Source organism: Pseudomonas sp. LBUM1664, assembly GCF_059695895.1.
In genome coordinates this window covers 228824-284402 of the sequence record NZ_CP166791.1, presented here as the reverse complement: position 1 = coordinate 284402, position 55579 = coordinate 228824, and the positions used below count along the sequence as shown (strand labels likewise).

The following is a 55579-nucleotide window of genomic DNA, read 5'->3' as shown; positions in this document are numbered from 1 at the left end:
CTGGCTGCACCATGCCCGCCAAGTACTGGAAATCCCGGAAATGGACCGCCTCTACGGGGAGCTGAACAAACTGGCGCAACTGGCTAACGAGCCGATCACCGACGAAATCCTGGACGCGCGCAAGCAACAGGCGATTGCGGTGTATCAGAATCGCGCTTGGAAGACTTTGTTGCGTCTGTAATAGCGCCTTCGCGAGCAAGCCCGCACACACTGGATCTTCTGCACGACAGAGACCCCTGTGGGAGCGGGCTTGCTCGCGAAGGGGCCAGCACATTCACCACAGATGCCAGCTCAGCGCACCACCGGCAAACTCGTCGTCGACTTGATCTCCGAAAGCGCCACGATCGAATTCACTTCCTGAATCCCCGGCACCATCGACAGTTTCTCGAAAAAGAATCGCTCATACGCCTCGATGTCCGCCGTGACGATGCGCAGCAGGAAGTCCACCGCCCCCATCAGCACATAACATTCCAACACCTCGGGAAAGCCGCGGATCGCCTCGGTGAATTCGGTGAAGTTCGAACGGCCGTGGGCGTTGAGTTTGATCTCGGCGAAAATCTGCGTATTGAGGCCGATTTTCTTACGATCCAGCAACGTCACCTGAGCGCGAATGATCCCCTCCTCCTTCATCCGCTGAATCCGTCGCCAGCACGGCGATTGGGACAAACCCACGTGTTCGGCAATCTGCGCGCTGGACAGCGAGGCATCCTCTTGCAGCAGCGCCAGTATCCTGCGGTCGTAGCCATCCAGTTCGCTGTGCATAAATAAACCCGTAAAGACTAGGCTAGAGAATCACTTGATTCACTGAAGCGTAAAAAACGTTCATTTTAGATAAGAAAAACCCCGTGGCGCATGTAAATATTTCTCCCGCACTCCAGGAGATCGACCATGCCCCCACTCGAAGCCGTCGCCACTGCCCCGACCCGCGCCGACGTCTGGCACGCCACCAATGCCCATTGCCGTATGGAGTACCAGTTGCTGGCCGAAGCCGAACCGGATCTGCTGTGCCGGGCGCTGAACCTGTTTGCCTTGCAGGGCCTCACACCGCAACAGGTTCACGTCGAGCGCCAGCACGACCTTCTGTCCCTGGAGATCGTCATGGAGGGGCTGAGCTGGCACCGTGCCCAGGTCATCGCGGAAAAATTACGTAACCTGATCAGCGTGTGCTCGGTGCACCTGCAAGACGCTGATATTGCGCGGGTTGAGCCGACCCAGGCGTTGGGTTGAGGGCCCGCAGGCAAGAATTCGAAACGCATTGGTCGGGTAGTGGCCCAACGGTGCATGTGGTCAGGACTATTCTTTTGCAGACCGAGCCAAGACGCCGAAGCGTCTGTATCGCGGCTTTGCTGCAATTGTCCAATAGGAATCCGCATGTCCACCAAACACGCCACTCAGGACCGCTGGCTGGACCTCAATGTTCTGCTGCGCCAACTGGTGACCCAGGGCTTCATCAGCCAGGATTCAGCCGAAACCGCGCTCAATGCCCGCCGACGCCACAGCGCCAATGCCCAGTTGCATCCACTGGAGTTCATCGCAAACCAGCATCTGGACGATCTCAGCCGGCCCGGCAAGCGTCTGGACCTGGAGAGCCTGACCCTGTGGTTGTCCCAGCAGGCCGGCCAGCCCTACATGCGTATCGACCCGCTGAAAATCAACGTGGCGGCCGTCACGCCGCTGATGTCCTATGCCTTTGCCCAGCGCCACAAAATTCTCGCGGTGGCGGTCGATCGCGACGCCGTCACCGTGGCCAGCGCCCAACCCTACGCCAGCAGTTGGGAAGCAGACCTGACCCATGTGCTCAAGCTGCCGATCAAGCGGGTGGTCGCCAACCCGGTGGATATCCAGCGCCTGAGCGTGGAGTTCTATCGCCTGGCCAAATCGGTCAGCGGCGCCACCACGGTCGATCAGCAACCGAGCAACCTGAGCAATTTCGAACAACTGCTCAACCTGGGCGCCAGTGATCAGGAGCCGGACGCCAACGACGCGCATATCGTCAATATCGTCGACTGGCTGTTCCAGTACGCCTTCCAGCAGCGTGCCAGCGATATTCATATCGAGCCGCGCCGCGAGCAGGGCACGGTGCGGTTTCGCATCGACGGGGTACTGCACACTGTCTATCAATTCCCGCCGCAGGTGACGATGGCCATCATCAGTCGCCTCAAGAGCCTGGGGCGGATGAACGTCGCGGAAAAACGCAAACCCCAGGACGGCCGGGTCAAGACCAAGACCCCGGACGGCGGCGAAGTGGAATTGCGCTTGTCGACATTGCCCACGGCGTTCGGCGAAAAAATGGTCATGCGGATCTTCGACCCGGAAGTGCTGCTCAAGGATTTCGACCAGCTCGGCTTCTCTGCCGACGATCTGCGCCGCTGGCAGGACATGACCCGCCAGCCCAACGGCATCATCCTGGTGACCGGGCCGACCGGTTCCGGCAAGACCACCACCCTCTACACCACTCTCAAGAAACTGGCGACACCGGAGGTGAACCTCTGCACCATCGAGGACCCGATTGAAATGGTCGAGGGGTCCTTCAACCAGATGCAGGTCCAGCACAACATCGACCTGACCTTCGCCGCCGGTGTACGCGCACTGATGCGACAAGACCCGGACATCATCATGATCGGCGAGATCCGCGACCTGGAAACCGCCGAAATGGCAATCCAGGCCGCGCTCACCGGGCACCTTGTGCTCTCGACCCTGCACACCAACGATGCGCCGAGCGCCATCAGCCGCCTGCTGGAACTCGGCGTGCCCCATTACTTGATCAAAGCGACGGTGTTGGGGGTCATGGCCCAGCGCCTGGTGCGCACACTGTGCCCCCATTGCAAGGCGCCTCTGACCCTGGACGAAGACGACTGGCAAACCCTGACGCGCCCCTGGCAGGCTCCAATGCCGAGCAACGCCCAACAGGCCGTGGGCTGCCTGGAGTGCCGCGACACCGGTTATCGCGGCCGCGCCGGGGTCTACGAAATCATGCAAATGACCGACAGCGTCAAGGCGCTGATCCACCCCGACACCGACCTGCTGGCCGTGCGCCGCCAGGCGTTCAAGGAAGGCATGCGCAGCCTGCGGCTTTCGGGCGCACAAAAAGTAGCCGCGGGGTTGACCACCGTTGAAGAGGTCCTACGCGTGACGCCGCAAAGCGAACAGAAATAGGGCGGCCCCACCGACTACGGATCGGAAAACTCCTGCAAACAAACCGGACATAACCATAGCGAAGACAGTGGCCGCTTGCCCTACACTCAGGATCGCGACTCATCGCATTCGAACAAGGAACAGTTATGCAGATCGGTACCGTACTTTTACTTTTTGTCGGCCTGGTGGTCGCCATCCTGTTCATGGGTTTCAAGGTCGTGCCCCAAGGGTACCAATGGACCGTCGAACGGTTCGGGCGCTACACCAACACGCTCAAGCCCGGCCTGAACATCATCATTCCCGTGATGGACCGCATCGGCCGCAAGATAAACGTCATGGAAAGCGTACTGGACATTCCACCACAGGAAGTCATCACCGCCGACAACGCCACGGTGCAGATCGACGCGGTGTGCTTCTTCCAAGTGGTCAACACGGCCCAGGCAGCCTATGAGGTCAACAACCTCGAACACGCCATTCGGAACCTGCTGCAAACCAATATCCGTACCGTGCTCGGCTCCATGGAGTTGGATGCGATGCTGAGCCAGCGTGATGGCATCAATGAAAAGCTGCTGCGCACTGTCGACGAAGCCACGGCGCCTTGGGGCATCAAGATCACCCGGATCGAGATCAAGGACATCAGCCCACCGGCGGACCTAATGGCCGCCATGTCGGGGCAAATGAAAGCAGAACGGATCAAGCGCGCCCAGATCCTGGAAGCTGAAGGCTTGCGGGCGTCGGCGATTCTCACTGCAGAAGGCAAGAAACAGGCGCAGATTCTTGAAGCCGAAGGCAGCCGTCAGGCCGCATTCCTGGAATCCGAAGCCCGTGAGCGCCAGGCAGAAGCCGAAGCGCTGGCCACCAAGGTGGTATCCGAGGCGATTGCCGACGGTAATGTCCAGGCCGTGAACTACTTCGTTGCACAAAAATACATCGACGCCCTGGGCCGCCTGGCCTCGGCCAACAACAGCAAGGTGATCCTGATGCCGCTGGAAGCCAGCCAGGTGATCGGTGCGGTCGGTGGCATCGGCGAGATAGTCAAGGCCACGTTCGACAGCAAGAAAGCCTGAGGCACGCGTATGTGGGCTTTCCTGCAACACATGTCGTATTGGGACTGGCTGGCGCTAGGCGTCGTCCTGCTGATCCTGGAAGTATTCGGTGCCGGCGGGTATCTACTATGGATCGGCATGGCGGCGGCAGCAGTCGGAGTGCTGACCTTCATCCTGCCGCAGTTGTCATGGGAGATGCAGTTCCTACTGTTCGGCCTGTTCGCCATGGCGACAGCACTGTACTGGTGGCGACGCCAGCGCAGTGCCGTTCGCGAAAGCGATCAGCCGCACCTGAATCTGCGCGGACAGGAGCTGATCGGCAAGATCTTCCAGGTGCACGAGGCCATTGTCGACGGGCGCGGCAAGATCAAGGTCGCTGACGGGGTGTGGCTGGTTAAAGGCCCTGAGTCGCCCGTTGGCACGCGGGTCAGGGTGGTTTCGCAGGAAGGCGCGATATTGAAGGTGGAACGGCAGGACTGATGGGGCATGGAACCGAACTGGGGCGTTGGCGCTCAAAACGTATAGTTAACCCAGTGGAGTCACCTATCATGCGTCTCAAACTTGCTGTCGCTACCCTAGCCTTGCTGTCTCTTCCTGTTGGCTCGGCAATGGCCGACACGTTTTGGCGTAACGTCATCTCGTCCGGTGCGACCACCGGTTCCACCTACCTGACCTTCAAGGATCACAAGCTGATCGTCGCCGCCCAGGACGACGCTGGCAGCTTCGTCGCCAGTGATGGCGGTATCCGTGGTCCGTACCTGGAAGCGGCGATGCAGAAAGTCCGTGCCGACAACCCAGGCCTGCAGGCCACCGACATGGAACTGGCCAACGCGATCCTGGCGAAAAACGCCGTCGCCCAGGACTGATTCCAGGCCCATGAAAAATGCCGCTCGAATGAGCGGCATTTTTTTGCCTGGCGATTTGCAGTGCCGCACTAACCTTGTGGGAGCGAGCAGGCTCGCTCCCACAAGGTCCGGGTTACTCGCCGATAGCAGCCTTGTAGCCAGCTGCATCAAGCAGCTTGGCCAAGTCGCCGTCGGCATTGGAAGGCTTGAGCTTGAAAATCCAGGCACCGTACGGGTCGGAGTTCAGCAGCTCCGGCGAACCGCCCAGCTCTTCGTTGACCGCGCTCACCTCGCCAGCAATCGGCGCATAGATGTCGGAAGCAGCTTTGACCGACTCCACCACACCGGCCTGGTCCCCCGCGGCAAAAACGATGCCGACATCAGGCAGCTCGACAAACACCACATCACCCAAGGCTTCCTGCGCGTGGTCGCTGATGCCCACGGTAACGGTACCGTCAGCTTCCAGGCGAGCCCACTCATGGCTTTCGGCAAAACGCAAATCGGCAGGGATGTTGCTCATATTCTGTGTCCTCAAGAGAAGTGTCAGCGGCCAGCGGCCCGCCGCAAAAGGTTAGATCAGGGTTTTGCCATGGCGGACGAAGGTCGGCTTGACCACCCGTACCGGGTACCACTTACCACGAATTTCTACCTCGGCACGGTCGGCGGTGGCCATCGGAACACGTGCCAGGGCGATCGACTTGCTAAGCGTAGGAGAAAAACTACCACTGGTGATCTCCCCTTCGCCAACATTGGCGATGCGAACCACCTGATGGGCGCGCAGAACACCGCGCTCCTCCAGTACCAAACCGACCAGTTTGTGCTGCACACCGCCAGCGAGTTCGGCTTCCAGCGCACTGCGCCCGATGAACTGCCGGCTCGCCGGCTCCCAGGCGATGCTCCACGCCATGTTCGAAGCCAGCGGGGAAACGTCCTGGTGGATGTCCTGGCCGTAGAGGTTCATGCCGGCCTCCAGGCGCAAGGTATCGCGGGCGCCAAGGCCGATGGGAGAAATGCCGGCACCCACCAGATCGTTGAAAAAACTCGGGGCCTCATGGGCCGGCAGGACGATTTCCAGCCCGTCTTCACCGGTATAGCCGGTACGGGCGATGAACCAATCACCGTCGGCACGTCCTTCGAAGGGCTTGAGTTGCTGGATCAACTGGCCACGCGACTGTGTGACCAGTTCGGCGATCTTGTGCCGGGCTTGGGGGCCCTGGATGGCCAGCATCGCCAATTCGGGACGCTCACGCAGTTTCACGTCGTACTCGCCGAGCTGCGCCTGCATCCAGGCCAGGTCCTGATCGCGAGTCGAGGCGTTGAAGACCAGCCGATAGCCGTCCTCGACACGGTAGATGATCATGTCGTCGACGATGCCGCCGCGCTCGTTGAGCATGGCGCTGTACAGGGCACGTCCGGTGTCCTGCAAGCGGTCGACGTCATTGGCCAGCAGGCGCTGCAGCCAAGGCTTGGCCTGGGGACCGGCGACATCGATCACGGTCATGTGGGATACATCGAACACGCCGCAGTCGCGACGCACCTGATGGTGCTCTTCGACCTGCGAGCCGTAATGCAGAGGCATATCCCAACCGCCAAAATCGACCATCTTCGCGCCTAAGGCGAGATGAAGGTCATACAGAGGCGTACGCTGTCCCATGGGTTTCTCCTTCCGGGCTTGGCGAAGGTGCGGACGGGCACTGCACAGCGTGAACACCTTGGAAAAAGGCGTTTTCAGCCGCGCTCAGTTACCCGGTCCGACAGACGGACCGCACCGAATGCCGCGCATTGTAGCCGCATGATGTAGGACTGACACCTAGCGGCTTCGATAGGCCGAACGTCGTATCAATCCGATGACCGGCAATAATCCCACCAGCACCAGGGTCAGAGCCGGTAATGCGGCTCGAGCCCACTCCCCCTCGCTGGTCATTTCGAAGATCCGCACCGCCAGCGTGTCCCAGCCGAACGGGCGCATCAGCAGGGTGGCGGGCATTTCCTTGAGCACATCGACGAACACCAGCAACGCCGCGCTCAGGGTGCCGGGCAACAGCAGCGGCAGATACACTTTGAAAAACAGTCGTGGCCCACTGACCCCAAGGCTGCGTGCTGCTTCGGGTAACGACGGCCGGATTCGCGCCAGGCTGCTTTCCAGCGGACCGTAGGCCACGGCCAGAAAGCGCACCAGATACGCCAGCAGCAGAGCCGACAGGCTGCCCAGCAACAACGGTTTGCCCGCGCCGCCGAGCAAGGTCGACAGCGGAATGACCAGTTCGCGATCCAGATAGCTGAACGCAAGCATGATCGACACCGCCAGCACCGAACCAGGCAAGGCATAACCCAGGTTCGCCAGGCCGACGCCGGCGCGAATGGTCCGGGTCGGCGCCAGACGTCGGGCGAAAGCCAGCAGCAAGGCGACGCAAACGGTGATCAGCGCCGCCAGGCCGCCCAGGTAGAGGGTGTGAACGATCAGCCCGGCGTAACGCTCGTCCAGATCGAAACGACCGCGCTGCCAGAACCACACCACCAACTGCAGCACCGGAATGACAAACGCGCAGGCGAACACCAGCAAACACCAACCGCTGGCCGCCACGGCCTTGAGCCCGTGTAAAGGGTAGAGCGCCTTGACCCGGGGGCGTTCGTTGCTTGCCCGGTGGGCACCGCGGGCCCGGCGTTCGCCGTAGAGCACCAGCATCACCGCCAGCAACAGCAGGCTGGCCAGTTGGGCAGCGCTGGAGAGGCTGAAGAAGCCGTACCAGGTCTTGTAAATGGCGGTGGTGAACGTGTCGAAGTTGAATACCGACACCGCGCCGAAATCTGCCAGGGTTTCCATCAACGCCAGCGCCACGCCCGCACCGATGGCCGGCCGGGCCATTGGCAGCGCCACTCGCCAGAACGCCTGCCACGGCGATTGCCCAAGCACCCGGGCCGCTTCCATCAGCCCCTTGCCCTGCGCCAGGAACGCACTTCTGGCCAGCAAATAAACGTAAGGGTAAAAGACCAGCACCAACACCAGGATCACCCCGCCGGTGGAACGGACCCTGGGCAGGCGCAGGCCGCTGCCGAACCATTCACGCATCAGCGTTTGCACCGGGCCGGCAAAATCCAGCAAGCCAACGAAGACAAACGCCAGCACGTAGGCGGGAATCGCAAACGGCAACATCAAGGCCCAGTCGAGCCAACGTCGGCCTGGGAATTCACACAGGCTGGTGAGCCAGGCAAGACTGACACCGAGCAACGTCACACCGACACCCACTCCAAGGATCAGCGTGAGGGTGTTGCCCAACAGGCGCGGCATTTGCGTGTCCCACAGGTGGGACCAGATCTGCTGGTCGATGCTCTGCCAGGACAGCAGCAGGACACTCAAAGGCAACAGGACCAGCGCAGCGATGGCGAAGACCAGGGGGTACCAGCGGCGTTGGACGGGGTGGGTCAAGGGGAATTCTCGTTTAAATGATTGTGCCCACGCGTTACATGCATAGATATCTGGCAAATGACCTATGTGGCGAGGGAGCTTGCTCCCGCTGGAGGGCGAAGCCCTCCCAAAATGTCTGCTGTGATCTACCGGATAAAACCGTGATCTGAGATTTTGGGGCTACTTCGTAGCCCAGCGGGAGCAAGCTCCCTCGCCACACATCATCGGCATTCTGCCTTTGGCATTTGTTTTAATTCCAGCCAGCGCGATCCATCAAGCGAATGGCTTCGGCCTGGCGCTTACCCGCCACTTCCACCGGCAAGGTATCGGCCTTGAACTTGCCCCAGGCGGCAACTTCCTTGGACGGCTCCACTTTCGGGTTGGCCGGGAACTCCTGGTTCACGTCGGCGAAGATACTTTGCGCCTCAGGCGTGGTCATCCACTCCACCAGCTTCTTCGCGGCTTCCGGGTGCGGTGCGTGCTTGGTCAGGCCGATGCCGGAGAGATTGATGTGCACGCCACGGTCGGTCTGGTTCGGCCAGAACAGTTTGACCTTCAGGTCCGGCTTCTGTTGATGCAGGCGGCCGTAGTAGTAGGTATTGACGATGCCGACGTCGCACTGCCCGGCGTTGATCGCCTCAAGCAGCGCGGTGTCATCGGAGAACACGTCGGTGGACAGATTCCTGACCCAGCCTTTGAGAATTTCTTCGGTTTTTTCCGCGCCATGGGTTTCGATCAGGGTAGCGGTCAGGGATTGGTTGTAGACCTTCTTCGAGGTGCGCAGGCACAGACGGCCTTCCCATTCGCTACCCGCCAGGGCTTCGTAGGTGCTCAGTTCGTCGGGTTTGACCCGGTCGGTGGAGTAGGCAATGGTCCGCGCCCGCAGGCTCAAACCGGTCCAGGCGTGGGAAGACGCGCGATATTGTGGCGGGATGTTGGCGTCGATCACCGGGGAGGTGAACGGCTGGAGAATGCCCATCTGCTCGGCCTGCCAGAGGTTGCCGGCGTCCACGGTGAGCAGCAGGTCGGCGGTGGCGTTTTCGCCTTCGGCCTTGATCCGCTGCATCAGCGGGGCTTCCTTGTCGGTAATGAATTTCACCGATACGCCGGTTTTTTTGGTGTAGGCATCGAAGACCGGTTTGATCAACTCATCGATACGCGAGGAGTAGACCACCACCTCATCGGCGGCCTGGACGGCAGTGGAGCCGACCAGGATCAAGGCGAGGGCGGACAGCAGGCGCTTGGGTGCCAACATAGGAGCGGTCTCTCGGTATATGAACGAGCGCAAATGATAAGGACTCACATTTGGCATCTCAATCGAACACTTGGCTGGACCGTTTCCAAATGTTGCACAGGCAGGAAGTAAGGGTGTTTGTTCCGCCCCACTACAAATTCTCAGGCCTTGGCCAGCGCCGGCAAATCCCCGGTCAACCCCAGCGCCTCGCGCACGAACAGCGCCTTGGCTTCGGGCAGGCTGTCCACCAGCTTCAGCCCGGTATTACGCAACCAGCGCACCGGCAGCGGATCGGCCTGGAACAACCGCTCGAAACCTTCCATCGCTGCCATCAGCGCCAGGTTATGGGGCATGCGCCGCCGCTCGTAACGGCTCAACACCTTCACGTCCGCCAGCCGCTCGCCCCGCCCGGTCGCCTGCAACAGCACTTCGGCCAACACGGCGGCGTCGAGAAACCCCAGGTTCACCCCCTGCCCGGCCAGCGGATGAATGGTGTGGGCGGCATCGCCGATCAACGCCAGCCCTTGGGCCACGTAGCGCTTGGCATGACGCTGGCGCAGCGGTACGCACAGGCGCGGGTCTGCGCTCAGTACCGTGCCGAGCTGGCCTTCGAAGGCCCGCTCCAGCTCGTTGCAGAAACCGGCGTCATCGAGCGCCATCAAGCGCTGCGCCTCGCCGGGAGTGGTGGACCAGACAATCGAGCACCAATCCTTCTGGCCGTCGCGCGCAAGCGGCAAGAACGCCAGCGGACCGTTGTCGGTGAAGCGCTGCCATGCCGTCATTCGATGGGGCCGGGCGCTGCGTACGCTGGTGACGATGGCGTGGTGCAGGTAATCCCACTCTCGCGTTACGACACCCGTCAGCCGGCGCACGGCAGAATTGGCACCGTCGGCGGCGATCACCAGCGGCGCCCGCAAGGTACGGCCATCGGCCAGGGTCAGCAGCCAGTCATCACCGGAACGACGCATCTGCTCCAGCCGTGCGTTGGCCAGCAGACCCAGGTCGCAATCATGCAGACGGTCCAGCAAGGCGTCCTGCACGACGCGGTTTTCAACAATGTGCCCCAGCACCTCGGCATGCAGGCTGGCGGCCGAGAAGTGGATCTGCCCGGTGCCGCTGCCGTCCCAGACGTGCATGTCGGTATAGGCGCTGGCGCGTCGGGCAGTGATGCCGTCCCAGACGCCCAGGCGTTCGAGGATCCGCTGGCTGGCCGCCGACAAGGCGCTGACCCGGGGCTCGAATGCAGCCTGGGGATCGAAGGGTTTGACACTCATCGGGCTGCCGTCGAGCAACAGCACTTGCAGGCCACTGTCCTGCAACGCCAGCGCCAGGGCGCTGCCGACCATACCAGCGCCGACAATCAGCAGATCTGCACGCAATTCCATGCTTTAAGCCTGTTTAACTGGCGGCGTCAGCCGCCCATGAAAAGAAAAATCAACCCCAGCCTCACGCATCGGGACGTGTCCCCAGGCCCATGGCCTGGCGGGCGAACCAGCGCTTGGCCGGGGGCAACAGATCGAGCCCCAGCAGGCCAAGGTTGCGGCCCAGGGACACCAGCGGCAGGTTGCTGCTGAACAGGCGCGTGACCTGATCGGAGAACCCCACGGTCAGGGCCTGATCCATCCGCTGGCGCTCGCGATAGGCTTGCAACACGGCAAAATCGCCAGGCTCGCTTTCGCTGTCGAGCAAGGCATCGGCCAGGGCCTGGGCATCGCGCAGGGACAGGTTGAACCCTTGCCCGGCAATCGGATGCAGACTGTGGGCCGCGTTGCCCAGGATCGCCAGGTGCGGACGTACCTGTTCTTCGGCCTCTACCAGCGCCAACGGATACAGATGCCGCGCGCCCACCTGTTTCAGCGTGCCCAGGCGATAACCGAATACGCCCTGCAATTCGCTGAGGAAGCTGCGGTCGTCGAGGGCCGCCAGGCGTTGCGCGTCCATGCCCTGACGGGTCCAGACCAGCGCGCAACGATTCTCCGGCAGTGGCAGCAAGGCCATAGGGCCGTCATCGGTAAAACGTTCGAAGGCCATGCCATTGTGGGCTTCGCTGGGTGTGAGGTTGGCAATCAACGCACTCTGGTCGTAAGGCCGGTTACGCACGCCGACGCCCAACTGTTCCCGCAGGCCGGAACGGCCGCCGTCGGCCAGCACGGCAAGGTCGCACTCCAGGGTGGTTTCATCGTCAAGGGTCAGGCGATAACCACCGACCAGAGGCTCCATCCGGGTGACTTGCGCCGGACAGCGCCAACTGACCACCTCCTTGTCCAGGCCTTGCCACAGGCACTGGCCGAGCCAGGCGTTTTCCACCACGTAGCCCAGGGCCGGCACACCTTCTTCCATGGCCGACAGCCGCGCCGTGGAAAACCGCCCGCGATCGGACACGTGGATCTGTTTGATCGGCTCGGCACGACGGGAGATTTCCTGCCAGACACCCAGGCGTTGATAAATCTGCCGGGCCCCGAACGACAACGCCGAGGATCGGGCATCGTAGCTCGGCTGCCAGGCGTCGCCGGGGGCAAAGGGCTCGATCAGCACGATCTTCCAGCCCCGGGCCTTGGCTCCGGCCTGCAGGGCCAGCGCCAGGCTGGCGCCGACCAGCCCGCCGCCGATGATCGCCAGGTTGACCCGGCTCATGCCGCTTGAGTCCGTGCGGCGGCCATCAGGGCCTCGATTTCGTCGACCATTTTCGGCACACCTCGGGTCAGGATTTCACAACCGGTTTTGGTCACTACCACGTCGTCCTCGATGCGCACGCCAATGCCGCGCCATTTTTTCGCTACGTTGCGGTTGTCCGGGGCGATGTAAATGCCCGGCTCCACGGTCAGCGTCATGCCGACCTCCAGTACCCGCCATTCGCCGCCGACCCGGTATTCGCCCACGTCATGCACGTCCATGCCCAGCCAGTGGCCGGCGCGGTGCATGTAGAACGCCCGGTAGGCTTCGCTGGCGATCAACTCGTCCACCTCACCCTCCAGCAGCCCCAGGCGCAACAGCCCCTCGGTAATGACCCGGACCGTCGCTTCATGGGCCTGGTTCCAATGTTTATTCGGCGCAATCTCGGTAAACGCGGCTTCCTGGGCCGCCAGCACCACTTCGTAGATCGCCTTCTGTTCGGGCGAAAACTTGCCGTTGACCGGCCAGGTGCGGGTGATATCACTGGCGTAGCAGTCGATTTCACAACCGGCGTCGATCAACACCAAGTCGCCATCCTTGAGCAGCGCGTCGTTCTGCTGGTAATGCAGGATGCAGCTGTTGCGACCCGATGCGACGATCGAGCCATAGGCCGGCATTTTCGCCCCGCCCTTACGGAATTCATAATCCAGCTCGGCTTCCAGGCTGTATTCATACAGCCCCGGACGGGCCGCCTGCATGGCCCGAATATGCGCCTGGGCAGAAATCCGCGCCGCTTCGCGCATCACCTTCACTTCTGCCGCCGATTTATACAGGCGCATGTCATGCAGCAGGTGATCCAGGGCAACGAATTCGTTCGGCGGCTGGGCGCCGAGGTGGGCCTTGGAGCGAATCACATTGATCCACTCCATCAAATGCCGGTCGAATTCCGGGTTACTGCCCATGGCCGAATACACCCGGTCGCGGCCTTCGATCAGGCCCGGCAGGATGTCGTCGATGTCAGTGATGGGAAACGCATCATCGGCGCCATAGTCACGGATCGCCCCTTCCTGGCCGGCCCGCAGGCCGTCCCACAACTCACGCTCGACGTTGCGCTCGCGGCAGAACAGGACGTACTCGCCATGAGCCCGGCCGGGCATCAGCACGATCACCGCTTGCGGCTCGGGGAAGCCGCTGAGGTATTGGAAATCACTGTCCTGACGGTAGACGTGCTCGACGTCGCGGTTGCGGATCGCAACGGCAGCGGCGGGCAGGATTGCGATGCTGTTGGGCTCCATCTGCGCCATCAGGGCCTTGCGGCGACGGCTGTATTCCGATTTCGGGATATGAATCATGGGCAGACGGTGTTCCCCTTCAGGCAATCAGTGCAAGGACGGTTTGGCGGCCGGTTCAGCGGTTTTCTTGGTCTCGGTGAACAGCAGCAATGGCGCGACCCGCAGGTATTCCATCACTTCCATGTAGTCGCTTTCGCCGTCATCGGATTCTTCCAGGGCATCCTGGACCTGAGAGATCGCCGCCAGGTCTTGCAACACTTCTTTTGCCTCGTCGCCCAGCGCGTATTCGCGGCGAGTCAGGCCGAAGCCCGCGAGGAAGCCCTGGCACCACTGGCCCAGCGCAGCGGCGCGGTCGGCCAACGGTACGTCGTCAGTGGGCAACAGCAAAACGACGGTCATGTCGTCGCTGGTCAACTCGCCCTTGACCATTTCCTGCAGGCCAATAAGGGCGTTGCGAACATTGTCCGCCGGCTCGCCTTCCAGCAGCTCGGCGGCGTCGGCCAACCAGCCGTCGGCATCGAAACCGGCACCGGCGCAACTGCGGCCGAGTAGCAGGCCATGCAGTTCGGCAGGCGAGACGGGATGACCGCTGGTGCTCAGCAGGGTGGCGAAAGCTTGATACGGGGAATTCTGAATGGGCATGGGCAGCTAGGCGCCAGACGGCGCTATGTCTAGAATGGAGGCCTTGTATCCTACATCGACAGACTCGCCAAGACTATCAGAGGCTTTGCGACGCACATTCCCCATCAGAACCATCTTCAGTGGACACAATGGAAGACACCGACCTGCAAGCGCTGATGGCCAGACTCGAACTGCTAATTGACCGGGTCGAGCAACTTAAGAGCCAAAACGGACTCCTATTAGCTCAGGAAAAGACCTGGCGCGAGGAACGCGCGCACCTCATTGAAAAAAACGAAATCGCCCGGCGTAAGGTCGAATCGATGATTTCGCGCCTCAAGGCCCTGGAGCAAGACTCATGAGTTCAAGCAATAGCGTTACCGTGCAGATCCTCGATAAAGAATATTCGATCATCTGCCCCCAGGAAGAGCGTAGCAACCTGGTGAGCGCCGCCCGTTACCTGGACGGCAAGATGCGCGAAATCCGCAGCAGCGGCAAAGTCATCGGTGCCGACCGCATCGCCGTGATGGCCGCCTTGAACATTACCCACGATCTGCTGCATCGCCAGGATACGCCGGACGTGCAGGTCAGCGGCTCGACCCGTGAGCAGGTTCGCGACCTGCTTGATCGGGTGGATCTGGTGCTGGCCACCGATCCGGATGTCAGCAAGGGCTGATTCGCGAGGCTGCCTGGGGTATACTTGCGTCACTCCCTGGGGTGCTTGCCAGTTGGTGATGTCCCTGAGCCGATACGCACAACCACGGGAGTTGCACGTTGGGGCCGGTGTGCATGTCCGCTTGACGGAAAGCCTTAACGCCCCCTGCAACTTCCACCTTGAACTTTCGGGTTCAAGGGCTAAGCCGACAGCGGTTCATCCGGGGAGCCTGATTTCAAACAATGCCAGTCCATGCGCACTGGCATTGTTGTTTCTGGCGCAGGCATTTCTGAGCGCCCTGTTTTGCGGTTACGCTGTGCTGCCGTCGCCGACTCCATGAAGCATCGATATGACCGAACCTGCGTTGCTGCCCCGCCCGCAACTTCGACGCCTGCTGCGCCAGGCCCGTCGCGCCCTGACACCCGCCCAGCAACGGCAAGCCGCCCGTGGGCTGTACAGGCAGCTGGCCCAGCATCCGCTGTTTCGTCGCGCAAAACATATCGCTCTGTACCTGCCCAACGATGGCGAGATCGACCCGCGCCTGCTGCTGCGCGCCGCCCAGCGTCGGGGCAAGGCCACTTATCTGCCGGTGCTCAGCCCGTGGCCGCAGACCAAGATGGTTTTTCAACGCATCCGCCCCGGCGAAAAACTGCGACCCAACCGGTTTCGTATCCTCGAACCGCGAATCAACATCGCCCGGCAACGCAAGGTCTGGACACTGGACTTGGTGCTATTGCCCCTGGTGGGGTTTGACGATGTGGGCGGTCGACTGGGCATGGGGGGCGGCTTCTATGACCGAAGCCTGGCGTATCTGGCGCGACGCAAGCAGTGGCGCAAGCCGACGCTGCTGGGGCTGGCCCATGAATGTCAGAAGGTCGAACGATTGGCGCAGGCAAGCTGGGACGTGCCGCTGCAGGGAACAGTCAGCGACAGGCATTGGTATATCGCGGGGTAAGACGCCGCAGCAATTGAGCGACGTCTGGAAGGCAGGCTCAGCGTTTAAGCGTTGACGTGGGCTGGGTGATTTCCACCGGTGCATCAGTCTTGTTGGCCCACAAGCTCTGAGCGTAACCCGTGGTCACGACACCGAGGCCAAACAGAATGACCAAGATCCACAACAAATCCGGTTTGCGTTTCATCGATTGCCCCCCTCAAGGCATATCACACACGATGACAGCAGCGGTTTTCTTTTTGGCCGTGCAGCAGCGTCAAGCTTGGAAGGCCGGCATTTTGCGGCAACCTGCTTCGACACGCAAACTCTGGCGTCAACCGACTGTCGGTTTGTCATAAAATCGCTGAACTATTTTTCTCCATCACCGCCCAGGAGTAGAAGTCATGGCCTATTGGCTGATGAAATCCGAGCCCGACGAATTGTCCATCCAGGGCCTGGAAAAGCTTGGCCAGGCGCGCTGGGACGGGGTTCGCAACTACCAGGCGCGTAATTTTTTGCGAGCCATGGCGGTTGGCGACGTGTTCTTCTTCTATCACTCTAGCTGCCCAGAGCCGGGCATCGCCGGAATCGGGCGGATTATCCGGGCGGCATACCCTGATCCGACGGCGCTGGAGCCCGACAGCCATTACTTCGACCCAAAGGCCAGCCCGGATAAAAACCCCTGGACCGCGATCGACGTGGCCCATGCCGAAACCTTTCCCCGCGTGCTTAAGCTCGACTACCTCAAGCAACAGACCGCCCTGGCTGAAATGCCGCTGGTGCAAAAAGGCTCGCGACTGTCGGTGATGCCGGTGACGGACGAGCAGTGGGCGGTGGTGATTGCCCTGTGCTGATCGCCCATGAGTTGATGAACATCAAGCCGGACCGACCGCAGATCCAGCAGACTCTTGTGCTACAGCCGCAGGATGCCGGACATGTCGACGAACCATCGTATTTCGCGTTTTTTTGCCCTCGCCTTGATGACCGTGCTGCTAGCCGCTGGCGGTTTCGGCTACTGGAAATCACGGCATGATCGCCTGCCAGAAGGCCTGAGCATGGGCAATGGCCGTCTTGAGGCCACTGAAGTCCAGATCGCCAGCAAGACGCCAGGACGCCTGGCCGAAGTTCATGTCAATGAAGGCGACAACGTAACCAAAGGCCAACTGCTGGCGCGCATGGACACCCGCACCCTGGAGGCCCAGCGCAACCAGGCCGAAGCCGAGGTGGTGCGCGCCCGGGAAAACCTCACCGCCGCCCAGGCCACCGTACAACTGCGCCAAAGCGAACAGTTGCTCGCCCATCAGGAACTCAAACGGAACCAGGAGCTGTCCAAGCGCGGATTTGCCAGCGGCCAAGTCATCGATCAGCAACAAGCCCACTTCGACACCGCCACCGCTGCGGTTAACGCTGCCCGAGCCCAGGTATCGGCGGCAGCGGCTGCCATCGGTGCGACCCAGGCCCAGGTGGCCCAACTGACAAGCGAAATCGATGACAGCAGTTTGCGGGCACCGATCGACGGGGTGATCCAGTTGCGCCTGGCCGAGCCGGGCGAGGTGCTGGGGGCCGGTGGACGGGTACTCTTGATGATTGATCCAAACGACCAATACATGAACCTTTACCTGTCGGCGTCCGTGGCCGGGAAACTGGCGGTAGGCGACGAAGCACGCCTGCTGCTTGACGCCCTGCCCGAGCGACCGCTGCCAGCAAAGATCAGCTTCGTCGCGGCCAAATCCCAGTTCACCCCCAAAGAAGTCGAAACCCGTGACGAACGCCAGAAATTGGTGTTCCGCGTCAAGGTACGCCTGACCCGGCCCGGCGAAGTTCCCCAGGCCAAGCCCGGCATGCCCGGCGCAGGTTACGTGCGCACCGGCCCCATCGACTGGCCGGCCAACTTGCAATGAGCGTCCCCCTCACCGAACCGGCACTGCACGCTTCAGGCCTCGAACACTACTACGGCCAGCACATGGCCTTGAGCGATATCACTTTCAGTCTGCCCGCCGGCACCCGCTGCGGCCTGATCGGCCCAGACGGTGCGGGCAAATCGAGCCTGCTGAGCCTGATTGCCGGCGTGAAAAAACTCCAGCACGGCCAACTGGACGTGCTGGGCGCATCGATCGCGGACCGGCACCATCGAAAGACCCTCTATCGACGCATTGCGTTCATGCCTCAAGGGTTGGGGGGCAACCTCTATCCTGACTTGTCGATACGCGAAAACATTCGGTTTTTCGCCACGCTGTTCGGGCTATCGCGGGCAAAATGTGAACAACGCATGGGCACGCTGCTGCTGGCGACCGATCTACAGCGTTTTGCCGACCGCCCGGCGGGCAAGCTGTCCGGCGGCATGAAACAAAAACTCGGCTTATGTTGCGCGCTGATCCACGAACCGGACTTGCTGATTCTCGACGAACCCACCACTGGCGTGGACCCGCTGTCGCGCCGACGCTTTTGGGAACTGGTGGAGGACGTGCGCCGACAACGGCCGCAACTGACCCTGCTGGTCGCCACGGCCTATATGGAAGAGGCCGAACAATTCGAGCACTGCCTGATGCTCGACGGCGGTCGTTTGATTGCCAAAGGGCTAAGTGCCGAGCTGGCTGGCGTCACGCCCGACGGCAAACTCGATTCGGCCTTCACCCATTTTCAGGGCAACAGCGGCCACAACGCCGAGCCGCTGACGATCCCCCCCAGAACCGACGGCGCCGTCGACATCGCCATCGAAGCCCACGACCTCACCCTGCGCTTCGGTGATTTCACCGCCGTAGACAAGGTCAGCTTCGCCATTGGTCGCGGTGAGATCTTTGGTTTCCTGGGCTCCAACGGTTGTGGCAAGACCACCACCATGAAAGTGCTGACCGGGCTGATACCCGCCAGCGAAGGCAGCGCTCGACTGCTGGGCAACCCGGTCAATGCCAAGGACCTGGCCACCCGTAAACGGGTGGGCTTCATGTCTCAGAGCTTTTCACTGTACGGTGAATTAAGCGTGCGCCAGAACCTGGCCTTGCACGCGAAATTATTCGACCTGCCCACAGCCCAGAGCCGCCAGCGCATCGATGAGTTGATCCAGCGCTTCAATCTTCAGGAGCTGGCAGACCAGCCTTCCGGCGCGCTGCCCCTGGGTCTGCGTCAGCGCTTGTCCCTGGCAGTGGCGGTGCTGCATCGCCCGGAAGTATTGATCCTCGATGAGCCGACCTCGGGCGTTGACCCGGCAGCGCGGGATGATTTTTGGCGGCTGTTGATCGAATTGTCTCGTGAGCAGGGTGTGACGATTTTTCTTTCCACTCATTTCATGAACGAGGCCCAGCGCTGCGATCGTATTTCGCTGATGCATGCTGGCAAGGTTCTGGCCTGCGACACACCGGCCGCCTTGCAGAAGCAGTTCAATGGCCAGACCCTGGAAGCGGCGTTTGTCACGTGCCTGGAACAAGCCCAGGGTGAGGCGACGCAGGACGCCTCCCCCGTGACCCTCGACAGCAGTGACGCCCCGCAGGACCGGCACGGCCTCAGCCTCGGCCGACTGTTGGCCGTCGCCAGCAGAGAAGGCAAGGAGCTGCTGCGAGACAAAGTGCGGATGGCCTTTGCCTTACTGGGGGCGTTGTTCATGATGGTGGTCTTCGGCTTCGGTATCTCCCTCGACGTGGAGAACCTTGCCTTCGCCGTGTATGACCAGGATCAAAGCCCGCAAAGTCGCGCTTATCTGGAAGCGTTCCGCAGCTCCCGCTATTTCGAGGAGCAGCCGATCATCCGCGACGCAACGGAGCTGCATCGACGTTTGCAGCGTTCGGAAATCAAACTGGCCCTGGAAATACCACCCGGTTTCGGTCGTGACCTTTACGCAGGTCGCCAGCCAACGGTAGGCGCCTGGTTGGACGGTGGCATGCCGTTTCGCGCCGAAACCAGTCGCAACTACGTCCAGGCCGTGCATGAGGCCAACCTTACGCAACTGGTCGAACAGAGCAGCCCCGCACCAGCCGGGCAGCCCGGCGCGAATCTGGAGACGCGGTTCCGCTACAACCAGGACGTGGTCAGCGTCAATGCCATCGGCCCAGGGGTGATGGCATTGATCCTGGCGTTCATTCCAGCCATGTTGACGGCGCTGGGTATCGTACGGGAGAAGGAACTGGGTTCAATCACCAACTTCTACGCCACCCCCCTGACCCGCCTCGAATTCTTGCTGGGTAAACAAGCGCCCTACCTGGCGATCAGCCTGATTAATCTGGCCCTGCTGACAGCAATGAACCGCTGGCTGTTCGGCGTCCCATTCAAAGGCAGCGGCCTCACACTGGCGCTGGGTGGCCTGCTTTATGTGTTGGCGACCACCAGCATGGGGTTGTTGATCTCAGCGTTCACCCGTACCCAGATCGCGGCGATCCTCGGCACGATGATCATCACCAGCCTACCGACTATCCAGTTCTCGGGGCTGATCGTGCCGCGCTCGTCCCTGGAAGGCGCAGCGTCAGTGATGGGGCAGTTGTTTCCTGCCGGGCACTTTCTGGACATCGCGGTCGGCACCTTCACCAAGGCCTTGGATTTGCGTCAGCTATGGCCGCAATGCCTGGCGTTGTTCGGATTTTTCCTGGGGTTCACCGGCCTCAGCCTGGTCATGCTGAAAAAACAGGAGGCCTGATGCACACCCTTTCACACATCTGGCGCCTTGGCCTCAAGGAACTTACCAGCCTGCGATACGACTCCGTTTTGCTGCTGTTTTTGGCCTACGCGTTCACCGTGGCGATCTACATGCCGGCCGCCGGTTCGGTGATCGGTGTCCACAACGCCAGCGTCGCGCTGGTGGATGAAGATCATAGCCACCTCTCACGCCAGTTGGCCCAGGCCCTGCGACCGCCGGAGTTTCAGAACCCGGTGACGCTGCCCTATACCGAACTGGACAACGCCATGGACAGAGGCCGCTATACGTTTGTGATTAATGTGCCCGCCAACTTCCAGGCCGACCTGCTCGCCGGACGCGAACCGTCGCTGCAACTCAACGTCGATGCCACCGCCATGAGCCAGGCGTTCATGGGCGCCGGCTATATCGGGCGAATTTTCCAACAGGAACTGATGGCCTACAGCGGCCAGGCACAAGCTGGCGAACAAACGCCCGTACAGCTGACTACCCGTTCGCTGTTCAATACCAACCTTGAGGGCGGGTGGTTTCTGGCGGTGATCCAGATCGTCAATAACATCACGATCCTGGCCATCATCCTGACGGGCACCGCACTGCTACGCGAACGCGAGCACGGCACCCTTGATCACTTGTTGGTACTGCCATTGACGGCGCTGGAAATCATGCTGGCAAAAATCTGGAGCAACATGCTGGTGGTGGTGCTGTGCACTTGGGCGTCCCTGGAAATCGTCGTCAAGGCCGCGCTGGGAGTGCCGCTTGCCGGCTCCATGGTGCTTTTCCTGCTGGTGACCGCGCTCTATCTGTTTGCCAGCACCGCATTGGGCATCTTTCTCGCCACCCTGGCCCGTTCGACACCGCAATTCGGTTTGCTGTCGATCCCAGTGATCATCCCCATGTTGCTGTTATCAGGCGGCAGCACGCCGCTGGACAGCATGCCGCAATGGTTGCAATGGGTGATGCAAGGCTCGCCTTCGACCCACTTCGTCAGTCTTAGCTCGGCGATTCTGTTCCGTGATGCAGGGGTTGACGTGGTATGGCCAGATCTTCTGGCGCTGGCGGCGATAGGACTTTTGTTCTTTGCAATCGCCCTGGGACGGTTCCGAAAAACCCTGGCCTCCTGAATGAAAAATCGCAGCCTTCGGCAGCACCTATAGGTTCATGGGGCTGCCGAAAACTACGATCTATTCGACTTATTGAATGATCAAATTGTTGAACAACAGATCATCCACCATCGGCTTACCCGTCTCGTCGTTCATCACTTGCTGGGTTTGCTTCAATGCTTCCTGGCGCAGCTTTTCCTTGGCTTCGACGTTATTCATAGACTCGACGGTCTGCTGTGCGAACAACGCCACCAATTGGTTGCGAATCAGCGGCTCGTTAGCCTTCACCGCCGCAACGGCGGCATCGCCCGTGACGCGCAAGGCCACGTCGGCTTTGTAGACCCTTAGCTTCGGCGAGCCATCGAGCCCGTAATTGCCGACAAAAGGCGGGCTAAGGGTGATGTAACTGACCTTCGGCGCCTCGCCTTCTTTCGCTTCCTTGGCCTCTTCAGCCATCACCGCCACAGGCAACGACAGGGCCAGCATCAACATGATCCGCGCTTTCACAATTGACTCCTCATCCGATTTGCGGCCCAGCATACCGCCCCGCCGTTCAAGCACAAGCTTATGGCCGGCTATCAGGGCGGGGCATGCTCGTTGACCCGTTGACTCTCACACCTACACTTATCGGCCATCACTCCCAAAGGAATAGCCCTGATGAAAGCCGTGCTGTGCAAAGAATTCGGTCCCGCCGAATCGCTGGTGCTGGAAGACGTCGCCAGCCCTGTCGCGAAAAAGAACGAAGTGCTGCTGGACGTGCATGCCGCCGGGGTGAATTTCCCTGACACGCTGATCATCCAGGGCAAATATCAATTCAAGCCGCCCTTCCCGTTTTCCCCCGGTGGCGAAGCCGCTGGCGTGGTCAGTGCAGTGGGTGAAAAGGTCAGCCACCTGAAGGTCGGTGACCGGGTCATGGCACTGACTGGCTGGGGCAGCTTTGCCGAACAGGTGGCAGTGCCCGGCTACAACGTGTTGCCGATCCCTGCTTCCATGGACTTCAACACCGCAGCCGCCTTCAGCATGACCTACGGCACCTCGATGCACGCCCTCAAGCAGCGGGCCAACCTGCAACCGGGCGAAACCCTGCTGGTGCTCGGCGCATCCGGCGGCGTCGGCCTGGCGGCGGTGGAAATCGGCAAGGCCATGGGCGCCCGGGTGATCGCCGCCGCCAGCAGCGCGGAAAAACTCGCCGTGGCCAAGGCGGCCGGCGCCGACGAACTGATCAACTACAGCGAAACCAGCCTCAAGGACGAAATCAAGCGCCTCACCGACGGCCAGGGCGCCGATGTGATCTACGACCCGGTGGGCGGCGACCTGTTCGACCAGGCCATCCGCGCCATCGCATGGAATGGCCGGCTATTGGTGGTGGGCTTTGCCAGTGGACGCATCCCCGAACTGCCGGTGAACCTGGCCCTGCTCAAGGGTGCTGCCGTGGTCGGTGTGTTCTGGGGCTCCTTCGCCCAGCGCCAGCCCCAGGACAACGCCGCCAACTTCCAGCAACTGTTCGGCTGGTTCGCCGAAGGCAAGCTCAAGCCACTGGTCTCGCAGGTGTATCCACTGAGCAACGCTGCCCAGGCGATCAATGACCTGGGGCAGCGCAAGGCGGTGGGCAAGGTGGTTGTGCAGGTGCGCTGAATGCGACTACGGTCCGGGCGCCTGACGCTCCGGACCGCGACGGTCAGCGCATGACAATGCCTGCAGCGACAATTCCTAAAACGCCATCAGCTTATGTCTGAACGACATGTTCGTTTAAGAACATTCATCAAGCAACATTTCCGCTATTTACCCCCAATTAAGCCATGCTATTTTCGGTAACGAAACTGTAACATTCGCATCCGCAGTCATAACAAGAATCTGGAGCACTTGAATGTTTGCTTTCTTTCGTCCTGCCGCACATCAGGCATCCCTGCCTGAAGAAACAATAGACAGCACCTACCGACGCCTTCGCTGGCAGATCTTCGCCGGCATCTTCATTGGCTACGCCGGCTATTACCTGCTGCGCAAGAACTTCTCCCTGGCCATGCCGTACCTGATCGACGAAGGCTACACCCGAGGTCAGTTGGGCTTGGCCATGTCGGCGATCGCCATCGCCTACGGGCTTTCGAAGTTTTTGATGGGCCTGGTGTCCGACCGCTCCAACCCGCGCTATTTCCTGCCATTCGGTTTGCTGGTGTCGGCGGGGGTGATGTTCGTTTTCGGTTTCGCGCCTTGGGCGACGTCCAGCGTGACCATGATGTTCATCCTGCTGTTCATCAATGGCTGGGCCCAGGGCATGGGCTGGCCGCCCAGTGGCCGGACCATGGTGCACTGGTGGTCACAGAAAGAACGCGGCGGCGTGGTGTCGGTCTGGAACGTGGCGCATAACGTCGGCGGTGGCCTGATTGGCCCGCTGTTCCTGCTGGGGATGGGCTGGTTCAATGACTGGTACGCAGCTTTTTATGTGCCTGCCGCCGTGGCGCTGCTGGTGGCGGTGTTTGCCTTCGTGACCATGCGCGACACCCCGCAATCGGTGGGCCTGCCGCCGATCGAGAAATACAAGAACGATTACCCGCAAGGCTACGACGCCAGCCACGAGAACGAATTCAGCGCCAAGGAAATCTTCGTCAAATACGTGCTGCGCAACAAAATGCTCTGGTACATCGCCATGGCCAACGTTTTCGTTTACCTGCTGCGCTACGGCGTGCTGGACTGGGCGCCGACCTACCTCAAGGAAGCCAAGGGCTTCACGGTGGATAAAAGCTCCTGGGCGTATTTCTTCTACGAGTGGGCAGGCATTCCCGGTACGCTGCTGTGCGGCTGGATGTCGGACAAAATCTTCCGTGGCAACCGTGGCCTGACGGGCATGGTGTTCATGGCCCTGGTGACCGTGGCAACGCTGGTGTACTGGCTCAACCCGGCCGGCAACCCCACCGTCGACATGATCGCCCTGGTTTCCATCGGTTTTCTGATCTACGGCCCAGTCATGCTGATCGGTTTGCAGGCGCTGGAACTGGCGCCTAAGAAGGCCGCCGGCACCGCAGCGGGTTTCACTGGCCTATTCGGCTACCTGGGCGGCTCGGTCGCGGCCAGTGCCGCAATGGGCTACACCGTGGACCATTTTGGCTGGGACGGTGGCTTTGTCCTGCTGGTTGCTGCCTGCCTGCTGGCGATGGCCTTTCTCGCGCCAACCCTGTGGCACAAGCAAGTCGCCAGTCAGAGCCGCGAAGCGGTGGCCTGATCCAGCGCTGATTTACAGCGCTTGAGCCGCGCCTCCAGGTTCCGGTCTGGCATGGCGTGGCTGCGCAGGGCGTGGATGGTTTGCTCGACATAATCGCGAGTGGTGCCATAACGCCCGCAGGCGCTTTCGAACACCTGGCTCAGCACATGATCCGGCAAGTTGCCGGCATAGCTGGGCAGGTGTCGCTCCAGTACAAAGCCCAAGGCCTGCACCCGGCTGCCATCTTCGAGACGGCAACTGAGCCAGTGGGGGCGATAGGACGGGAACGGCATCTCGCGCTGCCACAAGGCAAACAGCGAATCCTCGAGGTTCTCTTGCGGCAATCGGTAAGCGAAACCGCTGCACGAACCGCCGCGATCCAGACCGAACACCAACCCCGGCAATTCCGGAGTGCCGCGATGTTCGTGAGACCACAAATACAAACCGCGATGATAACCATGGACCCGGCCGCGCATCCGCTCCACCGCCGTGCACTCCGGCCGCCAGATCAACGACCCGTAAGCGAACAGCCAAACCGGCCCGCCCTGGTGAAGGCTCATGGTCAATTGCATCGAGGCGAGCAATTGCTCGCGGGTCAACTGCGGCCCCAGATCGAGTCGTGGCGGGTACGGCGCGCAGGTAATGGCGGATTCGATAGCGGTCATGGCCGTTAGCGTTTGGCTCCTCGCGGATAGGAAGGCGTCGTCATAACGCTGGCACTTACTGGATTTAAGGCAAGTTGAATGCCATAAGCGTCATATATACGTTATCGGTATCTAGCCCGAAGACTAAATATCGAAACAGAATATATGAAGTTATATCTACCCGTGGCGAGGGAGCTTGCTCCCTCGCCACCAAAAGCACATGAGCCAAGACTTGGGATCATTCGTTATTCAAGCGCGCGGCGCATACGCAAACACGTCGGCGCGCATTTGGTGGGCGTCCATGCCGGCTTCTACCAACGCATCGAGCGTGGCGTAGATCATGGCCGGCGAGCCGCTGGCGTAGACATGCACGTGCGAGAGATCGCTGATGTCCTCGCACACGGCTTCGTGGAGCATCCCGCAGCGCCCTTCCCAGCCACACAAGTCGCTGACGACTTTGTGCAGGAACAGATTTGGCAGCTTTTTCCACTCGTCCCAATGCTCGATTTCATAGAAATCTTCCGGACGCCGCACACCCCAATACAGATGTACCGGGTGCTTGAACCCCGCTGCACGGCAATGCTCGATCAGGCTGTGCATCTGCGCCATGCCGGTTCCGGCGGCGATTAGCACCAGCGGACCGTCCGGCAGCTCAGACAAGTGGGTGTCGCCGAAGGGCATTTCGATGCGCACGCTGGGGTTGCGCCGCAGTTGCTCCAGCAGCGCCTGTGCACTGCTTTCGCGCACTAATACATGCAATTGCAGATCGCGCCCCGAATGCGGCGCCGAGGCCAGGGAGAACGCCGATTTTTCGCCATTCTCCCGTTCGATCATCAAGTACTGCCCGGCGTGATAGCGCGGCGGCTTGCCCGCCGGGGCACGCAGGCGCACCCGCCAGACATCGCCGCCGACATCGGCGCACTCGGCGACCTGGCACGCCAGAGTGCGTACCGGCAACTCACCCGGCGACAGCACGCCATCCCATAACACCACGCAGTCCTCCAGAGGTTCGGCGATGCAGGTGAAAATCTCACCGTGATCGCGCACCTCGCCGGCCTGTTCCACGCGGCCTTCCACCAACAACGCACCACAGACGTGGCAGTTGCCGTTGCGGCAGCTTTGCGGGCATTCGTAGCCCAGGCGCCGCGCGCCATCGAGAATCCGCTCGGCGGGCCGTATCTCCAGCACCGCGCCGGAAGGCTGCAAGGTTACACGCATCAATCTATTCCTAATTGATTCCAGATGGCATCGATCCGTTGGGTAACGGCTTCATCCTTGACGATAACCCGGCCCCACTCACGCGTGGTTTCACCGGGCCATTTATGCGTGGCATCGAGCCCCATCTTCGACCCCAGGCCAGACACCGGCGAGGCAAAATCGAGGTAGTCGATCGGCGTATTCTCGATCATCACTGTGTCGCGCTTGGGGTCCATGCGCGTGGTGATGGCCCAGACCACGTCGTTCCAGTCCCGTGCGTTGATATCGTCATCAGTGACGATAACGAACTTGGTGTACATGAACTGTCGCAAAAACGACCAGACTCCGAGCATCACCCGCTTGGCATGCCCCGGATACGACTTCTTCATGGTCACGATGGCCATCCGGTACGAACAGCCTTCCGGCGGCAGGTAGAAGTCGGTGATTTCCGGAAATTGCTTCTGCAGGATCGGCACGAACACTTCGTTCAGCGCCACACCGAGAATGGCCGGCTCGTCGGGCGGCCGGCCGGTGTAGGTGCTGTGGTAAATCGGTTTGATCCGATGGGTGATGCGCTCGACGGTGAACACCGGGAAGCTGTCGACTTCGTTGTAGTAGCCGGTGTGGTCGCCGTACGGGCCTTCGTCGGCCATTTCGCCGGGGTGGATCACGCCTTCGAGGATGATTTCGGCGGTGGCCGGCACTTGCAGGTCGTTGCCGCGGCATTTCACCAGCTCGGTGCGGTTGCCACGCAACAGGCCGGCGAAAGCATATTCGGAGAGGCTGTCAGGCACCGGCGTGACGGCACCGAGGATGGTCGCCGGATCCGCGCCCAGGGCCACGGACACCGGGAATGGCTGGCCGGGGTGTTTTTCACACCACTCGCGGTAGTCCAGCGCACCCCCACGGTGGCTCAGCCAGCGCATGATGACCTTGTTGCGGCCAATCACCTGCTGGCGATAGATACCGAGGTTCTGGCGGTCCTTGTTCGGCCCTTTGGTGACGGTCAGGCCCCAGGTGATCAGCGGCCCGACATCGCCCGGCCAGCAGGTCTGCACCGGAAGCATTGCCAGGTCGACATCGTCACCCTCGATCACCACTTCCTGGCAGATCGCGTCCTTGACGACTTTCGGCGCCATGGAAATGACCTTGCGGAAAATCGGCAGCTTGGACCACGCGTCCTTCAAACCTTTCGGCGGCTCGGGCTCCTTGAGGAACGCCAGCAGCTTGCCGATCTCGCGCAGTTCGCTGACAGCTTCGGCGCCCATGCCCAAGGCCACGCGCTCCGGCGTGCCGAACAGGTTGCCCAGCACCGGAATGTCATAACCTGTCGGGTTTTCGAATAACAACGCCGGCCCCTTGGCTCGCAGGGTACGGTCGCAGACCTCGGTCATTTCCAGCACTGGGGACACCGGCACCTGGATGCGCTTGAGTTCGCCGCGCTGTTCCAGACCGCTGATAAAGTCGCGCAAGTCGCGATACTGCATGCAAAAGCCTCATGGTGGCCGTGGCGTTCGGGGGCCCGAGTTTAACGCTGCCCGCTCAAAATAGTGAATGCACAGATAGCAAAAAGCCGGGTTTCCCCGGCTCTTGCTCGCCCGCTCGATTTACTTGCGTTTCATCGACAGGAAGAACTCATCGTTGGTCTTGGTCTGTTTCAGCTTGTCGACCAGGAACTCGATGGCAGCAACTTCATCCATAGGATGCAGCAGCTTGCGCAGGATCCACATGCGCTGCAGCTCGTCCTCGGCAGTCAGCAACTCTTCGCGGCGGGTGCCGGAACGGTTGATGTTGATGGCCGGGAAGACGCGCTTTTCGGCGATCTTGCGATCCAGAGGCAGTTCCATGTTGCCCGTGCCTTTGAATTCTTCGTAGATCACTTCGTCCATCTTCGAGCCGGTTTCAACCAGCGCGGTGGCGATGATGGTCAGCGAGCCACCTTCTTCGATGTTGCGCGCGGCGCCGAAGAAACGTTTCGGTTTCTCCAGGGCGTGGGCATCGACACCACCGGTCAGCACCTTGCCGGAGCTCGGGATCACGGTGTTGTAGGCACGGGCCAGACGGGTGATGGAGTCCAGCAGGATCACCACGTCTTTCTTGTGTTCGACCAGGCGCTTGGCCTTCTCGATCACCATTTCGGCAACCTGCACGTGGCGGGTCGGCGGCTCGTCGAACGTCGAGGCAACCACTTCGCCGCGCACGGTGCGCTGCATCTCGGTCACTTCTTCCGGACGCTCATCGATCAGCAGCACGATCAGATGAACTTCAGGGTTGTTACGGGCGATGTTGGCCGCGATGTTCTGCAGCATGATCGTCTTGCCCGCTTTCGGCGGCGCCACGATCAGACCGCGCTGGCCTTTGCCGATGGGTGCGCACAGGTCGATGACACGACCGGTGAGGTCTTCGGTGGAACCGTTGCCGGCTTCCATCTTCATGCGCACGGTCGGGAACAGCGGGGTCAGGTTCTCGAAGAGAATCTTGTTCTTCGCGTTTTCCGGACGGTCGAAGTTGATGGTGTCGACCTTGAGCAGCGCGAAGTAACGCTCGCCTTCCTTCGGAGGACGGATCTTGCCAACGATGGTGTCACCGGTGCGCAAGTTGAAGCGACGGATCTGGCTCGGCGAGACGTAGATATCGTCTGGGCCGGCAAGATAAGAAGCGTCTGCGGAGCGGAGGAAGCCGAAGCCGTCCTGGAGAATCTCCAGCACGCCATCACCGGAGATTTCCTCGCCGCTTTTCGCGTGCTTTTTGAGCAGGGAGAAAATCACGTCCTGCTTGCGCGAACGGGCCATATTTTCTATGCCCATCTGTTCGGCCAATTCGAGCAGTTCGGTAATCGGCTTTTGCTTGAGTTCAGTCAGATTCATATAGGAATGACGTAATCATTTATGGAGGGGGGAAATTAAGCTTTTGGCTTAATGAGGCCGCGCCGCAGAGAAGGCGACAGGATCGCGTACTTATTCGAAAGGAGTGCGTCGGCGACGGCTTGCAGGGGGCAATGGAGAAACCAGTGCGGGGCCGAATGTAACACCTGAGTTTGCGAGCGTCTAGCCCCGAATAACGAAAAAGCCCCGCGATTTGCGGGGCTTTTTCAATGGCATTCGGCGCTTAGATGTTAGCGTCGAGGAAAGCGGCCAGCTGCGATTTCGACAGCGCGCCAACCTTGGTGGCTTCGACGTTGCCGTTCTTGAACAGCATCAGGGTCGGGATACCACGCACGCCGTGCTTGGCCGGAGTTTCCTGATTCTCGTCGATGTTCAGCTTGGCAACGGTCAGCTTGCCTTTGTAAGTCTCGGCAATTTCGTCCAGAACCGGGGCGATCATTTTGCAGGGACCGCACCACTCAGCCCAATAGTCGACCAGTACCGCGCCTTCGGCCTTGAGTACGTCAGCCTCGAAGCTATCGTCGCTAACGTGTTTGATCAGATCGCTGCTCATTGAAATCTCCGGGGTTGTCAGCAAAAAAACGTGGCCCATCATAGCTGCCCTTCCCAGGTTCAGGAAGCTTGAGTTGATTGAGTCTCGCTATGGTGCCAGATGTATTTGGGTATAGCTCAAGTCACGGGGCAGCAGGGGCTACGAAGGAAATTCCGGTACGCAACGCAGCGTTACGTACATGTTCCTGCATGGCTTTTTGAGCAGCGCCTGAAGCGCGACGGGCCAAGGCGCGAAGGATTTTACGGTGTTCCTGCCACGTTTCCATCGCCCGCTCCGCTCTGATGAACGGTAGTTTCTGGCTTTCCAGAAAGATATCCGCGCTGGCGGTGAGAATGCTCAGCATCGCCTGGTTGCCGCTGGCCAGCAGGATTCGCCGATGAAATTCGAAATCCAGCCGCGCCGCAGCGTCGAAATCCCCAACCTTCAATTCCCGGCGCATCGCCTCGACGTTGTCTTCCAGGGTATCGAGTTCATCGGCGCTCAGCGTCACCGCCGCCAACCCGGCCGCGAAGCCTTCCAGGGCATAACGCAACTGGAAGATATCCACCGGCGAGGCCTGGGCCGCGAACGGCCAGCCTGGCGGCGACTCGCTGCGTGAAACCTGCACCGACGATTGGACGAACACCCCTTTGCCCGGCTGCACGCTGATCATCCCCAGGGCGCTCAACGACGAAAGCGCTTCACGCAGGGACGCCCGGCTAACACCCAGTTGCAACGCCAGATCCCGTTGCGAGGGCAGCGCATCCCCAGGACCGAAGCCTTCATCGGCGATCAGTTTGCGGATGGCTTGCAGCGCCAATTCGGGAACGGCACGAGAGATGGAATTCATGGTTTTTCAGACAAACCGGACCAAAGAGCGGGTAGTTGTAAAGCTATTCACCGCGCCCGGCAAGTCGTGCCCCAGTAGGGTTCGGCGGCAAATACCGACGCCCGATAAAGGTGCGAAACGCAGCGCAACTGTTCAGACCAGTAAGACCGCCCCTGACCAGTAAATCCGTGGCTTTGGCCGATGAAAAGTGGGTTTGGCATGGCCTGTGCTCTGTCCGAACGCAGAAATCACATCACCGATTGCGGAGATTCGCCATGATTCAGCGTTGCAGCGCCCTGCTCACTGCCCTGTTTGCCAGCCTGATGCTCATTCAGCTACCCGCCCACGCCGATGGCCTGGAAGACGTGGTCAAGCGGGGCACCCTCAAGGTTGCAGTGCCCCAGGACTTCCCGCCGTTCGGTTCGGTAGGTCCGGATATGAAACCCCGCGGCCTGGACATCGACACCGCGAAACTGCTGGCCGACCAGCTCAAGGTCAAACTTGAACTGACGCCGGTCAACAGCACCAACCGCATTCCATTCCTGACCACCGGCAAGGTCGACCTGGTGATCTCCAGCCTGGGCAAGAACCCGGAGCGTGAAAAAGTCATCGACTTCTCCAGTGCCTACGCGCCGTTCTACCTCGCCGTGTTCGGCCCGCCCGAGGCGGCAATCAATAGCCTGGACGACCTCAAGGGCAAGACCATCAGCGTCACCCGTGGCGCCATCGAAGACATCGAACTGACCAAGGTCGCTCCCGAAGGCACCACCATCAAGCGCTTCGAAGACAACAACTCGACCATCGCCGCCTACCTGGCCGGCCAGGTGGACCTGATCGCCAGCGGTAACGTGGTGATGGTCGCCATCAGCGAACGCAACCCCAAGCGCGTCCCGGCGTTGAAAGTGAAACTCAAGGACTCGCCGGTGTACGTCGGCGTGAACAAGAACGAGCCGGCGCTGCTGGACAAGGTTAACCAGATCCTGGCCACCGCCAAGACCGATGGCAGCCTGGAAAAAAATTCCCAGACCTGGCTCAAGCAACCGTTGCCGGCCGACCTCTGACCGTCGCTTGAGAGGCTGAGCATGGCTTATCAGTTCGATTTTATGCCGGTGGTGCAAAACACCGAGCTGCTGTTGCGCGGCGCGCTGTTTACCCTGGAACTGACAGCCATCGGCGCGCTGCTCGGGGTCAGCCTGGGCATCGTCGGGGCCGTGGTGCGGGCGTGGAACATTCGTCCGTTCGCGGCGATCTTCGGCGTGTACGTGGAGCTGATCCGCAACACGCCGTTCCTGGTGCAGCTGTTTTTCATCTTCTTTGGTTTGCCGTCCCTGGGCCTGCAGATTTCCGAATGGCAGGCGGCGATCCTGGCGATGGTGATCAACCTCGGCGCCTACTCCACCGAAATTATCCGCGCCGGCATCCAGGCCATTCCACGAGGGCAACTGGAAGCCGCCGCGGCCCTGGCGATGAGCCGCTTCGAAGCCTTCCGCTACGTGGTGCTGTTGCCGGCGCTGGGCAAGGTCTGGCCGGCCCTGAGCAGCCAGATCATCATCGTGATGCTCGGTTCGGCGGTCTGCTCGCAGATCGCCACCGAAGAGTTGAGCTTCGCCGCCAACTTCATTCAGTCGCGCAACTTCCGCGCCTTTGAAACCTATGCGCTGACCACGCTGATCTACTTGTGCATGGCGCTGTTGATCCGCCAGTTTTTGAACTGGGTGGGTCGTCGGTATATCGCCAGGAGCAGCCAATGAGCGATTTCACTTTCTGGGACGTGGTGCGCAACCTGCTCACGGGCCTGCAATGGACCCTGGCCTTGTCGCTGGTGGCGTTTATCGGTGGCGGCGTGATCGGTTTGCTGGTCATGGTGCTGCGCATCTCCAAAGGCGCCCTGCCCCGCAACGTTGCTCGCACCTACATTGAGCTGTTCCAGGGCACGCCGTTGTTGATGCAGCTGTTTCTGGTGTTCTTCGGCGTAGCACTGGCCGGGGTGGAAATCTCCCCGTGGATGGCGGCGGCGATTGCCTTGACGCTGTTTACCAGCGCCTACCTGGCGGAGATCTGGCGCGGTTGCGTCGAGGCGATCCCCAACGGCCAGTGGGAAGCCTCCTCGAGCCTGGCCCTCAATCCGCTGGAACAACTGCGCTATGTGATTCTGCCCCAGGCCCTGCGCATCGCCGTGGCGCCAACCGTGGGTTTTTCGGTGCAAGTGGTCAAAGGCACCGCGGTGACCTCAATCATTGGTTTTACCGAGCTGACCAAGACCGGCGGCATGCTCGCCAACGCCACGTTCGAACCGTTCATGGTGTATGGCCTGGTGGCCCTCGGTTATTTCCTGCTCTGCTACCCCTTGTCCCTCAGTGCGCGCTACCTGGAAAGGAGACTGCATGCCTCTGCTTAGAATTTCCGCCCTGCATAAATACTACGGCGATCACCACGTGCTCAAAGGCATCGACCTGACCGTCGAGGAAGGCCAGGTGGTGGCGATCATCGGCCGCAGTGGTTCGGGCAAGTCCACCTTGTTGCGCACCCTCAATGGTCTGGAATCGATCAACGACGGTGTGATCGAAGTCGACGGCGAATACCTCGACGCCGCTCGCGCCGACCTGCGCAGCCTGCGGCAGAAAGTCGGGATGGTGTTCCAGCAGTTCAACCTGTTTCCACACCTGACCGCTGGCGAGAACGTAATGCTCGCCCCGCAAGTTGTACAGAAAGTGCCCAAGGCCAAAGCCGCTGAACTGGCTCGGCAGATGCTGGAGCGGGTCGGGCTCGGCGAAAAATTCGACGCCTTCCCGGACCGCTTGTCCGGTGGCCAGCAACAAAGGGTAGCGATCGCCCGGGCCCTGGCGATGTCGCCGAAAGTGCTGCTGTGTGACGAAATTACCTCAGCCCTGGACCCGGAGCTGGTCAATGAGGTGCTCAGCGTGGTGCGGCAACTGGCCAAGGAAGGCATGACCCTGATCATGGTCACCCATGAAATGCGTTTCGCCCGGGAAGTGGGGGACAAACTGGTGTTCATGCACCAGGGCAAGGTGCATGAAGTGGGCGATCCCAAGGTGTTGTTTGCCAATCCGAAGACGCCGGAGCTGGCGAATTTTATCGGGACGGTTGAACCTGCGGCCTGAGGTTCTGCGGTACCGGCTCTGACGCCATCGCGAGCAGGCTCGCTCCCACACTCGTCCTGCCTCGCCTGAAAAATCGCGGCAACCGAGAACCTGTGGGAGCGAGCCTGCTCGCGATTGTCCGCAAAGCGGTCGCCTTTGCGTTGGCGTGAGCGGTTGATCGTGGCAGGATGTCGAGGTTATCGACCGAGACTTTTTGACCATGCCGCCATCCCAAGCCAAGAATCTTTCCCTGATCGCCGCCATCGACCTGGGCTCCAACAGCTTCCACATGGTCGTTGCCAAAGCCCAGAACGGGGAAATCCGCATTCTTGAGCGGCTCGGCGAAAAGGTCCAGCTGGCCGCCGGTATCGACGAAGACCGTCAACTGAGCGAAGAATCCATCCAGCGCGGGCTCGATTGCCTCAAGCGGTTTGCCCAACTGATCAACGGCATGCCCCTGGGCGCGGTGAGGATCGTGGGCACCAACGCCCTGCGCGAAGCGCGCAACCGCGGTGAATTCATCCGCCGTGCCGAAGAGATCCTCGGCCATCCGGTGGAAGTCATCTCCGGCCGTGAAGAAGCCCGCCTCATTTACCTCGGCGTCTCCCACACCCTGGCCGACACCCCGGGCAAGCGCCTGGTGGCGGACATCGGGGGTGGCAGTACCGAATTCATCATTGGCCAGCGCTTCGAGCCGCTGCTGCGTGAAAGCCTGCAGATGGGCTGCGTCAGCTTCACCCAGCGCTATTTCCGCGACGGCAAGATCACCCCGGCCCGCTACGCCCAGGCCTATACGGCGGCGCGCCTGGAAATCATGAGCATCGAACACGCCCTGCACCGCCTGACCTGGGATGAAGCCATCGGCTCCTCGGGCACCATTCGCGCCATTGGCCTGGCACTCAAGGCCGGCGGCCATGGCACCGGCGAGGTCAACGCCGAGGGCCTGGCCTGGCTCAAGCGCAGGGTGTTCAAGCTGGGCGATGCGGACAAACTCGATTTCGAAGGCATCAAGCCCGACCGCCGGGCGATTTTCCCGGCGGGCCTGGCGATTCTGGAGGCGATTTTCGATGCCCTCGAACTGAAGCGCATGGACCACTGTGAGGGCGCCCTGCGCGAAGGCGTGCTCTATGACCTGCTGGGGCGTCATCACCACGAAGACGTCCGTGAGCGCACCCTGGGCTCGCTCATGGAGCGTTATCACGTTGATCAGGAGCAAGCCGCGCGCGTCGAGCGCAAGGCGCTGCATGCCTTCGACCAGGTGGCCAACGACTGGGACCTGAACGACGGCGTCTGGCGCGAGTTGCTGGGCTGGGCGGCCAAGGTGCATGAAGTGGGCCTGGACATCGCCCACTACCACTACCACAAACACGGCGCCTACCTGATCGAGCACTCGGACCTGGCGGGCTTCTCCCGGGAAGACCAACAAATGCTTGCGCTATTGGTGCGTGGGCACCGACGCAATATTCCCAAGGATAAATTTGCCGAGTTCGGCGATGAAGGCACCAAGCTGATTCGCCTGTGCGTGCTGCTGCGCTTTGCGATTCTGTTCCACCACATCCGCGGCACCCAGGAAATGCCCCAGGTCGCCCTGCACGCCTATGGCGATCAGTTGGATGTGCTGTTTCCCGAGGGTTGGCTGGAAGAAAACCAACTGACCCAGGCCGACTTCGCCCAGGAAGCCGACTGGCTCATCCGGGTCGGGATTGTGCTGAACATCCATTGATTGCTTGCAGGGGTTGGCTGCGATCCCGCTGTGTTGCGCTGTAGGAGCTGGCGAAGGCTGCGATCTTTTGATCTTTCGCTTGAGACTCAAGCGTCAGGGTAAAGATCGCAGCCTCGCTCCACTCGGCAGCTCCTACAGGCCCAGCATGAGCAAGCTCCCTCGCCACAAAGGCTGAGCCGGCCTCCGCCCGCTGACCGTTTACCGAACCGCCAACACCGGGCTGCTCAAACGCTCCAGCAACGTCGCCTGGGCGCTGCGCGGGTTCTGGTTGCCGGTCGGCGTGTTGCGGATGTAACGGCCATCCGACTGCAGGCTCCAGCTGTGGGTGTTGTCGGTGAGGTAGCTTTCCAGCTCTTTCTTGACCCGCAGGATCAGCTTCTTGCCTTCCACCGGGAAACAAGTCTCGACGCGCTTGTCGAGGTTGCGCTCCATCCAGTCGGCGCTGGAGAGGAACATCTGCTCCTCTCCGCCGTTGAGGAAGTAGAACACCCGCGTGTGCTCCAGGAAGCGCCCGATGATCGAACGTACATGGATGTTATGGGAAACCCCCGGAATGCCCGGCCGCAGGCAGCACATGCCGCGTACCACCAAGTCGATGCGCACGCCCGACTGGCTGGCCTTGTACAACGCACGGATGATTTTCGGGTCGGTCAGCGAGTTGAACTTGGCAATGATGTGCGCCGGTTTGCCGTCCAGGGCGAACTGCGTCTCCCGGGCAATCATGTCGAGCATGCCCTTTTTCAGGGTAAACGGCGCATGCAGCAGTTTCTTCATGCGCAGGGTCTTGCCCATGCCGATCAACTGGCTGAACAGCTTGCCGACGTCTTCGCACAAGGCATCGTCTGAGGTCAGCAAACTGTAGTCGGTGTACAGACGAGCGTTGGCGGCGTGGTAGTTGCCGGTACCCAGGTGGGCGTAACGCACGATCTCCCCGGCTTCGCGCCGCAGGATGAGCATCATCTTGGCGTGGGTCTTGAAGCCGACCACGCCGTAGATCACCACCGCACCGGCCGCTTGCAGACGGCTGGCCAGTTGCAGGTTGGATTCTTCGTCAAAGCGCGCCCGCAACTCGATCACCGCCGTGACTTCCTTGCCGTTTCGCGCCGCGTCCACCAGGGCGTCGACGATTTCCGAGTTGGCGCCGCTGCGGTACAGGGTTTGGCGCACCGCCAATACGTGGGGGTCCTTGGCCGCCTGGCGCAGCAGATCGACCACGGGCGTGAACGACTCGAACGGGTGCAACAGCAGGATGTCCTGCTTGCTGACCACGCTGAAAATGTTCTCACTGTTCTGCAGCAGTTTCGGGATCTGCGGCGTGAACGGCAAATATTGCAGTTCCGGATGACTGTCCAGGCCGGTGATGCTGAACAGCCGGGTCAGGTTGACCGGACCGTTGACCTGATACAGCTCGGTCTCATGCAGGTTGAATTGCTTGAGCAGGTAATCGGACAGGTGTTTGGGGCAGGTATCGGCCACTTCCAGGCGCACCGCATCGCCGTAGCGACGGGAGAACAGCTCACCGCGCAAGGCGCGGGCCAGGTCTTCGACGTCCTCGGTGTCCACCGACAGGTCGGCGTTACGGGTCAGGCGGAACTGGTAGCAACCCTTCACCTTCATGCCCTGGAACAGGTCATCGGCGTGGGCGTGGATCATCGACGACAGAAACACATAATTGTCGCCGGTCCCGCCAACGTCTTCCGGCACGCGGATGACGCGCGGCAACAAGCGTGGGGCGGGGATGATCGCCAGGCCGGAATCGCGACCGAAGGCGTCGATGCCTTCCAGTTCGACGATGAAGTTCAGGCTCTTGTTGACCAGCAACGGGAACGGGTGCGTCGGGTCGAGGCCGATCGGCGTGATGATCGGCGCAATTTCGTCGCGGAAATAGCGGCGCACCCAGGTCTTGATCTTGGTGTTCCAGTTGCGGCGACGGATGAAGCGGACATGATGTTTTTCCAATTCCGGCAACAGAATGTCGTTAAGGATCGCGTACTGACGGTCAACATGGCCATGGACCAGTTCGCTGATGCGCGCCAGGGCCTGATGCGGTTGCAGGCCGTCGGCACCGGCCTGTTCCCGGGCAAAGGTGATTTGCTTCTTCAGGCCGGCAACGCGAATTTCGAAGAACTCGTCCAGGTTGCTGGAAAAGATCAGCAGGAACTTCAGGCGTTCCAGCAGCGGGTAAGACTCGTCCAGCGCCTGTTCCAGCACGCGGATGTTGAACTGCAGTTGCGACAGCTCGCGATGGATATAAAGGCTGCTGTCATCCAGGCTTGGAATGGCGATCGCCGGGGCCGCAGGGGCCTCGGCCACCACCGGCGGCGTAGGTACGACCTCATGCTCCGGCGGCGTTTCGCTAACCTGCTCGACCACGGGTTGAGCGTCTTTTACGGCAACTTCAGAAAGTCCTTCGGTATTCATCGCAAGTTCCTGGGAGGCTATTTCTGCTCTCGTAACAATTGAGCGGCGCGCACGGCAAAATAAGTCAGGATGCCATCAGCTCCTGCACGTTTAAAGGCGGTCAAGGACTCGAGGATCACCCCTTCGCCCAACCAGCCGTTCTGGATCGCCGCCATGTGCATGGCGTACTCGCCGCTGACCTGATAAACAAAGGTCGGCACTTTGAATTCGTCTTTGACCCGGCAAAGAATGTCGAGGTAAGGCATGCCCGGCTTGACCATGACCATATCTGCGCCTTCTGACAAGTCGGCCGCCACTTCGTGCAAGGCTTCGTGGCTGTTGGCCGGGTCCATCTGATAAGAGGCCTTGTTGGCCTTGCCCAGGTTCAGGGCCGAGCCGACTGCGTCACGGAACGGACCGTAATAGGCGCTGGCGTACTTGGCCGAGTAGGCCATGATCCGCACATTGACGTGGCCGGCCACTTCGAGGGCTTCACGGATCGCCTGGATGCGGCCGTCCATCATGTCCGACGGCGCCACCACCTGGGCACCGGCCTCGGCGTGGGACAGCGCCTGTCTCACCAATGCATCGACGGTGATGTCGTTCTGCACATAGCCTTCTTCATCGAGGATGCCGTCCTGCCCGTGGGTGGTGAACGGGTCCAGCGCCACATCAGTGATCACCCCCAGTTCCGGGAAACGTGCGCGCAGGGCACGGGTCGCGCGCTGAGCGATGCCGTCCGGGTTCCAGGCTTGGGCAGCGTCCAGCGACTTGAGGGCCGCCGGGGTGACCGGAAACAGCGCCAGCGCCGGAATACCCAACTCGACCCACTTGGCGGCTTCTTCAAGCAACAGGTCGATGGTCAGGCGTTCCACCCCGGGCATCGACGCCACCGCTTCGCGACGGTTCTCACCGTCCAGCACGAACACCGGCAAGATCAGGTCATCAGTGGTCAGCACGTTTTCACGCACCAGCCGACGAGAGAACTCATCACGGCGATTGCGACGCAGACGGGTAGCAGGGAACAGACGATTGGCGGGGGTAAAGCTCACGGCAGACTCCTGAGCCCGCGCTGACGGGCGAGCGTGACAGTTATAAGCGGCCATTATGACGAACAGATGACAGTTGTGTGCACCTGCGTCCCGTCGTCGCAGTTATTGTCAGCGTAGGGATTGTTCACGTCGAGACACATTTCGATACTTTCATGAAAGTGCCCGAAGGGTTAGGCTGCGCGTTCATTTCGCCAGCACCCAGACAATGCTCCAACAATTTCTGCATGACTTCGGCTACTTTGCTCTCTTTATCGGGACGTTCTTCGAAGGCGAAACCATCCTCGTGCTCGCAGGTTTCCTGGCGTTCCGTGGCTACATGGATATCAACCTGGTGGTCGTCGTGGCGTTCTGCGGCAGCTACGCGGGCGATCAGCTGTGGTATTTCCTGGGGCGCAAGCACGGTCGCAAGCTGCTGGCGCGCAAGCCCCGCTGGCAATTGATGGGTGATCGCGCACTGGAGCACATTCGCCGGCATCCGGACATCTGGGTCCTGAGCTTTCGCTTCGTCTATGGCTTGCGCACGGTGATGCCGGTGGCCATCGGCCTGTCAGGCTATCCGCCGGGCCGCTACCTGCTGCTCAACGGCATCGGCGCGGCGGTCTGGGCCACGGCATTGGCAGCCGCAGCCTACCATTTCGGCGCGGTGCTCGAGGGCATGCTGGGCAGCATCAAGAAATACGAGTTGTGGGTACTCGGTGCCCTGTTGTTGCTGGGCCTGGGCCTGTGGCTGCGCCGACGCATCAAGAATGCGCGGCTGGCCAAAAAGGTTCTCGAAGCCGAGCGACTGGAACAAACCAGGTCCGGCGAACCTACGACACCAGCCGAGTAAGCCGGCTGCGGCAGCAGTACAGCCCGATGCCGCTGAGCAGGCTGTAGCTGAGCAACCCGATCCAGGCCACGGGGCTGGCCGGCCACAAACCGGCCAGCGGCGCCAGCCACACCAGCGGCAGGTTCGAGGCCAGCCGCAACAGCTCCAGCCTCAGCGCCCACGGGCGATTCTCCAGGGCAACGCCCAGCACGAACAAGCCGAACGCTACCGCGCCCCAGCCCAGCACCAGGGCGGCAACCGGCAAGCTGCTCTCCAGGTTCATCAAGTAACTGCCCAGCGCAATGTAGACGCAGAATTGCAGCGCCACGTACCCCTGCTGACGCCCGTCCAGCGGCACCTCGAATTTACGAAACTGACCCAGGTCCGATTTGTTCAGCGGGTACCTGGCCGCCACATCCGCCGGCCGCCAACCGGTGGGCATGAACCAGATCCGCAGCTTGTCCCACCAGCGCCCGGCCCGTTGGGCATCTGCCCACAGTTGTGCATAGAACTGCAGGTTGGCCCACAACGGATTCCAGCTCGCCAGCGGCGTGGTTACGCCAAAAATCACCGGTTCGTTGGCGTCTTCTTCCTGGAAGGAACCGAACAGACGGTCCCAAATAATGAACACCCCGCCGTAGTTGCGATCCATGTAGAGAGGGTTCTGTGCATGGTGGGCACGATGATTGGACGGCGTGACGAAGCACCACTCCAGCCAGCCAAGTTTGGGGATGTGTTGGGTGTGGACCCAGAACTGGTACAGCAGATTCAACGCCGCAACGCTGACGAACACCAGCAGCGGGACGCCGAGCACAGCCAGGGGCAGATAGAAAATCCAGCTCAACAAAAAGCCGGTGCTGGTCTGGCGCAACGCAGTGGAAAGGTTGTAGTCCTCGCTCTGGTGATGCACCGAATGGGCGGCCCAGAGGATGTTGCGTTCATGGCCCATGCGGTGCAGCCAGTAGTAGCAGAAATCGTAGAACACGAAGGCAAGCACCCAGACCCAGGCCTGATCGGCAGGCAACTCAATGACGGCCAGATGTTTCAACGCAAAGGCGTAGGTCACCAGCCCCACGCCCTTGGTCAACAGGCCGGTGGTGGTCGACAGCACACCGGTGCTCAGGCTGTTAATCGCGTCTGCCACACGGTAGTGGCTCACGCCACGCCAGCGATCAGCCAGCAACTCGACGGCAATCAGCACGAAGAAAAACGGCACGGCATACAGAATGAAATTCATGACGCGACCCAGCGAGGAGGTAACCGGCAGATTAGGTGTAGCCGCTGGAGAACCCTATGGCAACGAGTGACAAATTAGTGGACATTTAACGCCATGAATCTGGAGAAAAACCCATGAGCAAAAAAGTTGCAGTGATCCTTTCCGGCTGTGGCGTGTACGACGGCGCCGAGATCCACGAAAGCGTGATCACCTTGCTGCGCCTCGACCAGCGTGGTGCACAGGTCCAATGTTTCGCCCCCAACATTGCCCAATTGCATGTGATCAATCACCTGACCGGCGAAGAAATGCCCGAGAGCCGCAATGTGCTGGTGGAGTCGGCGCGGATCGCTCGGGGTAACGTGAAGGATTTGCGCGAAGCCAAGGTCGAGGACTTCGACGCCTTGATCGTGCCAGGCGGTTTCGGCTCGGCGAAAAACCTGTCCAGCTTTGCCGTCGAAGGCGTTGGCTGCACTGTCCAGCCCCAGGTCCTGGCGCTGACCGAAGCCTTTGCCGAGGCGGGTAAGCCGGTGGGGCTGATCTGCATTTCCCCAGCCCTGGCGGCAAAAATCTACGGCCCGGGCGTGACCTGCACCATCGGCAACGACGCCGACACCGCCGCTGCGGTGACCAAAATGGGTGGCACTCACGAAGAGTGCGCCGTCACCGACATCGTCGAAGACACCGCGCGCAAACTGGTCAGCACCCCGGCCTACATGCTGGCGCAGAACATCAGCGAAGCGGCTTCGGGCATCAATAAACTGGTGGACCGGGTGTTGGAGTTGACGCACGAAAACGATGTCTAGCACCGCCGTCGCCCTTGTGGGGGACTGGGCAAGGCTTAAGACATTCGGGCCAAACGCGTCAGTATCCGATCCAGGGCATTGGCAAACCCCTGCTTGTCCCGCTCGCTGTACGCCGCCGGGCCACCCCCCACGTGGCCCTGTTCGCGCAAATCGGTGAACAGGTTGCGCACCGCCAACCGATCGCCCATGTTCTGCGCATCGAACTCCTTGCCGCGAGGGTCCAGGGCCGCGACGCCCTTCTTCACCAGCCGGTCGGCCAGGGGCACGTCGCTGCAAATCACCAGCTCACCCGGCTCAGCGTGTTCCACCAGGTAATCGTCCGCCGCATCAGGGCCGCTGGGCACCACGATCAGTTTCACACAGGCCAGGCCAGGCTTGACCTGGGGTTGCCCGGCCACCAGCACTACCTCGAACTGGCGCTTCAAGGCGAACTTGACCACCAGATCCTTCGCGGCTTTTGGGCAGGCGTCGGCGTCGATCCATACGCGCATTGGGTTGTTTCCTCTATCTTAAAAGCGTCGCGGGCAAGCCTTGCTCCCACAGGTGAGTGCTGACTGTGGGAATAAGGCTTGTCCGCGATTATGAGCGCAGCGAATGTGCTTCAGGAAACCTGAACCCGACGCTTCTCCGCCACCCAACTGCGCCCATAGAGCACCACGATCGCCAGGATCGCGACCACTTGAGCCGTCAGCGAATAAGCATCGGCATGAATACCCAACCAGTCGAAGTCAAAGAACGCCACCGGATGGGTCCCGAAGATCCCGGCTTCCTGCAGCGCCTTCACGCCATGGCCGGCGAAGACCACCGACAATGCACACAGCAACGCGGCGTTGATACTGAAGAACAGCGCCAGCGGCAGTTTCGCCGAGCCACGCAGGATCACCCAAGCCAAGCCCACCAGCAGCACCAACGCCGTCGCGCCGCCGGCCAGCACGGCGTTATGCCCGACGGGGCCGGCCTGCAGCCACAGGGTTTCGTAGAACAGAATCACTTCGAACAGCTCACGATAGACCGAGAAAAACGCCAAAATCGCGAAACCGAAACGGCCACCGCCGCCCACCAGGCTGCTATTGATGTAGTTCTGCCAGGCCGCCGCGTGGCGCCGGTCGTGCATCCACACACCCAGCCACAGCACCATCACACTGGCGAACAATGCCGTCGCGCCTTCGAGCAATTCGCGCTGGGCGCCGCTGACGTCGATCACATACGCGGCCAGCCCCCAGGTCGCCAAGCCGGCCAACAGCGCCAGACCCCAACCAACGTTGACACTGCGCACCGCCGACTGCTGACCGGTGTTGCGCAGGAACGCCAGGATCGCCGCCAGCACCAAAATTGCTTCCAGCCCCTCACGCAGCAAAATCAACAACCCTGAGATGTAGCTCAGCGACCAGCTCAAGCCGTCGCTGCCCAAAAGGCCCGCGGACTCCTTCAGCTTGGCCTTGGCTGCATCCAGACGCTGTTCGGCCTGCTCGACCGGCAAGCCATCCTGCAAGGACTGACGGTAGGCCATCAGGGCCTTTTCAGTGTCCTTGCGCACATTGGCATCGACGTTATCCAATGAACTTTCCACCAGTTCGAAGCCTTCCAGATAAGCCGCTACCGACAAGTCATAGGCCTGGTCGTGGTCACCGGCACGATACGCCGCGATGCTTTTATCCAGGGTTGCGGCGGTGTAGTCGAGCAACTGTGCCGGGCCGCGCTGCACTTGCGGCGGCTGGGCACGCTGGGCACGGAAGGTGGCCGCAGCGGCAGGACCTTGCGCGGCCAGGACTTCGGCCGGGGTCTGACGGGCGAGGTCCGCGAGATTAAAAGTCTGCTCGCTCTTGGCGGCAGCCGGGTCGGCGCTGAAACTGGCGATGTAGGTCGCCAGGTCCCAGCGTTGACGGTCATCGAGCTGATCGGCGAAGGCCGGCATGTCGGTACCTTCGACACCCATACCAAGGGTGTTGTAGATCGCGTAGAGACTCAAGCGATCCAGACGCTGACCGTCGCGCAGGTCGGACGGCGGCGGCACCAGGCCGACACCGGCGGGGCCGTCGCCGGCTCCGCTGTCACCGTGGCACACCGAGCAGTTCTGGGCATACAGCGGGGCACCGCGTGTCGGGTCCGGAGTAATGACCGGCGCCTGGCTGACTTCGTACGCCACCGCCAGCTTGGCCCCCAGTTGCCGCGCCAGGCGGGCGACATCGCCGCCGTCCTGGCGCTGGGTGATCGCGCTGCGCAAGGCGCCGATGCCTTGTGTCAGCTCAGCTTTTTGCGGCTTGGCCGGCAGCGCAGCAATCAATCCTTCCAGTACCTGGGTGAATTCCAGTTGCTCGCGGTATTCGGACTCCTCGATCACCTTGCCCGCTTCGACCGTTACCGGGTAATCCGCCCCGATGTAATCCAGCAGATGCAGCGCCTGGGGAGCGCCTTCAACAGGGTCGGCCAATAGATTGGCGCTGCACAGGGCAAGCAGCGGAAACGCGAGCCAGGCCAGAAAACGAAACGGGGCAGTCATGAATGACTCTCAGTTGGTAATAAGAAGTAACACATTGTTCACTTCCAATGACTTTGGCTCAAGAGGCGATGTGGTTTGCCGGCACATTTTCATCGGATATTTATGCTTTGGAAGTGATGTCACAAAAACAGCATTACGAGATTAAAAAGCCATTACATAGCCAGCTGTCATGTTTATAATCGCGCCGCCTTCTTATTCTTGGATGGCATAAAAGCTCCTCCAGTTATGAGGAACCGACAGCGTCTCGACGTTTGTCCGTGGGATCGCTCCAGCCCGACCCGCACACAACCGGCTGATATTCAGGGAAGAAGTGTTCATGGCATCCCGTGCCGTTTTTTCGTTCGCCCTCGGTGCGATCACCTTGCTATCCGGCTGCTCGGCCTTCCGCAACTACGATAGTGAATTGGCCCAGACCAACCAGCAGCTGGCCTCCGGCAACGTCGATGCGGCATTGACCCTGCTGGAAAAGAACAACGCCAGCCAGGACAAAGACCTGCTGTATTTCTTCGAAAAAGGTGAACTGCTGCGCGCCAAGGGCGATCTGTCCGGCAGCCAGACGGCCTGGACCAGCGCCGACCAGCAGGTCAGCCAGTGGGAAGACGCCGTCAAGCTCGACACGGCCAAGTACCTGGCGCAGTTCGGCAGTTTCCTGGTCAACGATAAAGTCCGGCGCTACGAGGGCTACGATTACGAAAAGGTCATGCTGACCACGCAGATGGCCCTGAATCTGCTGGCAGTGAACGACTTTGACGGCGCGCGGACACAGATCAAGAAGACTCACGAACGTGAAGCGGTGATTGCCGACCTGCGGGACAAGGAATACCTCAAGCGCGAAGAAGACGCCGAGAAACAAGGGGTCAAGACCGAGTACAAGGACCTGCAGGGTTACCCGGTGGCCAGCCTCAACGCGCCGGAAGTGGTCAGCCTCAAAAACAGTTACCAGAGCGCGTTCAGCCATTACCTGGCCGGTTTCGTCTACGAAGCCCTAGGCGAAAAGGACCTGGCCGCACCGGGTTATCGCAAGGCTGCCGAACTGCGCCCCAACACGCCGTTGCTGGAACAGGCACTGCTCAACCTCGACAAGCCTGCCGCCAAGGATGATGACAGCGACATTCTTATCGTGGTGCAGAGCGGCCTGGCACCGTCCCGGGACTCGATCCGCATTCCCCTGCCCTTGCCCATCAGCGGTAACGTGGTCATCACGCCATTATCGTTCCCGCTGATCAAGCCCGACACCTCCACGGCCACCTTCGCCCAGATCGGCGTCGACGGTCGTCAGTTGGACCTGACCCAGCTCAACAGCACCACGGCCATGTCTCGCCGGGCCCTGCGCGACGACATGCCGGGCATCATCCTGCGCACGACGGTACGCGCAATTACCCGTGGCGTGGCGCAAAAGCAGATCAACGAAACCAACCCGCTGGCCGGCCTGGCCGTGGGCATCACCTCGGCCGTGCTCGAAGGCGCCGATACCCGGACCTGGCGCACCCTGCCGGATTACACCCAGGTGGTGCGCCTGCGCCTGAAGAAAGGCGAGCATCAGGTCACCCTGCCAAGCGCCGTCGGCGGCTCGGTGGTCAAGGTCACCGTCGATCAGCGTTACCAGGTCATCAGCCTTCGGGCCGTGGGCAATCAGGTCTTCGCCGGCGGCCTGGCCGCCCAAGTGATCCCGAGCGCCACCCCGACCGCTGTCGCCAGCCTCAAGCAACCTTAAGAACGGAGTCTTCGCTCAAATGCGTTTAAAACTGATCGCTGTCGGCGCCCTGGCCTTATTGGCCGGTTGCGCCACCCCACCGCCACCGGAGCCGGGCAGCGCCGCCAGCAAGGTCGTGGCGATGGGCAAGACAAAAAACATCGTGGTCGGCGCCATGCGCGTGGCCCGGGAAAACGGCTACATGACCGTCAATGTGCAGCTGAGCAACACCAGCTTCAACAACAAGACGATGTATTACCGCTTTACCTGGCTGGGGCAGGAAGGCTTCCCGATCGCCGAAGAGGAAACCTGGAAAAGCCTGACGCTGTACGGCGAACAGACCAGCTTCCTGCCGGCCATCGCACCGACACCCAAGGCCGTGGATTTCCGACTGGAAATCAACACGCCTTGAGCCTGATTCCGATCCGTAAAGCCAAGACCAGGCCTGTGGCGAGGGGATAAATCCCCTCGCCACAAAAACCCTTTATGCAGAAATTTGAGAGCACTCCCATGTTTGTACGCATTTCGTCCATCGCCCTCGCCGCCCTGCTGGTCAGCGGCTGCGCCAATAACTCCCCGGTCCTGGGCAACAAAAACATCAGCTACGGCGACACCAAGGCCGTGGAAACCGTGACCAACGAGTTCGGCTCCACCGACCTGCAAATGATCGCCGAGTCCATGACCCGTTCCCTGGCCCAGTCCGGCGTTTTGCAGGGCCGCCCGGTGGTTCAGGTCTATGACGTGAAGAACAAGACCAGCGAGTACATCGACACCCGCGAAATCACCACCAGCATCAAGACCCAGCTGATGAAGACCGGCGCGGCTCGTTTTGCCAGCGACAACACTGCCATGGACAGCCAGGTCGACCAGCTCAAGCTGCAGAACCAGAGCGGCCTGTACAAGAAAAGCACAGTGGCCAAGACCGGCAACATGATCGCAGCCAAATACCGCATCGAGGGCTCCATCAGCTCGATCGTCAAGCGCAGCAGCGATTACAAGGACGTCTTCTACAAATTCAGCCTGCAATTGATCGACGTTGAAAGCGGTCTGGCCGAATGGATGGACGAGAAAGAAATCCGCAAAACCACGGAGCGTTAAGCCATGCGCACATGGATTGGCATCATGACCCTGGCCTGCGCGTTTGGCGCGCAGGCGGCCCCAAAAGTCGCGGTCACTGACCTGGCGTACCAGGAACGGGTGGAGGAGTACATCCACACCGTTTCGGCCCAGAGCAACTTCCAGGCGAACGCCTACAGCGCCAGCGCTTCGTCGAGCTACGACGAGATGGAGGCCACCAGCAGCTACATCGAGCAGGGTGAACTGCGCAAGTTTACCGGTGACATCAAGGGCGAAATCCTGCGCAGCGGGATGTTCCAACTCGTGCAAGGCACGCCCTACACCGCGTCATCCACGGGCGACGTCTACGACGTGATCAAGCGAATCAAGGCCGGGAGCTTCAAGGGGGCCGATTACGTGTTGTTCGGCACCGTGTCCGACATCGACTTCACTCGCGACATCAACGAACTGGCCAACACCAACAGCTACTCGGCAGTGCTTGCGCTGACCCTGGTGGCCGACTTCAGCCTGATCAACACCAAGACCTACGAAATCACCTCGGCCTTCACCGCCATGGGCGAAGGCCAGGACACCAAGCTGCTGAACCATCGGGACGTGCACATCAGCCTCAACCGCCCACGGGTGGTGCGCGATGTGTCCAAGGCGTTGGGTGAAGACGTGGCGCGGCAACTGAGTGAACAACTCGGCGGGCCGAGCTACGACCAACCCGGCGAACCTGTGCAGCGCAACAACCTGCCCCGGGACACGGCGCCGGTGATCTTGCGCTGAGTCACACCGCCGGGTAGATGCCTAGAGGCTTTTGTGGCGAGGGAGCTTGCTCCCGCTCGGTTGCGCAGCAACCGAAAAATCTTGGGGCCGCTTCGCGACCCAGCGGGAGCAAGCTCCCTCGCCACAGGTGTTGTGTGATAGTCGGTTTTTACACCGCAGCTTTGCGAATCGTCGCCAGAAAACCCGCCGCACCAATGAACAACCCGGCGAAGGTTCGGTTCATGCGCCGTTGCTGTTTCGGGGTGCGCAACAGGCGCAGGACTTTGGACGCCAGCCCGGTGTACCCGGCCATGACGATGAGGTCGACACAGATCATGGTCACGCCAAGGATCAGGTATTGCTTGACCAAGGGCGCATGGGGGTCGATGAACTGCGGCAGCACAGCCAGCATAAACACCAAAGCCTTGGGGTTGCTGATGTTGACCAAAAAACCACGAAACACCAGCGCCAGGGGTTTGCCGATAGGCCGTACGGCCGCGTTATCACTGATGTCGCCGGGGATGGCTCGCCACTGTTTGACCCCCAGGTAAACCAGGTAGGCCACGCCGAACCATTTGATCACATAGAACGCGGAGGCCGACGTGGAGAGGATCGCGCCAACACCGGCGGCGACGATCACGATTTGCAATGCCAGGCCCAGTTGCAGGCCCAGGGCATTCCAGTAGCCGCGCCAGAAGCCGTACTGCAAACCGCAGGACATCGATGCAATGGCACCGGCGCCCGGAGAAAGGCTGATCACCCAACACGCGGCGAAAAACGCCAGCCATGTTTCCAGCACCATTGCACACCTCGGCTCAGACTCGTCGAAAGCCCTAAGCTAATGCGCCAGCGGGCGGTTGACCACCGTTTTTTTCAAAGACAGCCGATCGGCCAAGGTCAGGTTATTCGACGAAACCGCCGACCGGAAATGCCTCGCTGCCACGCCAGCGCCGCACCGAACGCTGGAAGAACAGGCTATTGGGCACTTGCACCATGGCGCTGCCAGTGCCGAGTTCCTCGGGTTCGATCAGCGTGGTGTATAGCAGGTTGATCGCCACCACTCGCCCCTTGATGCCGGGCTTGTCGGTGGTGTCCACCAACTCGACCACATCACCCAGGCGAAACGGTCCGACGGTATAGATCAAAACGGCGCACAGCAGGTTCGACAACACGCTCCAGATGGCGAAAAACGCCACCGCTGCCACCGCGACGAAACCCGACAGCGCGGTCCACAGCACCGTGGCCGAGACACCCAGGCGCTCGAGCACCACCAGCACGGCGCTGCCCATGATCAGCCAGCGCAGCACGCCCCGCAGGATAATGACCAATTGGGGTGGGAACGGGTAACGCTCACCCAAGCCCGTGAGCGCACGCGCCACGAAACGCTGCGTGACATAACCGACCAGCAGAATCAGCAGGATTTGCACACCAAGCCAGATCGGCTCGATCCACGTGACAGGGACAGGCAACGCCAACGCTTCCATCAGGACAATGCCTCCAGCTCCGCTTGCAGGTTTTCCAGCAACTCCAGGGCTTGCATCCACGCCTCCTCAAGCTCTGCTTCCCGAACCTTCAGCCTGGCCTGTTCGGCCAGCAGATCACGCAACTCATCCTTGCGAGCCGCCTCGTAGAGACCGCTGTCGCCAAGGCTGGTTTCGATTTTCTGCAGCTTTTCATGGAGCTTGCCCAGTTCGACTTCGAGCTTATCGGCCTCGCGCTTGTGGGGCGCCAGCTGCTGACGCAGTGCGGCGGCGGCCTGGCGCTGGGCTTTCTTGTCGGTCTTGTCCGGGTTGACCGGTGTGGTGTTGACCGGCGCGTTGCGCTGACGGTACTCCACCAGCCAGCGCGCGTAGTCTTCGAGATCGCCGTCGAACTCCTCGACCTTGCCGTCGGCCACCAGAAAGAAATTATCCGTGGTGCTCTTGAGCAAATGCCGATCGTGGGACACCACCAGCACCGCGCCGCTGAATTCCTGCAAGGCCATCGTGAGGGCCAGGCGCATTTCCAGGTCGAGGTGGTTGGTCGGTTCGTCGAGCAGCAACAGGTTCGGCCGACCCCAGGCGATCAACGCCAGCGCCAGGCGAGCCTTTTCGCCACCGGAGAAATTCAGCACCGGCTCGTCGATACGCGCCCCACGGAAATCAAAACCGCCGAGGAAATCGCGCAGGACCTGCTCGCGCTCGGTCGGCGCCAGGCGTTGCAGATGCAGCAACGGACTGGCCTTGGAGTCGAGAGAATCGAGCTGGTGCTGGGCGAAGTAGCCAACGACGGTGTTCTCGCCCCGGGTCAAGCGACCACCCAATGGCTCGAGCTCGCCGGAGAGGTTCTTGATCAGGGTCGACTTACCGGCACCGTTGGGGCCCAGCAGACCGATCCGCGCACCGGGGGTCAGTTGCAGCTTGACCTTCTCCAACACGGTCTTGTCGCCATAACCCAGACGCGCGTCGGACAGGTCGATCAACGGGCTGGAGATCTTGGTCGATTCGCGGAAGACAAAATCAAACGGCGAGTCGACGTGGGCTGCCGACAGCTCCTCCATCCGCTCCAGCGCCTTGATCCGGCTCTGGGCCTGACGGGCCTTGGTGGCCTGGGCCTTGAAGCGGGCGATGTAGCTTTCCATGTGCGCACGCTGCACCTGCTGCTTCTCGTAGGCTTGCTGTTGCTGGGCCAGGCGCTCGGCACGGGCCCGCTCGAAGGCGCTGTAGCCACCGCGGTACAAGGTGAGCTTGCGCTGATCGACATGGGCCACGTGATCCACCACGGCGTCGAGAAAATCTCGGTCGTGAGAAATCAGCAACAGAGTGCCCGGGTAGCCCTTGAGCCAGTCTTCGAGCCAGATGATAGCGTCGAGATCCAAGTGGTTGGTCGGCTCATCGAGCAGCAGCAAATCCGATGGGCACATCAAGGCCTGCGCCAGGTTCAGGCGCATCCGCCAGCCGCCGGAGAAGTCCCCGACCTGACGGTCCATCTGTTCATTGGTAAAACCCAGGCCTGCGAGCAATTTGCGTGCGCGGGCATCGGCGGTGTAGCCGTCGGCGCTGTCGAGCTCCGAGTGCAGGCGAGCCTGGGCGGCGCCATCGTGGGCCGCTTCGGCGACCGCCAGGTCGCGTTGAACCTGGCGCAAGCGCAGGTCGCCGTCGAGCACGTAGTCCACCGCCAGGCGCTCGAGCGTGTCGACCTCCTGACGCATATGGGCGATACGCCAATCAGCCGGCAGCAAGCAATCACCCGAGTCCGGGTGCAGTTCGCCCCGCAGCAGGGCGAACAGGCTTGATTTGCCGGCGCCGTTGGCACCGATGAGACCGGCTTTGTGGCCGGCGTGCAGGGTCAGCTCGGCGTCTTCTAGCAGACGTTGCGGGCCACGCTGTAAAGTCAGGTTCTGAAGTCGGATCATAATGGCGGCGGAGTCTACCAGCTTCGCTCACAACTGGCGCGAGTAGCACGATGTCCTCTGACCTGTGGAGTTTTTCCCTCGACCTTTATGCCAAGCCTGGCGTAGAGCATGCCTGCCTGGCGTTACAGAACGCCGGCGCGAACGTCTGCCTGCTGCTTTGCGGGCTGTGGCTGGAGCAGCGCGGCGTGACCTGTAATGAACAAAGGCTGCAACAGCTTCGGCAGTTGGCAGAGCCTTGGGACGCAGAGGTCGTGCAGCCCTTACGGACGCTTCGCAGCCAATGGAAAGCTCGCGCCCTTCAAGACACAGCACTCAATAGTCTGCGCGAGCAAATCAAGAGGCTGGAGCTGGAAGCCGAACGGCGATTGTTGGAACGATTGGAAAATGCGGCCAAGAAGTGGCCTGAGGGAGATCGGAAAGATTCTGCGCAATGGTTGCAAGGGCTAGGCGCCCCAGAGAACCACGACGCGCTGCATCAGCTGCGCGTCGTGGTGCCCAGTACTTAGGAAGCGCTGGTTGGGGAGCTGGTGCTCGGCGCAACAGAAGCTGACGGGTTGAGCGTCGCGCCGGCGGTTGGAGCAGGTGCCGCTGTCGGAGTCGATGTCGCAGGCTTGGCGGCTGGCACAGTCGCTGGTTTTGCGGCGGCTGGTTTTTTCACGGCTGGTTTCACAGCTGGCTTGGCAGCGGGTTTAGCTGCAGCTTTGGCAGCGGCTGGCTTGGCGGCCGCTTTCGCAGCAGGCTTGGCCGCAGCGGGTTTGGCAGCAGCAGTTTTTGTTGCCGCTGGCTTGGCAGCTGGCTTCGCAGCGGCAGGTTTTGCAGCCACTTTGGCGGCCGGTTTGGCGGCGGTGGTTTTCGTCGCAGTAGGTTTAGCGGCGGCGGTTTTAGCAGCAGGCTTGGCGGCAACAGGCTTAGCGGCCACAGCTTTGGCGGCTGGCTTGGCAGCAGCTTTGACGGCCGGTTTTTTTGCAGCCGGTTTTGCAGCACTGGCAGCGACCGGTTTTTTCACGGACGGTTTGGCAGCAGCCTTGCTTGCCGCTTTGGCCGGTGCTTTTACGGCTGGTTTGGCAGCCACTTTGGCCGGTGCTTTTGCCGCGACAGGTTTAGCGGCCGGTTTCTTGGCCGATACAGCAACAGGCTTGGCAGCCCGAAAGCTCAGCGCCTTGCCCACTGCCTCTTGAACGCGACCGACGCCCTGGGCCAGTTTCAGGCTTTCCTGGGCATCTCGCTTGAGTTGCAGAATGTAGGTGCGGGTGTCGGACTGACGATCCTTCAAGGCATCGAGCAGGTCTTCGAGTTCTTTCACAGCGTCTTTGGCCTTGGCTTGTGCCTTGGCCTTGCCAGCAGTGGCTGCGTCTTGCAGTTTGATCCGTGAGTTGTGCAGTTTTTCCTGCGCTTTGCCGCGTTGTTTTTCCAGTTTGGCGAGCAGCTTTTCAGCATCAGCTAGGGCTTGGGAACAGGCGCTTTCCAGATGCTCGAGCAGGCTGCCCGAAAGTTGTTGGAGCAAATGCAACGGAGTGTTTACAGGCTTCTTGGTGGCCGACATGGTTTACCTCCTGACTGACGTGAGTGCGGCTCATACTAGACCTCTGCTTCAACCGCCGCTAGGGCATGTTGACAGTACACAAGACGTTGCGTTGCAAGGGACAAGAAATCTTCTGTGTCATTGCCAATGACAATCCACCTTTGCAGGTATCGGCGCTGGCATAATTCCTCGATTCGAGGCCGGAGAGCACACATGTCGCGTCACCTGTTTTTATTCCTGTGCATGGTTTGCTCCATGCCTCAGGCCGCTGAAAAAACCAGCGCCAACGATGCCCACGATCTGGCATACAGCCTGGGCGCAAGCCTGGGTGAACGCCTGCGCCAGGACGTACCCGACCTGCAGATCAAGGCCTTGCTGGAGGGTTTGCAACAGGCCTATCTGGGCAAGCCGCTGGCCCTCAAGGATGAACGCATCGAACAGATTCTGGCCGAGCATCAGGCACATCTGACGTCGCAGTCGGCGACGCCGCAGATCGAAGTGGCACTGAAAACGGAGCAGAAGTTTCTCAATGAGGAAAAGAATCGGCCCGGCGTCCAGCAACTGGCAGACGGCATCCTGCTGACCGAACTCAAGCCAGGCAACGGCGCAAAGGCCGGTCCTCATGGCAAGGTCCGCGTGCTATATACCGGACGATTGCCGGACGGCACCGTATTCGATTCCAACCACCAGGCGCAGTGGTTCAGCCTCGACAGCGTGATTGATGGCTGGCGCAGTGCATTGCCGCAAATGCCGGTAGGCGCAAAGTGGCGACTGGTGATTCCTTCGACCCTGGCCTACGGCGCCGAAGGTGCCGGGGATGTGATCCCGCCATTCACACCGCTGGTGTTTGAAATCGAATTGCTGGGCGCGACGATCTGACACTGATAAACGAAAAACGGCGCGCAATGCGCACCGTTCTTTTACTGCAAATCCCTCAGGCCTGGACCGCATCCTCTTCTTTATGGGCATTGTGCAGCACTTCGATCAGGCAGTCTTCGAGCTCGAAACGCTCGTGCAGCAAGCCGCCCAACTCCTTGAATTTTTCTACCACGCACTGGCCTTCATCACACAGATCATTGAACGCCAGCAGTTTTTCGGTGATGACGTCGATACGCGGATAAATCTGCTCGGCGAGCTCCAGACCGCGCTTGTCGTTGAAAGCCTTGGCCTCGCCCGTCAGTTGTTCGTAGATCTCGAAATGACCGGCAGACACATAGTCGACCAGCACACCGCAGAACTCCTGCAGTAGTTCTCGGCTTTCACTCAGCGCTTCTGGGTTGCCGCCGAGAGCATCATAGACCCGAACCAGTTCGTGACGCTCCTGCAACCAGCGGTCGATCAGCAGATGCACTCCACCCCAGCGTTCCTGAGCATTCTGACAACTTTCGAGCATGGTGATTTCTTCCCTTGTGAGTCATGCCCCTCGCAGCCTGCGCACGCCTGAATGATCAGGGACAAGCCAGACACAACATGATCGAGCGGCATAATTCCAATAACACATGCGAGCCAGATTATGCCCGCACGACAGCGGCTTCAAGGTACGCAGGAGATAAAGTTCATACAAGTGTTTAATCCATGGCCCGGATCAACTGCGACGTATCGCCGCCGAGCGGTCGTGCCAGAGCGTTCCAGACAAGGCGCAGCAGCAGATAGGTCATCGCAATAGACACGGCGAGAAAAAACAGCAGGCTCCACTCGGGAATGCTCAGGTCGAACAGTGTCCAGGTGATGTTCGCGCAGTCGACCGCTCCTTCGAGGACACGATGCAAGGCGCACCACCATGAATCCGCCCTCTGCAACTGTGCAATACAATCAGGCAACTGCTCGAATGAGTCGCTTTGCACCAGAACCTGACGCCATGCCAGTGTCATTCCCCCCGACGCAAAAAACCATCCCATCGTTGCGTAGCAAATGCTGCCCTTATGACTTGGGCCGTGTACGCATGCCATGAGGCAGTTCATCAGAAACAACGTCAGGCATAACCGCTGCAAAACACACAGACTGCAAGGCGTCAGACCGACCGTATATTCCAGATAACTGGCGATGCCCAAAGCCAGGGCTGCGGCGATGGAAGCCATGAGAAACAAGAAACGTGAGCAGGCCAAAGACATGGCGGTTCCGTACCAGAAGAGACAGGCAGTTACGGTAGAGGAAAGCCCTCGGGCCTTTCAAGGCGGGCCCGTGCGGACACTTCACCAGGGGTGTAGGGAATTCCCGACAGGCACGAGGGGATTTAGCGCAGTCTGCTGTAGGACTTTGCTGAAGGCGTCACGAAAGCGGTACCTGTGGGGAGGGAGCAAGCTCTCTCCCCACAGTGACTCATACAAAGCTTAAGTGGGCAGGGCCGGCAGTGGCGCGGCAAGCAAGCGCTCGTCCAGCAACCCCAAACCCTCCTGGAACAACTGATTGCTGCGCTCGGCATCGCCCAGTTGCGCCAGCAGTCGCGCCAGCTCGGCACAGGCTTCGGGATTGCGCTGGACCCGCAAACTGCTTTCGAGATAATCCCGCGCCTTGCCCCACAAGCTGCTTTGCAGGCACAGGCGCCCCAGTGTCAGCAGCAGGCTTGGATCGGCCGGATGCTCCTTGAGCCAGCCTTCTGCCGTTTGCAGCTGGCGGCTCGGATCATTGCCCCGGACCAACCCGTACAGGCGCGCCAGGTGGCTGTTGTAGTGACGCTTGAGCGCCGCTCGCAGCACCTCTTCAGCCTCGGCCTGGGCCCCCAGCTGCCGCAGTTGCTCGGCATAAGCCAGCACCAGCGCCGACT

The 55579-nt window shown here is 60.8% G+C and carries 57 protein-coding genes and 1 other RNA gene (2 of these 58 cut by a window edge); 29 read left to right on the top strand and 29 right to left on the bottom strand.

The genetic code is table 11. The features are described from left to right. Positions 1–181, top strand: partial view of a CYTH domain-containing protein gene (locus ACA047_RS01335; protein ID WP_497355985.1) — the 3' portion only. 1187 nt of this gene lie to the left of the window's left edge; the window shows 181 of its 1368 coding nt (coding positions 1188–1368); its start codon lies off the left edge, out of view; the stop codon is at positions 179–181. A 110-nt stretch (positions 182–291) separates the two neighbouring features. Here the strand turns inward: ACA047_RS01335 and ACA047_RS01330 are convergent, their stop codons facing one another. Beyond that, positions 292–762, bottom strand: a complete 471-nt coding sequence (locus ACA047_RS01330) for an Lrp/AsnC family transcriptional regulator (RefSeq protein WP_497355983.1) — start codon at positions 760–762, stop codon at positions 292–294. A gap of 126 nt (positions 763–888) precedes the next feature. On the opposite strand from ACA047_RS01330, the gene ACA047_RS01325 reads away from it, so the two are divergent. The 5 genes from ACA047_RS01325 (at position 889) to ACA047_RS01305 (ending at position 5047) form a co-directional block, all read left to right on the top strand. Beyond that, complete coding sequence (locus ACA047_RS01325; RefSeq protein ID WP_497355981.1) at positions 889–1227, top strand: ACT-like domain-containing protein; 339 nt, start codon at positions 889–891, stop codon at positions 1225–1227. A 144-nt stretch (positions 1228–1371) separates the two neighbouring features. Further along, entirely contained in the window at positions 1372–3156 is a 1785-nt protein-coding gene (gene tfpB / locus ACA047_RS01320) for a type IV pilus assembly ATPase TfpB (protein ID WP_497355979.1), read from the top strand. A gap of 125 nt (positions 3157–3281) precedes the next feature. After that, positions 3282–4202, top strand: coding sequence for an SPFH domain-containing protein (locus tag ACA047_RS01315; protein ID WP_497355977.1), 921 nt, complete (start codon positions 3282–3284; stop codon positions 4200–4202). A 9-nt stretch (positions 4203–4211) separates the two neighbouring features. Further along, positions 4212–4661, top strand: coding sequence for an NfeD family protein (locus ACA047_RS01310; protein WP_497355975.1), 450 nt, complete (start codon positions 4212–4214; stop codon positions 4659–4661). 65 nt (positions 4662–4726) lie between these two features. Beyond that, a complete protein-coding gene (locus ACA047_RS01305) occupies positions 4727–5047 on the top strand; it encodes a DUF2388 domain-containing protein (protein ID WP_170846005.1) in 321 nt (106 codons plus the stop codon). Between the two features lie 112 nt (positions 5048–5159). On the opposite strand, the gene gcvH is transcribed toward ACA047_RS01305, so the two are convergent. The 8 genes from gcvH to ACA047_RS01265 all read right to left on the bottom strand — a co-directional run bounded on the left by gcvH (position 5160) and on the right by ACA047_RS01265 (position 14213). Then, entirely contained in the window at positions 5160–5546 is a 387-nt protein-coding gene (gene gcvH / locus ACA047_RS01300; RefSeq protein ID WP_497355973.1) for a glycine cleavage system protein GcvH, read from the bottom strand. Between the two features lie 51 nt (positions 5547–5597). Continuing rightward, positions 5598–6680, bottom strand: coding sequence for a glycine cleavage system aminomethyltransferase GcvT (gene gcvT / locus ACA047_RS01295; protein ID WP_497355971.1), 1083 nt, complete (start codon positions 6678–6680; stop codon positions 5598–5600). Positions 6681–6836: 156 nt separating this feature from the next. Beyond that, positions 6837–8453: an ABC transporter permease gene (locus ACA047_RS01290; RefSeq protein ID WP_497355969.1), complete on the bottom strand. Its 1617-nt coding sequence runs from the start codon at positions 8451–8453 to the stop codon at positions 6837–6839. A gap of 229 nt (positions 8454–8682) precedes the next feature. Further along, a complete protein-coding gene (locus ACA047_RS01285) occupies positions 8683–9687 on the bottom strand; it encodes an extracellular solute-binding protein (RefSeq protein ID WP_497355967.1) in 1005 nt (334 codons plus the stop codon). A gap of 140 nt (positions 9688–9827) precedes the next feature. After that, positions 9828–11045 (bottom strand): 2-octaprenyl-3-methyl-6-methoxy-1,4-benzoquinol hydroxylase, encoded by a 1218-nt coding sequence (locus ACA047_RS01280; RefSeq protein ID WP_497360196.1) that lies wholly within the window; start codon positions 11043–11045, stop codon positions 9828–9830. A 67-nt stretch (positions 11046–11112) separates the two neighbouring features. Then, positions 11113–12300, bottom strand: a complete 1188-nt coding sequence (gene ubiH / locus ACA047_RS01275) for a 2-octaprenyl-6-methoxyphenyl hydroxylase (RefSeq protein ID WP_497355965.1) — start codon at positions 12298–12300, stop codon at positions 11113–11115. Continuing rightward, positions 12297–13631: a Xaa-Pro aminopeptidase gene (gene pepP, locus ACA047_RS01270; protein WP_497355963.1), complete on the bottom strand. Its 1335-nt coding sequence runs from the start codon at positions 13629–13631 to the stop codon at positions 12297–12299. The genes ubiH and pepP overlap by 4 nt, the downstream gene beginning before the upstream one ends. Positions 13632–13658: 27 nt before the next feature. Further along, entirely contained in the window at positions 13659–14213 is a 555-nt protein-coding gene (locus tag ACA047_RS01265; protein WP_497355961.1) for a YecA/YgfB family protein, read from the bottom strand. Positions 14214–14341: 128 nt separating this feature from the next. Between ACA047_RS01265 and ACA047_RS01260 the strand changes: the two genes are divergently transcribed. The 4 genes from ACA047_RS01260 to ACA047_RS01245 all read left to right on the top strand — a co-directional run bounded on the left by ACA047_RS01260 (position 14342) and on the right by ACA047_RS01245 (position 15799). Further along, positions 14342–14551 (top strand): TIGR02449 family protein, encoded by a 210-nt coding sequence (locus tag ACA047_RS01260; RefSeq protein ID WP_003177365.1) that lies wholly within the window; start codon positions 14342–14344, stop codon positions 14549–14551. Next, positions 14548–14865 (top strand): cell division protein ZapA, encoded by a 318-nt coding sequence (locus tag ACA047_RS01255; RefSeq protein ID WP_039590276.1) that lies wholly within the window; start codon positions 14548–14550, stop codon positions 14863–14865. Before ACA047_RS01260 ends, ACA047_RS01255 begins: the two co-directional genes overlap by 4 nt. 30 nt (positions 14866–14895) lie before the next feature. Further along, positions 14896–15075, top strand: a non-coding RNA gene (ssrS, locus tag ACA047_RS01250) — 6S RNA. Positions 15076–15193: 118 nt separating this feature from the next. Beyond that, entirely contained in the window at positions 15194–15799 is a 606-nt protein-coding gene (locus ACA047_RS01245) for a 5-formyltetrahydrofolate cyclo-ligase (protein ID WP_497355958.1), read from the top strand. Between the two features lie 37 nt (positions 15800–15836). Here ACA047_RS01245 and ACA047_RS01240 read toward each other — a convergent pair whose 3' ends face one another. Next, positions 15837–15983 carry a hypothetical protein gene (locus tag ACA047_RS01240; protein WP_497355956.1) on the bottom strand — a complete coding sequence of 49 codons (147 nt, stop codon included), beginning with the start codon at positions 15981–15983 and terminating at the stop codon, positions 15837–15839. A 196-nt stretch (positions 15984–16179) separates the two neighbouring features. On the opposite strand from ACA047_RS01240, the gene ACA047_RS01235 reads away from it, so the two are divergent. The 4 genes from ACA047_RS01235 (at position 16180) to ACA047_RS01220 (ending at position 21517) form a co-directional block, all read left to right on the top strand. Next, the gene (locus tag ACA047_RS01235) at positions 16180–16629 is read left to right on the top strand and encodes an EVE domain-containing protein (protein WP_497355954.1); all 450 of its coding nucleotides are present in this window, start codon (positions 16180–16182) and stop codon (positions 16627–16629) included. Positions 16630–16710: 81 nt separating this feature from the next. Beyond that, positions 16711–17676: an HlyD family secretion protein gene (locus ACA047_RS01230; protein ID WP_497355952.1), complete on the top strand. Its 966-nt coding sequence runs from the start codon at positions 16711–16713 to the stop codon at positions 17674–17676. Next, positions 17673–20399, top strand: a complete 2727-nt coding sequence (gene rbbA / locus ACA047_RS01225) for a ribosome-associated ATPase/putative transporter RbbA (protein WP_497355950.1) — start codon at positions 17673–17675, stop codon at positions 20397–20399. Before ACA047_RS01230 ends, rbbA begins: the two co-directional genes overlap by 4 nt. Then, positions 20399–21517: an ABC transporter permease gene (locus tag ACA047_RS01220; RefSeq protein WP_497355947.1), complete on the top strand. Its 1119-nt coding sequence runs from the start codon at positions 20399–20401 to the stop codon at positions 21515–21517. Before rbbA ends, ACA047_RS01220 begins: the two co-directional genes overlap by 1 nt. A gap of 69 nt (positions 21518–21586) precedes the next feature. Here ACA047_RS01220 and ACA047_RS01215 read toward each other — a convergent pair whose 3' ends face one another. Next, positions 21587–22003, bottom strand: a complete 417-nt coding sequence (locus tag ACA047_RS01215) for a flagellar basal body-associated protein FliL (RefSeq protein ID WP_497355945.1) — start codon at positions 22001–22003, stop codon at positions 21587–21589. Between the two features lie 150 nt (positions 22004–22153). Here ACA047_RS01215 and ACA047_RS01210 point away from each other — a divergent pair, with 150 nt between their 5' ends. Next, the gene (locus tag ACA047_RS01210) at positions 22154–23131 is read left to right on the top strand and encodes an NADPH:quinone oxidoreductase family protein (RefSeq protein ID WP_497355943.1); all 978 of its coding nucleotides are present in this window, start codon (positions 22154–22156) and stop codon (positions 23129–23131) included. 232 nt (positions 23132–23363) lie between these two features. Then, the gene (gene glpT / locus ACA047_RS01205; RefSeq protein WP_497355941.1) at positions 23364–24713 is read left to right on the top strand and encodes a glycerol-3-phosphate transporter; all 1350 of its coding nucleotides are present in this window, start codon (positions 23364–23366) and stop codon (positions 24711–24713) included. Here glpT and ACA047_RS01200 read toward each other — a convergent pair. The 6 genes from ACA047_RS01200 to ACA047_RS01175 form a co-directional block, all read right to left on the bottom strand. Beyond that, on the bottom strand, positions 24689–25357 hold the full coding sequence (locus tag ACA047_RS01200; protein WP_497355939.1) for a gamma-glutamylcyclotransferase: 669 nt from the start codon (positions 25355–25357) through the stop codon (positions 24689–24691). The genes glpT and ACA047_RS01200 overlap by 25 nt on opposite strands. Positions 25358–25585: 228 nt before the next feature. Then, positions 25586–26554 (bottom strand): CDP-6-deoxy-delta-3,4-glucoseen reductase, encoded by a 969-nt coding sequence (locus tag ACA047_RS01195; protein ID WP_497355937.1) that lies wholly within the window; start codon positions 26552–26554, stop codon positions 25586–25588. After that, positions 26554–28020: a 4-hydroxy-3-polyprenylbenzoate decarboxylase gene (ubiD, locus tag ACA047_RS01190; RefSeq protein ID WP_497355935.1), complete on the bottom strand. Its 1467-nt coding sequence runs from the start codon at positions 28018–28020 to the stop codon at positions 26554–26556. Before ubiD ends, ACA047_RS01195 begins: the two co-directional genes overlap by 1 nt. Before the next feature lie 120 nt (positions 28021–28140). Continuing rightward, a complete protein-coding gene (gene rho, locus ACA047_RS01185; protein WP_497355933.1) occupies positions 28141–29400 on the bottom strand; it encodes a transcription termination factor Rho in 1260 nt (419 codons plus the stop codon). Between the two features lie 241 nt (positions 29401–29641). Further along, a complete protein-coding gene (gene trxA / locus ACA047_RS01180; RefSeq protein WP_497355931.1) occupies positions 29642–29971 on the bottom strand; it encodes a thioredoxin TrxA in 330 nt (109 codons plus the stop codon). A gap of 121 nt (positions 29972–30092) precedes the next feature. Then, positions 30093–30800, bottom strand: coding sequence for a FadR/GntR family transcriptional regulator (locus ACA047_RS01175; protein ID WP_497355929.1), 708 nt, complete (start codon positions 30798–30800; stop codon positions 30093–30095). Positions 30801–31054: 254 nt separating this feature from the next. On the opposite strand from ACA047_RS01175, the gene ACA047_RS01170 reads away from it, so the two are divergent. The 5 genes from ACA047_RS01170 (at position 31055) to ppx (ending at position 35603) form a co-directional block, all read left to right on the top strand. Continuing rightward, positions 31055–31840 (top strand): transporter substrate-binding domain-containing protein, encoded by a 786-nt coding sequence (locus tag ACA047_RS01170; RefSeq protein WP_497355927.1) that lies wholly within the window; start codon positions 31055–31057, stop codon positions 31838–31840. Between the two features lie 21 nt (positions 31841–31861). Continuing rightward, complete coding sequence (locus ACA047_RS01165) at positions 31862–32530, top strand: amino acid ABC transporter permease (RefSeq protein ID WP_497355925.1); 669 nt, start codon at positions 31862–31864, stop codon at positions 32528–32530. Beyond that, on the top strand, positions 32527–33177 hold the full coding sequence (locus ACA047_RS01160) for an amino acid ABC transporter permease (protein WP_497355923.1): 651 nt from the start codon (positions 32527–32529) through the stop codon (positions 33175–33177). The genes ACA047_RS01165 and ACA047_RS01160 overlap by 4 nt, the downstream gene beginning before the upstream one ends. Continuing rightward, positions 33164–33901: an amino acid ABC transporter ATP-binding protein gene (locus tag ACA047_RS01155; RefSeq protein ID WP_497355921.1), complete on the top strand. Its 738-nt coding sequence runs from the start codon at positions 33164–33166 to the stop codon at positions 33899–33901. The genes ACA047_RS01160 and ACA047_RS01155 overlap by 14 nt, the downstream gene beginning before the upstream one ends. 199 nt (positions 33902–34100) lie before the next feature. Then, entirely contained in the window at positions 34101–35603 is a 1503-nt protein-coding gene (ppx, locus tag ACA047_RS01150; RefSeq protein WP_497355919.1) for an exopolyphosphatase, read from the top strand. 198 nt (positions 35604–35801) lie between these two features. Here the strand turns inward: ppx and ppk1 are convergent, their stop codons facing one another. Continuing rightward, positions 35802–38024, bottom strand: a complete 2223-nt coding sequence (ppk1, locus tag ACA047_RS01145; RefSeq protein ID WP_497355917.1) for a polyphosphate kinase 1 — start codon at positions 38022–38024, stop codon at positions 35802–35804. Between the two features lie 17 nt (positions 38025–38041). Then, positions 38042–39055 (bottom strand): porphobilinogen synthase, encoded by a 1014-nt coding sequence (hemB, locus tag ACA047_RS01140; protein WP_497355915.1) that lies wholly within the window; start codon positions 39053–39055, stop codon positions 38042–38044. 205 nt (positions 39056–39260) lie between these two features. On the opposite strand from hemB, the gene ACA047_RS01135 reads away from it, so the two are divergent. Further along, positions 39261–39884 (top strand): DedA family protein, encoded by a 624-nt coding sequence (locus tag ACA047_RS01135; RefSeq protein ID WP_497355913.1) that lies wholly within the window; start codon positions 39261–39263, stop codon positions 39882–39884. Here ACA047_RS01135 and ACA047_RS01130 read toward each other — a convergent pair. Beyond that, positions 39865–41100: a sterol desaturase family protein gene (locus tag ACA047_RS01130; protein ID WP_497355911.1), complete on the bottom strand. Its 1236-nt coding sequence runs from the start codon at positions 41098–41100 to the stop codon at positions 39865–39867. The two genes, ACA047_RS01135 and ACA047_RS01130, sit on opposite strands and share 20 nt — an antisense overlap. Positions 41101–41213: 113 nt before the next feature. Here ACA047_RS01130 and elbB point away from each other — a divergent pair, with 113 nt between their 5' ends. Then, the gene (elbB, locus tag ACA047_RS01125; RefSeq protein ID WP_497355909.1) at positions 41214–41882 is read left to right on the top strand and encodes an isoprenoid biosynthesis glyoxalase ElbB; all 669 of its coding nucleotides are present in this window, start codon (positions 41214–41216) and stop codon (positions 41880–41882) included. 35 nt (positions 41883–41917) lie between these two features. On the opposite strand, the gene ACA047_RS01120 is transcribed toward elbB, so the two are convergent. Further along, the gene (locus ACA047_RS01120) at positions 41918–42373 is read right to left on the bottom strand and encodes a YaiI/YqxD family protein (protein ID WP_497355907.1); all 456 of its coding nucleotides are present in this window, start codon (positions 42371–42373) and stop codon (positions 41918–41920) included. A gap of 110 nt (positions 42374–42483) precedes the next feature. Further along, on the bottom strand, positions 42484–44382 hold the full coding sequence (locus tag ACA047_RS01115) for an FTR1 family protein (RefSeq protein ID WP_497355905.1): 1899 nt from the start codon (positions 44380–44382) through the stop codon (positions 42484–42486). A 316-nt stretch (positions 44383–44698) separates the two neighbouring features. On the opposite strand from ACA047_RS01115, the gene ACA047_RS01110 reads away from it, so the two are divergent. The 4 genes from ACA047_RS01110 to ACA047_RS01095 all read left to right on the top strand — a co-directional run bounded on the left by ACA047_RS01110 (position 44699) and on the right by ACA047_RS01095 (position 47920). Further along, complete coding sequence (locus ACA047_RS01110) at positions 44699–46096, top strand: COG3014 family protein (protein ID WP_497355903.1); 1398 nt, start codon at positions 44699–44701, stop codon at positions 46094–46096. A 19-nt stretch (positions 46097–46115) separates the two neighbouring features. Then, entirely contained in the window at positions 46116–46487 is a 372-nt protein-coding gene (locus tag ACA047_RS01105) for a YcfL family putative periplasmic lipoprotein (protein ID WP_497355901.1), read from the top strand. A gap of 98 nt (positions 46488–46585) precedes the next feature. Then, the gene (gene lpoB / locus ACA047_RS01100; RefSeq protein WP_025216077.1) at positions 46586–47173 is read left to right on the top strand and encodes a penicillin-binding protein activator LpoB; all 588 of its coding nucleotides are present in this window, start codon (positions 46586–46588) and stop codon (positions 47171–47173) included. A gap of 3 nt (positions 47174–47176) precedes the next feature. Then, on the top strand, positions 47177–47920 hold the full coding sequence (locus ACA047_RS01095) for a penicillin-binding protein activator LpoB (protein ID WP_497355898.1): 744 nt from the start codon (positions 47177–47179) through the stop codon (positions 47918–47920). Positions 47921–48068: 148 nt separating this feature from the next. Here ACA047_RS01095 and rhtB read toward each other — a convergent pair whose 3' ends face one another. From rhtB to ACA047_RS01080, 3 genes are all read right to left on the bottom strand, one after another. Continuing rightward, complete coding sequence (rhtB, locus tag ACA047_RS01090; protein WP_497355896.1) at positions 48069–48701, bottom strand: homoserine/homoserine lactone efflux protein; 633 nt, start codon at positions 48699–48701, stop codon at positions 48069–48071. A gap of 100 nt (positions 48702–48801) precedes the next feature. Then, positions 48802–49383, bottom strand: a complete 582-nt coding sequence (locus tag ACA047_RS01085; RefSeq protein ID WP_497355894.1) for a mechanosensitive ion channel domain-containing protein — start codon at positions 49381–49383, stop codon at positions 48802–48804. Further along, positions 49383–51293 carry an ATP-binding cassette domain-containing protein gene (locus ACA047_RS01080; protein WP_497355891.1) on the bottom strand — a complete coding sequence of 637 codons (1911 nt, stop codon included), beginning with the start codon at positions 51291–51293 and terminating at the stop codon, positions 49383–49385. Before ACA047_RS01080 ends, ACA047_RS01085 begins: the two co-directional genes overlap by 1 nt. A 50-nt stretch (positions 51294–51343) precedes the next feature. Here ACA047_RS01080 and ACA047_RS01075 point away from each other — a divergent pair, with 50 nt between their 5' ends. Then, positions 51344–51799, top strand: a complete 456-nt coding sequence (locus ACA047_RS01075) for a TIGR02444 family protein (protein ID WP_497355889.1) — start codon at positions 51344–51346, stop codon at positions 51797–51799. On the opposite strand, the gene ACA047_RS01070 is transcribed toward ACA047_RS01075, so the two are convergent. Continuing rightward, positions 51796–52836 (bottom strand): AlgP family protein, encoded by a 1041-nt coding sequence (locus ACA047_RS01070; RefSeq protein WP_497355887.1) that lies wholly within the window; start codon positions 52834–52836, stop codon positions 51796–51798. The two genes, ACA047_RS01075 and ACA047_RS01070, sit on opposite strands and share 4 nt — an antisense overlap. A 192-nt stretch (positions 52837–53028) precedes the next feature. On the opposite strand from ACA047_RS01070, the gene ACA047_RS01065 reads away from it, so the two are divergent. Continuing rightward, positions 53029–53694: an FKBP-type peptidyl-prolyl cis-trans isomerase gene (locus tag ACA047_RS01065; RefSeq protein ID WP_497355885.1), complete on the top strand. Its 666-nt coding sequence runs from the start codon at positions 53029–53031 to the stop codon at positions 53692–53694. A gap of 55 nt (positions 53695–53749) precedes the next feature. Here ACA047_RS01065 and rsd read toward each other — a convergent pair whose 3' ends face one another. From rsd to ACA047_RS01050, 3 genes are all read right to left on the bottom strand, one after another. Next, entirely contained in the window at positions 53750–54208 is a 459-nt protein-coding gene (rsd, locus tag ACA047_RS01060) for a sigma D regulator (protein ID WP_497355883.1), read from the bottom strand. A gap of 175 nt (positions 54209–54383) precedes the next feature. Continuing rightward, a complete protein-coding gene (locus tag ACA047_RS01055; RefSeq protein ID WP_497355881.1) occupies positions 54384–54926 on the bottom strand; it encodes a disulfide bond formation protein B in 543 nt (180 codons plus the stop codon). A gap of 219 nt (positions 54927–55145) precedes the next feature. Next, a protein-coding gene (locus tag ACA047_RS01050) for a heme biosynthesis protein HemY (RefSeq protein WP_497355879.1) crosses the window boundary here: on the bottom strand, positions 55146–55579 show its 3' portion. The gene runs 802 nt beyond the window's last position; the window shows 434 of its 1236 coding nt (coding positions 803–1236); its start codon lies off the right edge, out of view; its stop codon occupies positions 55146–55148.

Excerpts from the sequence above, each read along its gene's own strand:
- ACA047_RS01330 (WP_497355983.1), bottom strand. The coding sequence starts at position 762 with ATGCACAGCGAACTGGATGGCTACGACCGCAGGATACTGGCGCTGCTG.
- ACA047_RS01325 (WP_497355981.1), top strand. The coding sequence starts at position 889 with ATGCCCCCACTCGAAGCCGTCGCCACTGCCCCGACCCGCGCCGACGTC.
- tfpB (WP_497355979.1), top strand. The coding sequence starts at position 1,372 with ATGTCCACCAAACACGCCACTCAGGACCGCTGGCTGGACCTCAATGTT.
- ACA047_RS01315 (WP_497355977.1), top strand. The coding sequence starts at position 3,282 with ATGCAGATCGGTACCGTACTTTTACTTTTTGTCGGCCTGGTGGTCGCC.
- ACA047_RS01310 (WP_497355975.1), top strand. The coding sequence starts at position 4,212 with ATGTGGGCTTTCCTGCAACACATGTCGTATTGGGACTGGCTGGCGCTA.
- gcvH (WP_497355973.1), bottom strand. The coding sequence starts at position 5,546 with ATGAGCAACATCCCTGCCGATTTGCGTTTTGCCGAAAGCCATGAGTGG.
- gcvT (WP_497355971.1), bottom strand. The coding sequence starts at position 6,680 with ATGGGACAGCGTACGCCTCTGTATGACCTTCATCTCGCCTTAGGCGCG.
- ACA047_RS01285 (WP_497355967.1), bottom strand. The coding sequence starts at position 9,687 with ATGTTGGCACCCAAGCGCCTGCTGTCCGCCCTCGCCTTGATCCTGGTC.
- ubiH (WP_497355965.1), bottom strand. The coding sequence starts at position 12,300 with ATGAGCCGGGTCAACCTGGCGATCATCGGCGGCGGGCTGGTCGGCGCC.
- pepP (WP_497355963.1), bottom strand. The coding sequence starts at position 13,631 with ATGATTCATATCCCGAAATCGGAATACAGCCGTCGCCGCAAGGCCCTG.
- ACA047_RS01265 (WP_497355961.1), bottom strand. The coding sequence starts at position 14,213 with ATGCCCATTCAGAATTCCCCGTATCAAGCTTTCGCCACCCTGCTGAGC.
- ACA047_RS01260 (WP_003177365.1), top strand. The coding sequence starts at position 14,342 with ATGGAAGACACCGACCTGCAAGCGCTGATGGCCAGACTCGAACTGCTA.
- ACA047_RS01255 (WP_039590276.1), top strand. The coding sequence starts at position 14,548 with ATGAGTTCAAGCAATAGCGTTACCGTGCAGATCCTCGATAAAGAATAT.
- ACA047_RS01245 (WP_497355958.1), top strand. The coding sequence starts at position 15,194 with ATGACCGAACCTGCGTTGCTGCCCCGCCCGCAACTTCGACGCCTGCTG.
- ACA047_RS01240 (WP_497355956.1), bottom strand. The coding sequence starts at position 15,983 with ATGAAACGCAAACCGGATTTGTTGTGGATCTTGGTCATTCTGTTTGGC.
- ACA047_RS01235 (WP_497355954.1), top strand. The coding sequence starts at position 16,180 with ATGGCCTATTGGCTGATGAAATCCGAGCCCGACGAATTGTCCATCCAG.
- ACA047_RS01230 (WP_497355952.1), top strand. The coding sequence starts at position 16,711 with ATGTCGACGAACCATCGTATTTCGCGTTTTTTTGCCCTCGCCTTGATG.
- rbbA (WP_497355950.1), top strand. The coding sequence starts at position 17,673 with ATGAGCGTCCCCCTCACCGAACCGGCACTGCACGCTTCAGGCCTCGAA.
- ACA047_RS01220 (WP_497355947.1), top strand. The coding sequence starts at position 20,399 with ATGCACACCCTTTCACACATCTGGCGCCTTGGCCTCAAGGAACTTACC.
- ACA047_RS01210 (WP_497355943.1), top strand. The coding sequence starts at position 22,154 with ATGAAAGCCGTGCTGTGCAAAGAATTCGGTCCCGCCGAATCGCTGGTG.
- glpT (WP_497355941.1), top strand. The coding sequence starts at position 23,364 with ATGTTTGCTTTCTTTCGTCCTGCCGCACATCAGGCATCCCTGCCTGAA.
- ACA047_RS01200 (WP_497355939.1), bottom strand. The coding sequence starts at position 25,357 with ATGACCGCTATCGAATCCGCCATTACCTGCGCGCCGTACCCGCCACGA.
- ACA047_RS01195 (WP_497355937.1), bottom strand. The coding sequence starts at position 26,554 with ATGCGTGTAACCTTGCAGCCTTCCGGCGCGGTGCTGGAGATACGGCCC.
- ubiD (WP_497355935.1), bottom strand. The coding sequence starts at position 28,020 with ATGCAGTATCGCGACTTGCGCGACTTTATCAGCGGTCTGGAACAGCGC.
- rho (WP_497355933.1), bottom strand. The coding sequence starts at position 29,400 with ATGAATCTGACTGAACTCAAGCAAAAGCCGATTACCGAACTGCTCGAA.
- trxA (WP_497355931.1), bottom strand. The coding sequence starts at position 29,971 with ATGAGCAGCGATCTGATCAAACACGTTAGCGACGATAGCTTCGAGGCT.
- ACA047_RS01175 (WP_497355929.1), bottom strand. The coding sequence starts at position 30,800 with ATGAATTCCATCTCTCGTGCCGTTCCCGAATTGGCGCTGCAAGCCATC.
- ACA047_RS01170 (WP_497355927.1), top strand. The coding sequence starts at position 31,055 with ATGATTCAGCGTTGCAGCGCCCTGCTCACTGCCCTGTTTGCCAGCCTG.
- ACA047_RS01165 (WP_497355925.1), top strand. The coding sequence starts at position 31,862 with ATGGCTTATCAGTTCGATTTTATGCCGGTGGTGCAAAACACCGAGCTG.
- ACA047_RS01160 (WP_497355923.1), top strand. The coding sequence starts at position 32,527 with ATGAGCGATTTCACTTTCTGGGACGTGGTGCGCAACCTGCTCACGGGC.
- ACA047_RS01155 (WP_497355921.1), top strand. The coding sequence starts at position 33,164 with ATGCCTCTGCTTAGAATTTCCGCCCTGCATAAATACTACGGCGATCAC.
- ppx (WP_497355919.1), top strand. The coding sequence starts at position 34,101 with ATGCCGCCATCCCAAGCCAAGAATCTTTCCCTGATCGCCGCCATCGAC.
- ppk1 (WP_497355917.1), bottom strand. The coding sequence starts at position 38,024 with ATGAATACCGAAGGACTTTCTGAAGTTGCCGTAAAAGACGCTCAACCC.
- ACA047_RS01135 (WP_497355913.1), top strand. The coding sequence starts at position 39,261 with ATGCTCCAACAATTTCTGCATGACTTCGGCTACTTTGCTCTCTTTATC.
- ACA047_RS01130 (WP_497355911.1), bottom strand. The coding sequence starts at position 41,100 with ATGAATTTCATTCTGTATGCCGTGCCGTTTTTCTTCGTGCTGATTGCC.
- elbB (WP_497355909.1), top strand. The coding sequence starts at position 41,214 with ATGAGCAAAAAAGTTGCAGTGATCCTTTCCGGCTGTGGCGTGTACGAC.
- ACA047_RS01120 (WP_497355907.1), bottom strand. The coding sequence starts at position 42,373 with ATGCGCGTATGGATCGACGCCGACGCCTGCCCAAAAGCCGCGAAGGAT.
- ACA047_RS01115 (WP_497355905.1), bottom strand. The coding sequence starts at position 44,382 with ATGACTGCCCCGTTTCGTTTTCTGGCCTGGCTCGCGTTTCCGCTGCTT.
- ACA047_RS01110 (WP_497355903.1), top strand. The coding sequence starts at position 44,699 with ATGGCATCCCGTGCCGTTTTTTCGTTCGCCCTCGGTGCGATCACCTTG.
- ACA047_RS01105 (WP_497355901.1), top strand. The coding sequence starts at position 46,116 with ATGCGTTTAAAACTGATCGCTGTCGGCGCCCTGGCCTTATTGGCCGGT.
- lpoB (WP_025216077.1), top strand. The coding sequence starts at position 46,586 with ATGTTTGTACGCATTTCGTCCATCGCCCTCGCCGCCCTGCTGGTCAGC.
- ACA047_RS01095 (WP_497355898.1), top strand. The coding sequence starts at position 47,177 with ATGCGCACATGGATTGGCATCATGACCCTGGCCTGCGCGTTTGGCGCG.
- rhtB (WP_497355896.1), bottom strand. The coding sequence starts at position 48,701 with ATGGTGCTGGAAACATGGCTGGCGTTTTTCGCCGCGTGTTGGGTGATC.
- ACA047_RS01085 (WP_497355894.1), bottom strand. The coding sequence starts at position 49,383 with ATGGAAGCGTTGGCGTTGCCTGTCCCTGTCACGTGGATCGAGCCGATC.
- ACA047_RS01080 (WP_497355891.1), bottom strand. The coding sequence starts at position 51,293 with ATGATCCGACTTCAGAACCTGACTTTACAGCGTGGCCCGCAACGTCTG.
- ACA047_RS01075 (WP_497355889.1), top strand. The coding sequence starts at position 51,344 with ATGTCCTCTGACCTGTGGAGTTTTTCCCTCGACCTTTATGCCAAGCCT.
- ACA047_RS01070 (WP_497355887.1), bottom strand. The coding sequence starts at position 52,836 with ATGTCGGCCACCAAGAAGCCTGTAAACACTCCGTTGCATTTGCTCCAA.
- ACA047_RS01065 (WP_497355885.1), top strand. The coding sequence starts at position 53,029 with ATGTCGCGTCACCTGTTTTTATTCCTGTGCATGGTTTGCTCCATGCCT.
- rsd (WP_497355883.1), bottom strand. The coding sequence starts at position 54,208 with ATGCTCGAAAGTTGTCAGAATGCTCAGGAACGCTGGGGTGGAGTGCAT.
- ACA047_RS01055 (WP_497355881.1), bottom strand. The coding sequence starts at position 54,926 with ATGTCTTTGGCCTGCTCACGTTTCTTGTTTCTCATGGCTTCCATCGCC.